At 60.1% G+C, this 56112-nt stretch carries 54 protein-coding genes (1 of these 54 only partly in view); 17 read left to right on the top strand and 37 right to left on the bottom strand.

What is annotated here, in order from left to right:
* On the top strand, positions 1-486 hold the 3' end of the coding sequence (gene rpoS / locus Q7C20_RS14215; RefSeq protein WP_375068134.1) for an RNA polymerase sigma factor RpoS. It extends 522 nt beyond the left edge of the window; 486 of the gene's 1008 nt are visible here — the last part of the coding sequence; the start codon falls outside the window, past its left edge; it ends in the stop codon at positions 484-486.
* Between the two features lie 235 nt (positions 487-721).
* Here the strand turns inward: rpoS and Q7C20_RS14210 are convergent, their stop codons facing one another.
* Positions 722-931: a cold-shock protein gene (locus Q7C20_RS14210; RefSeq protein ID WP_002554837.1), complete on the bottom strand. Its 210-nt coding sequence runs from the start codon at positions 929-931 to the stop codon at positions 722-724.
* A 386-nt stretch (positions 932-1317) separates the two neighbouring features.
* On the opposite strand from Q7C20_RS14210, the gene dcd reads away from it, so the two are divergent.
* Together dcd and Q7C20_RS14200 are read left to right on the top strand one after the other, a co-directional pair.
* Positions 1318-1884 (top strand): dCTP deaminase, encoded by a 567-nt coding sequence (gene dcd, locus Q7C20_RS14205; protein WP_348058522.1) that lies wholly within the window; start codon positions 1318-1320, stop codon positions 1882-1884.
* 107 nt (positions 1885-1991) lie between these two features.
* The gene (locus Q7C20_RS14200) at positions 1992-2192 is read left to right on the top strand and encodes a hypothetical protein (RefSeq protein ID WP_375068114.1); all 201 of its coding nucleotides are present in this window, start codon (positions 1992-1994) and stop codon (positions 2190-2192) included.
* 30 nt (positions 2193-2222) lie between these two features.
* On the opposite strand, the gene pdeM is transcribed toward Q7C20_RS14200, so the two are convergent.
* From pdeM to Q7C20_RS14125, 15 genes are all read right to left on the bottom strand, one after another.
* Positions 2223-2873 (bottom strand): ligase-associated DNA damage response endonuclease PdeM, encoded by a 651-nt coding sequence (gene pdeM, locus Q7C20_RS14195; RefSeq protein ID WP_375068113.1) that lies wholly within the window; start codon positions 2871-2873, stop codon positions 2223-2225.
* A complete protein-coding gene (locus tag Q7C20_RS14190) occupies positions 2873-5353 on the bottom strand; it encodes a ligase-associated DNA damage response DEXH box helicase (RefSeq protein WP_375068112.1) in 2481 nt (826 codons plus the stop codon). The genes pdeM and Q7C20_RS14190 overlap by 1 nt, the downstream gene beginning before the upstream one ends.
* Before the next feature lie 57 nt (positions 5354-5410).
* Positions 5411-6175, bottom strand: a complete 765-nt coding sequence (locus Q7C20_RS14185; RefSeq protein ID WP_375068110.1) for an ABC transporter ATP-binding protein — start codon at positions 6173-6175, stop codon at positions 5411-5413.
* Between the two features lie 13 nt (positions 6176-6188).
* Positions 6189-7307, bottom strand: a complete 1119-nt coding sequence (locus Q7C20_RS14180; RefSeq protein ID WP_375068108.1) for a succinylglutamate desuccinylase/aspartoacylase family protein — start codon at positions 7305-7307, stop codon at positions 6189-6191.
* A gap of 9 nt (positions 7308-7316) precedes the next feature.
* Complete coding sequence (locus tag Q7C20_RS14175) at positions 7317-8027, bottom strand: ABC transporter permease (protein ID WP_348058510.1); 711 nt, start codon at positions 8025-8027, stop codon at positions 7317-7319.
* Positions 8024-8752 (bottom strand): ABC transporter permease, encoded by a 729-nt coding sequence (locus tag Q7C20_RS14170; RefSeq protein WP_375068107.1) that lies wholly within the window; start codon positions 8750-8752, stop codon positions 8024-8026. The genes Q7C20_RS14175 and Q7C20_RS14170 overlap by 4 nt, the downstream gene beginning before the upstream one ends.
* Before the next feature lie 60 nt (positions 8753-8812).
* Positions 8813-9592 carry a transporter substrate-binding domain-containing protein gene (locus tag Q7C20_RS14165; RefSeq protein ID WP_375068106.1) on the bottom strand — a complete coding sequence of 260 codons (780 nt, stop codon included), beginning with the start codon at positions 9590-9592 and terminating at the stop codon, positions 8813-8815.
* 309 nt (positions 9593-9901) lie between these two features.
* Positions 9902-11536, bottom strand: a complete 1635-nt coding sequence (locus Q7C20_RS14160) for an ATP-dependent DNA ligase (RefSeq protein WP_375068105.1) — start codon at positions 11534-11536, stop codon at positions 9902-9904.
* A complete protein-coding gene (locus Q7C20_RS14155) occupies positions 11533-12537 on the bottom strand; it encodes a ligase-associated DNA damage response exonuclease (protein WP_348058502.1) in 1005 nt (334 codons plus the stop codon). The genes Q7C20_RS14160 and Q7C20_RS14155 overlap by 4 nt, the downstream gene beginning before the upstream one ends.
* Positions 12538-12738: 201 nt before the next feature.
* Positions 12739-15180: a penicillin acylase family protein gene (locus Q7C20_RS14150; protein WP_375068103.1), complete on the bottom strand. Its 2442-nt coding sequence runs from the start codon at positions 15178-15180 to the stop codon at positions 12739-12741.
* Between the two features lie 224 nt (positions 15181-15404).
* A complete protein-coding gene (locus tag Q7C20_RS14145) occupies positions 15405-16049 on the bottom strand; it encodes a glutathione S-transferase N-terminal domain-containing protein (protein ID WP_375068102.1) in 645 nt (214 codons plus the stop codon).
* A 105-nt stretch (positions 16050-16154) separates the two neighbouring features.
* Positions 16155-16940 (bottom strand): ABC transporter ATP-binding protein, encoded by a 786-nt coding sequence (locus Q7C20_RS14140; protein WP_375068100.1) that lies wholly within the window; start codon positions 16938-16940, stop codon positions 16155-16157.
* A complete protein-coding gene (locus Q7C20_RS14135; protein WP_375068099.1) occupies positions 16937-17995 on the bottom strand; it encodes a FecCD family ABC transporter permease in 1059 nt (352 codons plus the stop codon). Before Q7C20_RS14135 ends, Q7C20_RS14140 begins: the two co-directional genes overlap by 4 nt.
* Positions 17996-18126: 131 nt before the next feature.
* Positions 18127-19254, bottom strand: coding sequence for an ABC transporter substrate-binding protein (locus Q7C20_RS14130; RefSeq protein WP_375068097.1), 1128 nt, complete (start codon positions 19252-19254; stop codon positions 18127-18129).
* Positions 19255-19279: 25 nt separating this feature from the next.
* Positions 19280-19447 carry a hypothetical protein gene (locus tag Q7C20_RS14125; RefSeq protein ID WP_375068245.1) on the bottom strand — a complete coding sequence of 56 codons (168 nt, stop codon included), beginning with the start codon at positions 19445-19447 and terminating at the stop codon, positions 19280-19282.
* A 196-nt stretch (positions 19448-19643) separates the two neighbouring features.
* On the opposite strand from Q7C20_RS14125, the gene Q7C20_RS14120 reads away from it, so the two are divergent.
* On the top strand, positions 19644-20354 hold the full coding sequence (locus Q7C20_RS14120) for a response regulator (protein ID WP_375068095.1): 711 nt from the start codon (positions 19644-19646) through the stop codon (positions 20352-20354).
* Positions 20351-21736, top strand: a complete 1386-nt coding sequence (locus Q7C20_RS14115) for an ATP-binding protein (protein ID WP_375068093.1) — start codon at positions 20351-20353, stop codon at positions 21734-21736. The genes Q7C20_RS14120 and Q7C20_RS14115 overlap by 4 nt, the downstream gene beginning before the upstream one ends.
* Before the next feature lie 63 nt (positions 21737-21799).
* Here Q7C20_RS14115 and Q7C20_RS14110 read toward each other — a convergent pair whose 3' ends face one another.
* Genes Q7C20_RS14110 through Q7C20_RS14095 form a run of 4 tightly spaced genes read right to left on the bottom strand, consistent with a single transcriptional unit; the run spans position 21800 to position 23473 of the window.
* A complete protein-coding gene (locus Q7C20_RS14110) occupies positions 21800-22000 on the bottom strand; it encodes an SEC-C metal-binding domain-containing protein (protein WP_003189235.1) in 201 nt (66 codons plus the stop codon).
* Complete coding sequence (locus Q7C20_RS14105; protein WP_375068090.1) at positions 21997-22479, bottom strand: LEA type 2 family protein; 483 nt, start codon at positions 22477-22479, stop codon at positions 21997-21999. Before Q7C20_RS14105 ends, Q7C20_RS14110 begins: the two co-directional genes overlap by 4 nt.
* 21 nt (positions 22480-22500) lie before the next feature.
* The gene (locus Q7C20_RS14100; protein WP_375068089.1) at positions 22501-22971 is read right to left on the bottom strand and encodes a YchJ family protein; all 471 of its coding nucleotides are present in this window, start codon (positions 22969-22971) and stop codon (positions 22501-22503) included.
* A gap of 4 nt (positions 22972-22975) precedes the next feature.
* Complete coding sequence (locus Q7C20_RS14095; protein ID WP_348058481.1) at positions 22976-23473, bottom strand: DUF6231 family protein; 498 nt, start codon at positions 23471-23473, stop codon at positions 22976-22978.
* 379 nt (positions 23474-23852) lie between these two features.
* Between Q7C20_RS14095 and Q7C20_RS14090 the strand changes: the two genes are divergently transcribed.
* Entirely contained in the window at positions 23853-24146 is a 294-nt protein-coding gene (locus Q7C20_RS14090) for a DUF1145 domain-containing protein (RefSeq protein WP_375068086.1), read from the top strand.
* Positions 24139-24897: a collagen-like protein gene (locus tag Q7C20_RS14085; protein WP_348058477.1), complete on the top strand. Its 759-nt coding sequence runs from the start codon at positions 24139-24141 to the stop codon at positions 24895-24897. Before Q7C20_RS14090 ends, Q7C20_RS14085 begins: the two co-directional genes overlap by 8 nt.
* A gap of 251 nt (positions 24898-25148) precedes the next feature.
* Here Q7C20_RS14085 and Q7C20_RS14080 read toward each other — a convergent pair whose 3' ends face one another.
* Positions 25149-25613, bottom strand: a complete 465-nt coding sequence (locus Q7C20_RS14080; protein WP_375068084.1) for a CopD family protein — start codon at positions 25611-25613, stop codon at positions 25149-25151.
* A gap of 99 nt (positions 25614-25712) precedes the next feature.
* Here Q7C20_RS14080 and dinG point away from each other — a divergent pair, with 99 nt between their 5' ends.
* The 6 genes from dinG to Q7C20_RS14050 all read left to right on the top strand — a co-directional run bounded on the left by dinG (position 25713) and on the right by Q7C20_RS14050 (position 34177).
* Positions 25713-27857 (top strand): ATP-dependent DNA helicase DinG, encoded by a 2145-nt coding sequence (gene dinG, locus Q7C20_RS14075; protein WP_375068082.1) that lies wholly within the window; start codon positions 25713-25715, stop codon positions 27855-27857.
* 98 nt (positions 27858-27955) lie between these two features.
* On the top strand, positions 27956-30253 hold the full coding sequence (locus tag Q7C20_RS14070) for a beta-galactosidase (protein WP_375068080.1): 2298 nt from the start codon (positions 27956-27958) through the stop codon (positions 30251-30253).
* Positions 30254-30335: 82 nt separating this feature from the next.
* A complete protein-coding gene (locus tag Q7C20_RS14065; RefSeq protein WP_375068078.1) occupies positions 30336-31481 on the top strand; it encodes a serine hydrolase domain-containing protein in 1146 nt (381 codons plus the stop codon).
* 142 nt (positions 31482-31623) lie between these two features.
* Entirely contained in the window at positions 31624-32772 is a 1149-nt protein-coding gene (locus Q7C20_RS14060) for an OmpA family protein (protein ID WP_375068076.1), read from the top strand.
* A 27-nt stretch (positions 32773-32799) separates the two neighbouring features.
* Positions 32800-33447: a pyridoxamine 5'-phosphate oxidase gene (gene pdxH / locus Q7C20_RS14055; RefSeq protein ID WP_375068074.1), complete on the top strand. Its 648-nt coding sequence runs from the start codon at positions 32800-32802 to the stop codon at positions 33445-33447.
* A gap of 265 nt (positions 33448-33712) precedes the next feature.
* Positions 33713-34177 (top strand): glycine zipper 2TM domain-containing protein, encoded by a 465-nt coding sequence (locus Q7C20_RS14050; protein WP_348059439.1) that lies wholly within the window; start codon positions 33713-33715, stop codon positions 34175-34177.
* A gap of 256 nt (positions 34178-34433) precedes the next feature.
* Here Q7C20_RS14050 and Q7C20_RS14045 read toward each other — a convergent pair whose 3' ends face one another.
* Complete coding sequence (locus tag Q7C20_RS14045) at positions 34434-36056, bottom strand: methyl-accepting chemotaxis protein (protein ID WP_348059437.1); 1623 nt, start codon at positions 36054-36056, stop codon at positions 34434-34436.
* A 197-nt stretch (positions 36057-36253) separates the two neighbouring features.
* On the bottom strand, positions 36254-37429 hold the full coding sequence (gene nhaA, locus Q7C20_RS14040; RefSeq protein WP_375068072.1) for a Na+/H+ antiporter NhaA: 1176 nt from the start codon (positions 37427-37429) through the stop codon (positions 36254-36256).
* A gap of 216 nt (positions 37430-37645) precedes the next feature.
* Here nhaA and Q7C20_RS14035 point away from each other — a divergent pair, with 216 nt between their 5' ends.
* Positions 37646-38740, top strand: a complete 1095-nt coding sequence (locus tag Q7C20_RS14035; RefSeq protein ID WP_375068071.1) for a PLP-dependent cysteine synthase family protein — start codon at positions 37646-37648, stop codon at positions 38738-38740.
* Positions 38741-38876: 136 nt separating this feature from the next.
* Here the strand turns inward: Q7C20_RS14035 and Q7C20_RS14030 are convergent, their stop codons facing one another.
* The 3 genes from Q7C20_RS14030 to Q7C20_RS14020 all read right to left on the bottom strand — a co-directional run bounded on the left by Q7C20_RS14030 (position 38877) and on the right by Q7C20_RS14020 (position 41965).
* Positions 38877-40490 (bottom strand): NAD(P)/FAD-dependent oxidoreductase, encoded by a 1614-nt coding sequence (locus Q7C20_RS14030; protein WP_375068070.1) that lies wholly within the window; start codon positions 40488-40490, stop codon positions 38877-38879.
* 106 nt (positions 40491-40596) lie between these two features.
* Entirely contained in the window at positions 40597-41268 is a 672-nt protein-coding gene (locus Q7C20_RS14025; protein WP_348059429.1) for a hypothetical protein, read from the bottom strand.
* 97 nt (positions 41269-41365) lie between these two features.
* Positions 41366-41965, bottom strand: coding sequence for a short chain dehydrogenase (locus Q7C20_RS14020; protein ID WP_375068067.1), 600 nt, complete (start codon positions 41963-41965; stop codon positions 41366-41368).
* A 104-nt stretch (positions 41966-42069) separates the two neighbouring features.
* On the opposite strand from Q7C20_RS14020, the gene Q7C20_RS14015 reads away from it, so the two are divergent.
* A complete protein-coding gene (locus tag Q7C20_RS14015) occupies positions 42070-42978 on the top strand; it encodes a LysR family transcriptional regulator (RefSeq protein ID WP_375068066.1) in 909 nt (302 codons plus the stop codon).
* On the opposite strand, the gene Q7C20_RS14010 is transcribed toward Q7C20_RS14015, so the two are convergent.
* The 9 genes from Q7C20_RS14010 to Q7C20_RS13970 all read right to left on the bottom strand — a co-directional run bounded on the left by Q7C20_RS14010 (position 42975) and on the right by Q7C20_RS13970 (position 50632).
* Complete coding sequence (locus Q7C20_RS14010; RefSeq protein ID WP_375068064.1) at positions 42975-43460, bottom strand: DoxX family protein; 486 nt, start codon at positions 43458-43460, stop codon at positions 42975-42977. The two genes, Q7C20_RS14015 and Q7C20_RS14010, sit on opposite strands and share 4 nt — an antisense overlap.
* Positions 43457-44233: a putative DNA-binding domain-containing protein gene (locus Q7C20_RS14005; protein ID WP_375068062.1), complete on the bottom strand. Its 777-nt coding sequence runs from the start codon at positions 44231-44233 to the stop codon at positions 43457-43459. The genes Q7C20_RS14010 and Q7C20_RS14005 overlap by 4 nt, the downstream gene beginning before the upstream one ends.
* Positions 44230-45108: a DUF692 domain-containing protein gene (locus Q7C20_RS14000; protein WP_375068060.1), complete on the bottom strand. Its 879-nt coding sequence runs from the start codon at positions 45106-45108 to the stop codon at positions 44230-44232. Before Q7C20_RS14000 ends, Q7C20_RS14005 begins: the two co-directional genes overlap by 4 nt.
* A gap of 23 nt (positions 45109-45131) precedes the next feature.
* A complete protein-coding gene (locus tag Q7C20_RS13995; protein ID WP_348059417.1) occupies positions 45132-45437 on the bottom strand; it encodes a DUF2282 domain-containing protein in 306 nt (101 codons plus the stop codon).
* Between the two features lie 199 nt (positions 45438-45636).
* The gene (locus tag Q7C20_RS13990; protein WP_348059415.1) at positions 45637-46338 is read right to left on the bottom strand and encodes an ABC transporter ATP-binding protein; all 702 of its coding nucleotides are present in this window, start codon (positions 46336-46338) and stop codon (positions 45637-45639) included.
* A gap of 1 nt (position 46339) precedes the next feature.
* Positions 46340-47107 (bottom strand): high-affinity branched-chain amino acid ABC transporter ATP-binding protein LivG, encoded by a 768-nt coding sequence (gene livG / locus Q7C20_RS13985; RefSeq protein ID WP_058425231.1) that lies wholly within the window; start codon positions 47105-47107, stop codon positions 46340-46342.
* The gene (locus Q7C20_RS13980) at positions 47104-48357 is read right to left on the bottom strand and encodes a high-affinity branched-chain amino acid ABC transporter permease LivM (RefSeq protein WP_375068058.1); all 1254 of its coding nucleotides are present in this window, start codon (positions 48355-48357) and stop codon (positions 47104-47106) included. The genes livG and Q7C20_RS13980 overlap by 4 nt, the downstream gene beginning before the upstream one ends.
* A complete protein-coding gene (gene livH / locus Q7C20_RS13975; protein ID WP_375068056.1) occupies positions 48354-49277 on the bottom strand; it encodes a high-affinity branched-chain amino acid ABC transporter permease LivH in 924 nt (307 codons plus the stop codon). Before livH ends, Q7C20_RS13980 begins: the two co-directional genes overlap by 4 nt.
* A gap of 227 nt (positions 49278-49504) precedes the next feature.
* Positions 49505-50632, bottom strand: coding sequence for a branched-chain amino acid ABC transporter substrate-binding protein (locus Q7C20_RS13970; protein ID WP_348062019.1), 1128 nt, complete (start codon positions 50630-50632; stop codon positions 49505-49507).
* Positions 50633-50973: 341 nt separating this feature from the next.
* On the opposite strand from Q7C20_RS13970, the gene Q7C20_RS13965 reads away from it, so the two are divergent.
* Positions 50974-51282 (top strand): DUF2288 domain-containing protein, encoded by a 309-nt coding sequence (locus tag Q7C20_RS13965; RefSeq protein WP_348062018.1) that lies wholly within the window; start codon positions 50974-50976, stop codon positions 51280-51282.
* Positions 51283-51620: 338 nt separating this feature from the next.
* On the opposite strand, the gene Q7C20_RS13960 is transcribed toward Q7C20_RS13965, so the two are convergent.
* Positions 51621-53888 carry a bifunctional diguanylate cyclase/phosphodiesterase gene (locus Q7C20_RS13960; RefSeq protein WP_348062017.1) on the bottom strand — a complete coding sequence of 756 codons (2268 nt, stop codon included), beginning with the start codon at positions 53886-53888 and terminating at the stop codon, positions 51621-51623.
* Between the two features lie 139 nt (positions 53889-54027).
* Positions 54028-54393 carry a YkgJ family cysteine cluster protein gene (locus Q7C20_RS13955; protein ID WP_348062016.1) on the bottom strand — a complete coding sequence of 122 codons (366 nt, stop codon included), beginning with the start codon at positions 54391-54393 and terminating at the stop codon, positions 54028-54030.
* Positions 54394-54644: 251 nt separating this feature from the next.
* On the opposite strand from Q7C20_RS13955, the gene Q7C20_RS13950 reads away from it, so the two are divergent.
* Positions 54645-55985 (top strand): spinster family MFS transporter, encoded by a 1341-nt coding sequence (locus tag Q7C20_RS13950; protein WP_375068053.1) that lies wholly within the window; start codon positions 54645-54647, stop codon positions 55983-55985.
* The last annotated feature ends 127 nt before the right edge of the window (positions 55986-56112 follow it).

Here is a 56112-nt window from a genome sequence, read left to right as displayed (position 1 = left end):
ATCCATGTGGTCAAAGAGCTTAACGTCTACCTGCGGGCGGCGCGTGAGCTCACTCAAAAACTCGATCATGAGCCTTCGCCTGAAGAAATTGCCAACCTGCTGGAAAAGCCGGTAGGGGAGGTCAAGCGCATGCTCGGCTTGAACGAGCGCGTGTCTTCGGTCGACGTCTCGCTGGGCCCGGATTCGGATAAAACCCTGCTGGACACTCTTACGGATGATCGCCCGACGGATCCTTGCGAACTGTTGCAGGACGATGATCTTTCCCAAAGCATTGATCAGTGGCTGTCGGAACTCACGGATAAGCAGCGTGAGGTGGTGATTCGCCGCTTCGGCCTGCGCGGCCATGAGAGCAGCACTCTGGAGGACGTAGGCCTGGAAATCGGCCTGACCCGTGAGCGAGTGCGGCAGATCCAGGTAGAGGGCCTCAAGCGCTTGCGTGAGATCCTGGAGAAGAATGGTCTGTCGAGTGAGTCGTTGTTCCAGTAACGACGCATAAGAAAATGTGGAAGCCAAGCTTGTGTGGGAGCTGGCTTGCCTGCGATGGCATCACCTCGGTGTAACTTGAAACCCGAGTGAAGCTATCGCAGGCAAGCCAGCTCCCATATTAAGTAAGGTTTCCACATTTTTTTGTGCCCGGTATTACGTTGGCGCAAAGCCAAATTCCAGGCATAAAAAAACCCCGCTTTTAAGGGCGGGGTTTTTTCGACTAAGTCAGTACAAGTTAGATAACTTGAACTTCTTCAGCTTGCATGCCTTTCTGACCGCGGGTAGCGATGAAAGAGACCTGTTGGCCTTCTTTCAGGCTTTTGAAGCCGTCGGATTGGATAGCTTTGAAGTGAACGAACAGGTCGTCACCGGATTGTGGAGTGATGAAGCCGAAGCCTTTTTCATCGTTGAACCACTTAACGGTACCAGTTTGGCGATTAGACATGGTGTAACTCCTTGAACAAAGTTAACTGCGACTCAGGAAAAGCCCTGGCCGAGACTGAGTGCAAAGAGCAGGAAAAATTCTTGGAGATGGTTGGATCGAAATTCAACATATCGTGTAGAGATTCTCAGTGACACAAGCAACACAGTGACGTCACCTTAACCGTTTTTGCCGGATGTGCCAATGGTATTTCCGAAGGTTTCTCTAAATTCGTGATTGGCGGTGGTATTTACAGTCGCCTCCAAATGCAACCAGAGCCCCGTTCCTGCTGGCTCTGCACTATAGAGAACGGCGCATTCATCAAGAAATCCCCCGCGCCCTTTGAACCCCAACGCCGGCCCCGGTAAGATGCCAGACAGTTTTTTCCACCTCGCTATCAGGACACCGCCATGAGCATCAAATCGGACAAGTGGATTCGCCGCATGGCGCAAGAACACGGCATGATCGAACCCTTCGTAGAGCGCCAAATCCGCGGTGAAGGTGCTGAACGAGTGATTTCGTACGGTGTGTCCAGCTATGGCTACGACGTGCGCTGCGCCGATGAATTCAAGGTGTTCACCAATATCAACTCGGCGATCGTCGATCCAAAGAACTTCGACGAGAAAAGCTTCGTCGACGTAAAAAGCGACGTGTGCATCATCCCGCCGAACTCCTTCGCCCTGGCGCGCACTGTTGAGTTCTTCCGCATTCCCCGCGACGTGCTGACCATCTGCCTGGGTAAAAGCACCTACGCGCGCTGCGGCATCATCGTTAACGTGACGCCGCTTGAGCCTGAGTGGGAAGGGCACGTAACCCTGGAGTTCTCCAACACCACCACGCTGCCTGCCAAAATTTACGCCAACGAAGGCGTGGCACAGATGCTGTTCCTGCAGTCCGACGAGGCCTGTGAAGTGTCTTATAAAGACCGCGCGGGCAAGTATCAGGGCCAGCGCGGCGTCACTCTCCCACGCGCTTGATCGAAAGGTCTTACACGCAAAGGGAATTTGTCTGCGAGAAGTGACTCTATTGGGTGTACTGCCTCGGCGCGTGCAAAACGCGTCGAGCCACGCTTGAGGAGTACCTTATGAAGATCGACCCGCGAATCAGCGCTGAACTCGCCCGGCTTGAACCCAACCAAATCGGTGTTCTGGCCTGGTCCTTGATGGCCAACCCTGCCTATGCGGCGGGCGGCATTCCCGGCCAACCTGACCAAGACGTTCCGGAGCCCATCGAGCCCGGTGTGCCGACAATCCCAGATGAGCCGCCACCCGCACCTGTCGCTTGATTCACATGGGTTGGCTACACGGTCAGTCCTTCAGCGGACTGGCCATACTTCTTGATCGCCGATCACGTAGATCTGCCGATCCTCGTGCTGATCGACCTGATATCCCCCGGTAAACGCTCCAAATGCCGGTAGCAGGCTGACCCTTGCGCCGATCTGGAAGCACGCCAGGCGCAAGCTCTGTCGCCCCTTGCCGCGCAGGCGGTACACCGGGTGCACATGGCCTGCCAGCACGTGATGGCTGACGTGCGGATCGGGCTCGTGTTGCAGTGCGAAGGGGCCCACCAGTAGCGGTTCCGTGACCACTTCGATCCGCAAGTCATCCGGCGGGTCGCCTGCACGCTTGTCGTGATTGCCGCGAATCAGGGTCATCGCCAGATCGGGATGGCGTTCCCGCCAGCCTCTGAGCGCGCTCAGGGTACCGCTGGCGTGAGAGCCTGGCCCATGCAGAAAATCCCCGAGAAAGATGATCTGCTCGCATTCAAATGCGCCCAGTAGGCGATCCAGCTTCAGCAGGTTCTCGGTCGTAGTGCCTTGCGGGACGGGTTGCCCCAGGCTGCGATACGCGGACGCCTTGCCAAAATGCGCATCGGCAATCAGCAGGCATTTGCGTGAGGGCCAATACACCGCTTTGTCCGCCAGCAGCCACAACTCTTCACCCTCAAGTGTCATTGCACAGTGCATCAGCGCTTCCCGTTATCCGCGACTTTTTCCAAATCCTTGACCATCCGCGCAATGCGCTCCGACAGTTTTTCCGAACTCATGCTTTCGCGCATCCGCTCCACCAGCAAGGGGAACGCCAGCGGCGTCGGCCGTTCGATCACATGCAGGTCCAACACCAATGCCGCCAGATGGCCCAACGTCTCTTCGAGCCTGCGAATATCCAACTCGTCGCGCAGGACTTCTTCCCCGGCCTGGGTCAGTAACAGATTCTGCGGGTCATATTGCTTGAACACTTCAAAGAATAAACCGCTGGAAGCCTGCACCTGACGCGTACTTTTCGGCGCCCCGGGATAGCCGGCAAACACCAGCCCGGCAATGCGCGCGATTTCGCGAAAGCGGCGCAGGGCCAGCTCCCCGGCGTTCAGGCTGGCGGCAACGTCTTCCAGCAAATTATCCGGACTCAGCAGTGCTTCGTTCAGCAGCAGCGGCCAATCCACCGGCGTGGCGCTCAACAACTCCAGGCCGTAGTCATTCACCGCAATCGAAAAGGTCACCGGTTGCTGTTGGCTGACCCGCCACGCCAGCAAACTCGCCAACCCCAGATGCACCTGGCGCCCGGCGAAAGGGTATAGAAACAGGTGCCAGCCTTCCCGCGACTTCAGGGCTTCCGCCAGCAAGTTTTCGCGCGTGGGCAAGCCCGACCAGCGTAACTGGGTCTGCAGCAGCGGCTGCACAGCCCTCATCTCCGGGCCTTCAAAGCGCCCGTGCGCGGCGGCATCGAAGCGCTCGACCACCGCCTGCGCCAGCTCGTTGGAGAGCGGCATGCGTCCGCCATTCCAGCGTGGCACGGCGGCCTTTTTTGCGGTGCTGCGGCGCACATAGGCGGTCATGTTCTCCACGCGCACCAGCTCCAGCAAACGCCCGGCAAACAGGAAACCGTCGCCCGGCTTGAGCCGAGCGATAAAGCCTTCCTCCACGCTGCCCAGATTTTTGCCGCCGCCGCCCTTGCTCCAGTATTTCAAATGGATGCTGGCATCGCTGACGATGGTGCCCACGCTCATGCGATGACGGCGCGCCAAGCGGGCATCCGGGACACGCCAGATGCCATGCTCGTCCGGCTCCACGCGGCGGTAGTCCGGATACGCCGTCAGTGACAGCCCGCCATGGCGCACAAACCCCAGCGCCCAGGCCCAGTCTTCATCGGTGAGGTCTTTATAGGCCCAGGCGCCGCGCACTTCCGACAGCAACGCGTCAGGCGTAAACCCACCGCCCAAGGCCATGCTCACCAAATGCTGTACGAGCACATCCAACGGCTTGTGGGGCGATTCGCGGGCCTCGATGCGCCGTTGCGCAATGGCGTCCTGAGCGGCGGCGGCTTCCACCAACTCCAGGCTGTGGGTCGGCACCAGCGTCACCCGTGACGGGCGCCCGGGCGCGTGCCCGGAGCGCCCGGCGCGCTGCATCAGGCGCGCCACGCCTTTGGCCGAGCCGATCTGCAATACGCGCTCCACCGGCAAAAAGTCCACCCCGAGGTCCAGGCTGGACGTGCACACCACCGCCTTGAGCTGGCCGTCTTTCAGCGCCCGCTCCACCCAGTCCCGGGTTTCTCGCGACAGTGAGCCGTGATGCAAGGCAATCAACCCGGCCCAATCCGTGCGCGCTTCCAACAGCGCCTGATACCAGATCTCCGACTGTGCCCGCGTGTTGGTAAACACCAGGCAACTGCTGCTGGAATCCACCTCGGCGACCACCTGGGGCAACATCTTTAAGCCAATATGCCCGGCCCAGGGAAACCGCTCGGTGACCGCAGGCAGCAAGGTGTCGATCAGCAGCTGTTTGGCGGTTTGCCCCTGCACGTTGATCCCGTCACCTTGTGGGACCAAAACCTCCAATGCGTGGGCCTGATTACCCAGCGTCGCGGAAATCCCCCACACCATCAATTCCGGGTGCCAACGCCGCAGCCGCGCCAGCGCCAGTTGCAACTGCACCCCGCGTTTATTGCCAATCAGTTCATGCCACTCATCCACGACCACCATGCGCAGGTGCCCAAGACTCACCTCACTGTCGGCGCGCGCGAGCATCAGCGTCAGGCTTTCGGGGGTAGTGACTAGCGCGGTGGGCTGGCGACGGGTCTGGCGCGCACGTTCGCTGCTACTGGTATCGCCGGTGCGCAGGCCGACAGTCCAGGGAATCTGGAGCGTCTCCAACGGCGCTTCAAGGGCGCGTGCGGTGTCTGCGGCCAAGGCACGCATCGGTGTGATCCACAACACCGTCAGCGGTTCGGCAGGCGGTTTGCGTTTGCCGGTAGCGGGCGGGCGCGTGAGGGCGAAACGATTGAGGGCGGCGAACCACAGCGCATAGGTTTTACCCGCGCCGGTACTGGCATGCAGCAAGCCGGATTGACCGTCCTTGACCGCTGCCCACACCTCTTTCTGGAAGGCGAACGGCTTCCAGCCTTTGGCGGCAAACCATTTTTTTGCGAAGTCGACGGGTTTTGCCATTCGATAGCTGACGCTCTGGAGTCTCTATTTCAGAGACCCTCCAGGCGTCGCAAAGGTTTACTTCAAATTGCCACTGAGGAATTGCTGCAAACGCTCGCTCTTCGGATTGCCCAACACATCCTCAGGCGCGCCTTGCTCCTCAACCAGCCCTTTATGCAGAAACAGCACCTGGCTCGACACCTTGCGCGCAAAGCTCATCTCGTGGGTGACCATGATCATGGTGCGGCCTTCCTCGGCCAGCCCCTGAATCACCTTCAGCACTTCGCCGACCAGTTCCGGGTCGAGGGCCGAGGTCGGTTCATCGAACAGCATCACCTCCGGCTCCATGGCCAAGGCACGGGCGATAGCCACGCGTTGCTGCTGGCCACCGGACAGAAATGCCGGGTATTGGTCGGCCACGCGCGCCGGCAAGCCGACTTTGTCGAGGTAGCGACGGGCACGGTCTTCGGCGTCTTTCTTGCTGCAACCCAGCACCCGGCGCGGGGCCATGGTGATGTTTTCCAGCACGCTCATGTGGCTCCACAGGTTGAAATGCTGGAACACCATCGCCAGCCGTGTGCGCAGGCGTTGCAGCTCGGCGTCGTCGGCCACGCGCATGCCATTGCGGTCGCTGACCATGCGAATCGGCTGGCCGTCGAGGGTCATGGCACCGTCGTCGGGGGTTTCCAGAAAATTGATGCAGCGCAAAAAGGTACTTTTGCCCGAGCCGCTGGCGCCGATCAGGCTGATCACGTCACCGGTCCTGGCCTTGAGCGAGACACCTTTGAGCACCTCATTGTCGCCATAGCTTTTATGCAGGCCTTCAACGGTCAATTTGTACATGGGGCGTGCATCCTCAAGGCGAAAGTAGGTAGCCGCTGCGGTAGGCCTCTAAGCCGGCGACATGGCTGATGACCATCCCGGCAGTGGCCATGCGGCGCAGCGAACGGGCGTACAGCAGGCCGGCATGCTGGCAATGCACGGGCGTTACGCGGTCAGTAATGGGGTCGATGATTTCGGCGATCAGTTGCCCGGCGCTCAGGTATTCACCCGGCAGGGCGCTGAACACCAGCAGGCCGCCGACCGGCGTGGTCACAGGCTCAACCCCCGCCAGCGGCGTGGCCGGGTAGGGCAGCGCGGGCATGGGCGCGATGTCACCGGCAATGGCGCCGTAGTGGATCAGGTAATCGATGATCGCCTGGCAGTCGAGCGCCGCGAGGCCGTGGTTGACGTCGCCCTGGCCACGCAGTTCGACGGTCACCGAAAAGCTGCCCATGGGAATCGGGAAGCGCTCGGCAAAGCGTTGCTGCAATTGCCACCACACCAGCGTGAAACACTCATCAAAGGACTGTCCGCCGGAATCGGTGGCCAGCAAATTAGCCTCCGAGCCGATATACCGCGCCAGCGGTTCCACCTGCGGCCAGGCCTCGGGCGTGGTGTACAGGTGCGCCACGGCTTCGAAATCACAATGCAGGTCGAGCACCATGTCGGCATCACAGGCCAGGCGTTGCAGCACCAGGCGCTGGGATTGCAGCTGGGTGTCAGCGGTGTGCGCAGCCAGCGCGGTGACCAGCGCGGTACGGATCAATTCGACGTTGTGCTGCGGATCATCCCCGAGCAAGCCTTCCACCTGATTACCCACCTCATCACTGAGGTCGACAAACAGGCGGTTGAAGTTCTGCCCGCTTTCCAGCTCGTAGCGGCCCAGCGGAGTGTCCATCAGCACCTGTTCCAGCCCGACCGGGTTGGCGATTGGCACCAGCACGATCTCACTGCGCAGCCGACCGGCAGCCGCCAGTTGGGCCAGGCGCGCCTTCAAATGCCAGGCCACCAGCATGCCCGGCAGTTCATCGGCGTGCAGCGACGACTGGATGTAAATCTTGCCTTCGGCCAGTTCCGGGCCGAAGTGAAAACTGTGAATCTGCCGCGCCGTGCCGGGCACGGGCGCGATCAGTTCATGCACCTGATGACGCATACGAACTCCTTAATGGCTCGGCCCGAGAAAGGCCAGCCAGCGGCGCTCCGCCAGGCGGAACAGGCCGACCAGGGCAAAGGTCACGGTCAGGTAGATCAGCGCAGCGATACCGAATGATTGAAAGGTCATGTAGGTCGCCGAGTTGGCGTCCCGCGCGACTTTGAGAATGTCCGGCACCGTCGCGGTGAACGCCACGGTGGTCGAATGCAGCATCAGGATCACTTCGTTGCTGTAGTAGGGCAACGAGCGGCGCAGGGCCGAAGGCATGATCACGTAGGCATACAGCTTCCACCCGGTCAGGCCGTAGGCCTTGGCGGCTTCGACTTCACCGTGGGCCATGCTGCGGATCGCACCGGCGAAAATCTCGGTGGTGTAGGCGCAGGTGTTGAGGGCGAAGGCCAGGATGGTGCAGTTCATCGCATCGCGAAAAAACGCATCCAGCATTGGCTGGGCGCGCACCGCGGCGATGCTGTAGATGCCGGTGTAGCAGATCAGCAATTGAATATAGAGCGGCGTGCCACGGAACAGGTAGGTATAGAACTGCACCGGCCAGCGTATCGAGCGCTTGCGCGAAACGCGGGCAATGGACAGTGGAATCGACACCAGAAAGCCGAACACCAGCGAGGCGCTGAGCAGCCACAGGGTCATGGCCAGCCCGGTGATGTGTTGGCCATCGCTATAAAGGAAGGGCCGCCAGTATTGCTGCAGAAGTTCGATCATCGCACGGCCTCCCTGGACCCAGCGGAGTAGCGGCGTTCAAGCCAGCGCAGGACGAGGTTGGAGGCGCTGGTGATCAACAGGTAGATCAATGCGGCGATGACCAAAAAGTAGAACAACTGATAAGTGCTTTTGCCCGCATCCTGGGCGGCTTTCACCAGGTCGGCCAAGCCGATGATCGACACCAGCGCAGTGGCTTTGAGCATCACCATCCAGTTATTGCCGATGCCCGGCAGCGCAAAACGCATCATCTGTGGAAAGGTCACGTAGCGAAAGCGCTGCCCGCGTTTAAGGCCATAGGCGGTCGCCGCTTCCAGTTGGCCGCGCGGCACGGCGAGAATCGCGCCGCGAAACGTCTCGGTAAAATACGCACCGTAAATGAAGCCCAGGGTGATGACCCCGGCACTGAATGGGTCAATCTCGATGTAGTCCCATTCCATAAAGTCGGTAAAGCCGGTCAGCCAGATTTGCAGGCTGTAGAAAATCAGCAGCATCAGCACCAGGTCGGGCACGCCGCGAATCAAGGTGGTGTAAAGCTGCGCGGGGATGCGGATCAGTTTGACGCTGGACAGTTTGGCGCTGGCGCCGAGCAGGCCGAGCAGGACGCTGACAGCAAGGGAGGCGACCGACAGTTTCACGGTCATCCACGTACCTTGCAGCAACAGCGGGCCGAACCCCTTCAAGCTGAAGGCGCCCAGCCCCAGGGTTTGCAAAAGATCTTCAAACATGAATTCAGGACCTAATGGCGATAAAAAAGCGCCCACCGCAAACCGGTGGGCGCCAGGGTGTTATTTACCGCTGTACAGGTTCAGATCGCCAAAGTGTTTCTTCTGGATGGTGGCGTAGGTGCCATCATCGTGTAACGCTTTGATACCTTTATCGATCAAGGCCTTCAGCTCTTTGTTACCTTTTTTGATACCGACCGCAGTTTTGGACGGCAGCAGTGGGTCATCAATGGCCGCGCTGACTTCATAGCCGGCACCGGCTGGCGACTTCAAAAAGCCCAGTTCGGCTTGCAGCATGTCCTGTACCGAAGCGTCCAGACGGCCGGAAGTCAGGTCAGCGTAAACCTGGTCCTGGTTGGCGTAGGCCTTGGTGGTCACACCGGCTTTGTCCAGCACAGCCTTGGCGTAGGCTTCCTGAATGGTGCCTTGCTCATAGCCAACCGATTTGCCCTTCAGAGACTCAGGCGTGGAGAAGTTCGCGCCCTTTTTGAACACCAGGGAAGTCGGGCCGGAAAACAGCTCGTTGGAGAAATCGATCGCCTTTTCACGGGCTGCGGTCACGGTCATCGAGGAAATCACGCCATCAAACTTGTTGGCGTTGAGGCCTGGAATCATGCCGTCGAAGTCGCTTTCGACCCACTTGCACTTCACTTTCAGCTCAGCGCAGATCGCATTGCCCAGGTCGATATCGAAGCCTATCAGGCTGCCGTCGGCGGCCTTGGATTCGAACGGCGCGTAGGAAGGATCGACACCAAAACGCAATTCCTTGTATTCCTTGGCTGTAGCGACGCCAGCAGCCATGCACAGAGCCAGTGCAGAAAGGGTCAGCAATGCTTTTTTCATTATGTAATCCCTGGAAACCAAGATAAGCGCTTGTGGCGCGTTTAGGACTGTTACTGAACGGTGTCAGACGGATCACAAGTAGCAATTTCTGCACCATAGTTCCGAATGAGCGTTTTAAAAGGTGGGATAAGGCAGTTCTGAGTGTAGAAGATGCCCGAAAATGGGCATCGAAAAATCAGCGCACTATTTCAGTTCATAGGGAGATCAAAATGTGGGAGCGGGCTTGCTCGCGAATGCGGTGAGTCAGTCAATTTATCTGGAACTGACCCACCGCATTCGCGAGCAAGCCCGCTCCCACAAGGAATCTGATCAGGCCAGCAAATCCTGCAGAGTGGCCAGATTATCCGCATCCTCAACAGCCTTATCCTGGCGCCACCGCAACATCCGCGGAAACCGCACCGCAATCCCGCTCTTGTGCCGCTTGGACAAGGCAATCCCCTCAAACCCCAGCTCAAACACCATGCTTGGCGTGACACTGCTCACCGGGCCGAATTTCTCCACCGTGGTTTTGCGCACAATCGCATCAACCTTGCGCATCTCTTCGTCAGTCAGCCCGGAATACGCCTTGGCGAACGGCACCAATGTGCGTTCACTGCCGACTGGCCCATCCCACACCGCAAAGGTGTAGTCGCTGTACAAGCTGGCGCGCCGGCCATGGCCGCGCTGGGCGTAGATCAACACCGCATCGACGCTGAACGGGTCGACTTTCCACTTCCACCACACGCCCATGTCCTTGGTGCGGCCCACGCCATAGAGCCCGTCGCGGGCCTTGAGCATCATGCCTTCTACGCCGAGGCTGCGAGAGGCTTCGCGTTGTGCCGCCAAGTCTGCCCAGCTTTCACCCGTCAGCAAGGGGGATGGCAGCAGCACCGGGCTGTTGCACTGCGCAATCACTTGCTCAAGCCCGGCGCGGCGTTCGGCTTGTGTGTGGCTGCGCCAGTCGTCGCCCTCATGCTCCAGCAAGTCGTAGGCAAGGACGGCCACCGGCGCATCGTCGAGGACTTTTTTGCTCAGGGTTTTGCGGCCAATGCGCTGTTGCAGCAGGGCGAAGGGTTGCACCGCGTCCTTCCACACGACGATTTCGCCATCGATGACCGTGCCGTCGGGCAAGCCACTGACCAGGCTGTGGAGTTCGGGGAAACGTTCGGTCATCAATTCCTCGCCGCGCGACCAGATCCACAAGCGGCCCTCGCGTTTGACCAATTGCGCGCGAATGCCATCCCACTTCCATTCCACCTGCCAGTCGGCGGGCGAGCCGATCAGGGCGTCGAATTGCTCCACCGGTTGCGACAGCCCATGGGCGAGAAAAAACGGATAAGGCTGCCCGCCACGTTGCGCATGTTCGTCGGACGATTCGGGTGCAATCAGCTTGAGATAGCCTTCAGGTGTAGGACGGTTGGACAAATCGGTGTAGCCCACCAGCCGCTGGGCCACGCGTTTGCTGTCCAGATCGACCATGGCGGCAAGCGCGCGGGTGACCAGCAATTTCGATACACCGACGCGAAAACTGCCGGTGATCAACTTGATGCACACCATCAGGCTCGGTTGATCCAGTTGTGCCCACAACGCCGGCAAGCGGTCTGCCAATTCCAGCGGCGGGAGACCACGCAGGGGCAGGAGTTTTTCCTCCAGCCACACGGCCAAACCGTCTTGCGAGGTGTATGACGATTCTGGAAGTAGCAGGGAAATGGTCTCAGCCAGATCGCCGACGGACTGATAGCTCTCTTCGAACAGCCACGGCTCGATACCCGAGGCTTCGGTGGCCATGTCCCTGAGCAGGCGCGTCGGCACTAATTGCCGGGGCCGCCCGCCGGATAAAAAGTACACCGCCCATGCCGCGTCTTCCGGCGGCGCCTGTAGAAAGTAGGCTTGCAGCGCCGCGAGCTTGGCATTGCTGGACGTGGTGGCGTCAAGGTTGGCGTACAACTCGGCGAAGGCCTTCATGCGGTGGCCTCTTCTTCGTCATCGCCGTATTCGGTGGTGAAGCCTTGGGCGTCCAGGCCTTTTTCCCGCAGGTGGCGCACCAGCACGCCGACAGAGCCGTGGGTCACCATCACGCGTTCGGCACCGGTTTGTTCAATGGCCCACAACAGGCCGGGCCAGTCGGCGTGGTCCGAGAGTACAAAACCCCGGTCCACACCGCGCCGCCGGCGGGTGCCGCGCAGGCGCATCCAGCCGCTGGCGAACGCATCGCTGTAGTCGCCAAAGCGTTTTATCCAGGTGCTGCCACCGGTCGAAGGTGGGGCGATGATCAGGGCTTGGCGCAGCAACGGGTCGGTCTTTTTGAAGTCGCCGGCGTAAAGGGTTTCGGGAATGTAGATTCCGGCTTCGCGGTACACACGGTTTAAGGGTTCGACTGCGCCGTGACTAAGGATCGGGCCGATGCTGGCATCGATGCCATGCAGGATCCGTTGGGCCTTGCCGAAGGAATAACAGAACAACACGCTGGCTTTCCCCGCGGCGATATTTCCCTGCCACCAGTCGTTGATCCCGGCAAAAATCTGCGCTTGTGGCTGCCAGCGGTAGATCGGCAGGCCGAAGGTCGATTCAGTAATAAAGGTGTGGCAACGCACCGGTTCGAAAGGCGCACAGGTGCCATCGGGCTCTACCTTGTAGTCGCCGGACGCGACCCAGACTTCGCCCTTGTATTCCAGGCGCACCTGAGCCGAACCGAGCACGTGCCCGGCGGGATGAAAACTCAGGGTGACGCCGTGGTGCACCAGTTGTTCGCCATAGGCCAGGGTTTGCAGGTTGATGTCCTGGCCCAGGCGCGAGCGCAGGATGCCTTCGCCGGGGGCGGCGGCCAGGTAATGGGTGTTGCCGGTGCGGGCGTGGTCGCCGTGGGCGTGGGTGATGACGGAGCGTTCCACCGGGCGCCAGGGGTCGATGTAGAAATCTCCGGCGGGGCAGTAGAGGCCTTCGGGCCGGGCGATGACAAGGTCCATGGGCGTGCCGTGGGCAGTGGGCTTATCAGTTAGGAGGCGGTGGCGGGGCTGGAAGTTCTATCTGAATGCATGCAAGGCAAATGTGGGAGCGGGCTTGCTCGCGAATGCGGAGTGTCAGTCAAAGATGTTGTGACTGATCTACCGCATTCGCGAGCAAGCCCGCTCCCACATTTTTATCCGGTTCCTTCAGGAGGAACCGGGTTATTTGCCGGGGGTCAGGGTCAATCGCGTTTTGCCGTACGCCTTGTCGAAGTTCTGCGGCTGCATCGGGAAGCTCAGGTATTGCGCCTTGAGCGACGGGTCGATGCCATTGGCATAATTCGGGCTGGCCGGGTTGCCGGATTGGCCGATGCCGCCCTGGCCCATCATCGGTTCGGTCTGGCTGAAGTCGACGATCATGCGCAGCGCCGGCACTTGGGTTGTGTCGAAGCTCTGCCCCCAGCTATACGGCGCCGGGTTCAAGGTGTTGTGGTCGCCGCCACTGGCAAGCGGGCCACGAATCACCTGGCCGCTGGTGTTTTTCCAAGTGGTGGTGTGCAGCTTGCCCCACTGCCAGGCCTTGTGATCGGCGCCCAACTGGCTGTCGCCGGCCGTGATCGCGGCGGCGAGGCTGCGGGCCAGGATGGTTGGTTTGTCTTCTTTCTGCGCGGTGCGCACGTCATCCCAGAACGGGCTGTCTTCACGGCCCAGCAGGTGGTCGGCGTTGGCGGAGTAAGACAGGTTGGCGTTGCTGATAAACGCTTTCCAGCTCGCGCTGTTTTCCGGGCCGAGTTCGTCGAGGAATATTTGCTTGGTGCTTTCCTGCAGGAACAGCTCGTAGATCGCCGCATCGGCGGAAGTCGGTGCGAGGCGACCATCAAACGCCATCAGGCGGTTCAGCGCCTCGCGTGCCTTGCTCGCTTCTGGCGCCGGCAATGCATCAATCGCCTGTTTCAGCGGCTGGGCCATGCCCGGCGCCTGGAACATGGTTTTGAGTTTGGCGGCAAATGTTGTGGTCTGGTCGTACTGCATGGCGATCATGCTGCGGCTGTCGTGCTTGCCGGCATTTGCCAGTTGCGCCAGGCGCTCGCTGCGTTCCGGTGCGTCCCAGGAGTTGGACAATTGCATGCCGTAGCCGCGCGGCGCGGTGCGCTGGTTGGCGGTGCCGATCCAGCCTTGGGCCGGGTCCTGGTCATACGGGTGCAGCATCGCGTCGGCGTAACCGTCCCAGTCAAAACGCGCGTCCCAGCCGGGCGAGGGCAGCAGGCCTTCGCCTTCACGGCGGTTGGGGAAACGGCCGGTGACTTGCCAGCCGATATTGGTGGCGTCGGCGAAAATCATGTTCAGCGCGATGGCGCGAATTTCGCGGGTCGCATCCGAGGCCTTGCCGGCATTTTGTGCGCGGGACAGGTCGAAGAAGGCGTCCAGGCTCTTGTCGTCTTTAAAGTCAGCGGTTTGCAAGGCCAGGCCGAAACCGCTGGTCAGCGCCTGGCTGCTATTAAGCAGGGCGCCGTGACGGGTTTCGTACACCACTTCGCGAAGTGGTCGCTGACCTTTGACGATGAAGGTTTCGTTCCGCACCAGCGCCGGTAGCCATTTTCCGTTGTTCTCGTAGTACAGCGCGCTGCCCTGGCGTTTGACCTTTTCCAGGAACAGGTCCTGGGTGTCGCCCTTGACCGAACTCATGCTCCACGCGACTTTGCCGTTGAAGCCAGACAACAGCGTCGGCAAGCCGGCAATCGAGGCGCCGACGGCCTGGTATTTCGGGGCGCGAATCTGCACGTAGTTCCACGGCGACGGCGCTTGCGGCGCAGCTGCCAGGTCGCTGGCCAACAGGCTTTTGCCGCTGCGGGCGCGTTGCGGGCCGATGGCCCAGTTGCTCGACGTGGTGACGGCCAGTGCGTTGAGGCTGTTCAGTTGCTGGCCAACCGCTTCCAACCCGGCGAGGCCGGTGATCTGGCCGAAATTTACGCCCTTGAGCTTTTCAGTTTCAGCCAGCGGGATCGGCTCATCCGGCGCACTTGGGGTGAGCCAGGCGAGTTTGTCGACGCCGACTTTCTGCGCCAGCACCAGCGATGACAGTTCTTCCTGCAAATTGCTCGACTCACTGAAATTCAGCAGGCAGAACAACAGCGCCGAATCTTCCGGCTTCCAGTATTCGGGCTTGTAGCCGGTCTGGGCCAGGTCTGGCGGCAGTTTGTCGCGGTAGCGGAACAGGTAGGCGTTGACGCCCCGGGCATACACTTCAAAGAAGCGCTTGAGGCGCGGCGACGAGGCGTTATACAGCTCGCCGGCGCTTTTTTTCAGGTTGACCGCGCGCATGAAGCGGTCGACGTCGAGCACTTCAGGCCCGGACATTTCGGCCAGACGGCCCTGGGCCAGCAGGCGCAAGGTGACCATTTGGGTGATGCGGTCGCTGGCGTGCACATAGCCGAGGCTGAACAGCGCGTCATGGAAGGTGTTGCTTTCGATCAACGGCATGCCCTGGGCATTGCGGCGCACCGACACATTCTGTGCCAGGCCTTTGATCGGCTGTACACCGGCGACCGGTGTCAGGGTGTCCTGGGTGCTCTGGAGCTGGCAACCGGCCAGGCTTAACGCACTGGCCACTGCCGCGGCAACGCCGAACCGGGGAAGAAAATGTGAGAGGGCTGGCGAGGCCATGGCAAAGCTCCTGCGGGGGTAGCGTCATTAAAGGCGCTACGTTAGTGAGCGCGGCGAAACGACGCAAGCAGGAGTTTGGGTAATTTTGAGCCGGGCGCCGATCAATGTGTGCTGGCTTGTGTGGGAGCTGGCTTGCCTGCGATGCAGGCACCTCGGTCTGCAGTGAAACCGAGGTGATGCTATCGCAGGCAAGCCAGCTCCCACACAAGCCACCCCTACAAAGGTCAGGCCTTGGGCGGGTTTACTTTTTGTATCAGTTCGTAGGCCCGAACAGTCGCCGGCCGTTCCTTGATGCTGTTGAACCAGCGCTGCACGTGTGGGAAATCTTCCAGGCGCTGGCTCTGCCATTTGTGGGAAACAATCCACGGGTAAATGGCCATGTCGGCAATGCTGTAGTCCTCGCCTGCCACGAACGGGCGGCCCGCCAGGCGGCGGTCGAGCACGCCATACAACCGTGCGGTTTCTTCCACATAGCGCTTGATCGCGTAGGGGATTTTCTCCGGTGCGAACTGGCTGAAGTGGTGATTTTGCCCCGCCATCGGGCCCAGCCCGCCCATTTGCCAGAACAGCCATTGCAGGGCTTCCTGGCGACCGCGCAGGTCTTTGGGGATGAACTGGCCGGTTTTTTCCGCGAGGTACAGCAGGATGGCGCCAGACTCGAACAGCGAAATCGGCGCGCCGCCGTCGGTCGGGTTGTGATCGACGATCGCCGGAATGCGGTTGTTGGGAGCGATCTTCAGGAAGTCCGGCTTGAATTGGTCGCCTTGGCCGATGTTGATCGGGTGCACCTCGTAGGGCAGGCCGGCTTCTTCCAGGAACAGCGATACTTTGTGACCGTTGGGGGTGGTCCAGTAATACAAGTCGATCATGAAGCTCTCCAAAAGTGGTGATGCTTGAGCGAATGCCTGTAGGTATAGGTAATGTTCCATCGACGAAAATTCAATCAAACATTTGTGTATACCCTTAGATGCCATTCACACCGCACCGTCCACCAGCACCTGCAACGACTGCCGGGAGCAGCGCTCGATGCGCACCTGCACGCCATACACCTCGGCAAACAGCGCCGGGTCGAGCACGTCATCCGCCGTACCGCTGGCGTACAAGCGGCCTTCGCGCAGCACGGCGATATGGTCGGCAAAACGCGCGGCGAGGTTGATGTCGTGCAGCACCACCACGGCGATCAGGTTGTGCTCGCGCACCAGCCCGCGCACGCAGTCCATGACTTTCAACTGGTAGTTGAGGTCCAGGGCGCTGGTGGGCTCGTCGAGCAACATGACCTGTGGCCGGCGCGCGATGAGTTGGGCGAGGCTGACCAGTTGGCGTTGGCCGCCGGACAAGGTGCTTAACAGCTGGTCGGCCAAATGCGCGATGCCGATGCGCTGCAACGCCTCGAAGGCTTCGCGCAGGCAGGCGTCGCCGGACAGCGGGATGCCTTCTACATCTGCCACGCGCAAGGCGGCGATCACACTTTCCATCACACTCAGGCTCAACCCCGGCGGCAGGTTTTGCGGCATGTAAGTGACGCGCCGCGCACGCTCGCCGATGGACATGGCCGACAGGTCGAGGTGCCCCAATCGCACAACGCCTGTCATCTTTTCCAGCCCGGCCACGGCACGCAGCAGGGTGGATTTGCCGGCGCCGTTGGGGCCAATCAGAGCAGTCAGGCTGCCGTGGGGCAGGGTGGGCATGCTCAGGTCATGCACAATCTGCCGCCGCCCATAGCTGACGCTGGCGTTGTGAACCGATAAGCCCAAACTCATAACTGTCTCCCGCGCTTGAACACCAACGCCACGAAAATCGGCACGCCTACCAGGGCGGTGACGATGCCCACCGGCACGATCACGCCGGGCATGATCAGTTTGCTGGCGATTGACGACAGCGACAGCAGCAACGCGCCGGTCAAGGCGCTGGCCGGCAACAGGAAGCGTTGGTCTTCGCCCACCAGAATCCGCGCGATATGCGGACCCACCAGGCCGATAAAGCCGATGGTTCCCACAAACGCCACGGCGGTGGCCGATAACAAGCTGATGCGCAGCAACGAGAAAAACCGCAGGCGCTTCACATCTACGCCGAAGCTTTGCGCGCGGTCTTCACCCATGCGCAGCAAGGTCAGGCGCGGGGCAGCGGCGAAGGAAAATGGCATCACCACTGCAACCACGAAGGCGAGAATGCCGAGCTTGTCCCAGTTGGCTCGGGTCACGCTGCCCAGCGTCCAAAACACCAATTGTTGCAGCACGTCTTCAGTGGCGACCAGCTGCAACAAGGCCACTACGGCGTTGCAACTGAACACCAAGGCAATGCCGAACAACACCAGGCTTTCGACCCCGGCACCGCGCAGGCGCGACATGGCCTGCAGCAGAAATACCGAGGCGGCGGCGAAGATAAACGCCGAGAGAGAGATTGCCGTGTTGGCCGACACCCACAGCGTGGTTACCGGAAATACGATCACCAGTGACGCGCCCAATGCGGCCGCCGACGACACGCCGAGGGTAAACGGGCTGGCCAGCGGGTTGTTCAAAATCGCCTGCATCTCGGCCCCGGCCAGCGACAGTGCGCTACCCACCAGCACCGCCATCAGCGCGTAAGGCAGGCGCACGTTCCAGATAATCACCTGGTCGGTGGCGCTCAGGTGTGACGGGTGCAGAATGCCGTCGAGCAGAGCCAGCAGGCCCATGCCGGACGGGCCGCTGGCGAGGTCCACCAGAATGGCGCAAACCAGCGCGGCGCCGAGCAACGCCAGCAGCCAGGCACGCCGCGCGAGCAGACGGCGATAGCCGTGAGTGGCGCTGGCGAGGTCGAGGGTTTGAGTGGTCATTGGGCTCACACAATCTTTAAATCGATGAAGATCAAAATGTGGGAGGGGGCTTGCTCCCGATGGCGGAGTGTCAGTCAAATATTTATTGCCTGACACTCCGCTATCGGGAGCAAGCCCCCTCCCACAATTTTTTACCGCGTTTCTACAGGGGTTTTGGCGTCAATCCAGTAAGCACCCTGCAGCGGCATACCGAGGAACTGACTGTTAATCTGCTCCATCGTCGCCTGCGGATCGAGCTTGGCGAACAGCGCCGGATGCACCCATTTGGCCAGCGCTTCAATCGCCAGCAGGTTGTACGGCGAGTTGTAGAAGTCATGCCACAGGCCGTGGGAATTGCCTTCACGGATCGCGCGAAGGTTGGCAAATTCCGGACGCGCCAGCACCCGGTCGAACGCCTCACGCGCTTCATCGATGCTCACGCCTGCGCCCAGAATCAACCCCGGTTTGTGGTTGCCGGTGGCCACGTACACATCCGGATCAGCCTTGAGCGCGTACTCGACGCTGATATCCCCCAGCGCGCCCGGCACCACGTCGGCGGCGATATTGCGCCCGCCGACCAGCTTGATCACTTCACCCATGCCGCTTTTGCCAGTGGTGTGCCCCGGGGCCTGCCAGGCACCGGCCAGCAGTTCCAGGAACACGCTCGGTCGCGGGCCGGCTGGCAGCGTGGCGACGGCGTCGGTGATGGCCTTGACGTGCTGGTCATAGAAATCCAGAAATGCCTTGGCCTGGGTTTCACGGCCCAACGCTTGACCCAGCGCCTGCATGCTGGTGTGGGTGCCTTGCACCGGGTTGATGCGGAAGTCGACGAACAGCACCGGGATGCCGGCTTTGGCCAGCACATCGGCCACCGGGCTATGTTCGGTCGGGCCGTGGCCGGAAATGCTGAACACCGCGAGGTCAGGTTTGAGCGAGAGAATTTCTTCGGCGCTGACGCTTTGTTCCGACGCTTGCCCGATCAACGGGATGTCTTTGACCGTAGGAAATTTCGCCACATAGGCGTTGTAAGTGTGCGGGTCCAGCAGCTTCAAATCGTTCTGCCAGCCGACGATGCGCTGGAACGGCGCGTCTTTGTCGAGCAGGGCGAATGCAGAAATCAGGCGGCCTTCGCCCAGCACCACGCGTTTGACGTCGTCCTTAACCTCGACCTTGCGGCCCAGCACGTCGGTGACTTCATGGGCGGCGGCGGTTTCGGCGTGGCCCAGAAGCAGGGCGGCAAACAGCACACCGAGCTTGAGCAGGTGGCGGGGTTTGAGCATGGAAAGGACTCCGGGTAAGGGGAAATCAGCATTCATAATCGACACTGGCCGTGAGGGTGCGCCCGGCGCCTGGAATGCCGTAGAGCTGGAAGCCGTCGAGGCAAGAACCGATCTGGCTGTAATAGCGCGTGGTGGCCGTGTTCATCTTGTATTGCGCGGCCACGCCGTGGGGCACGTAAATGCGCGATGACATGAGCAGTGGTCCGAGTCTAAATTACAATTACTCTCATTCAGGCCCGTAGTCTAAAGAGCGATTTCCCCCGTCATACCCCGGTTTTGTATCGCTGATGCGCGATTATGGTTTCCCACAACATTCCATTACATTTGCACCCACTGCTGGCTGAATCTTCGGCTAGATCCTGCGTTTTGAGTTTTCGGATTGACCGCCCATGGCCAAACAAGACCACTTGCTGATCGTCGATGACGACCCGCAAATCCGCCAACTGCTCTGCGACTACCTCAGCGACGCCGGTTTTCAGGTGTCCACTGCCAGCGACGGCAAGGAGATGCGCCGTCGACTGGCGCTGAATGTCATCGATTTGATCGTGCTCGACCTGATGCTGCCCGGCGAAGACGGCCTGAGCCTGTGCCGCGAACTGCGCGTGAGTTCCAACACGCCGGTGGTGATGCTCACCGCCAAGGGCTCGCTGATCGACCGCATCGTCGGCCTGGAAATCGGCGCCGACGATTACCTGCCCAAACCGTTCGACCCGCGCGAGTTGCTGGTGCGGATCAAGGTGGTGTTGCGCCGCGTGCAGAGCTTCCCCGACCGTGCGCGGCTGGACGAGGCGCCGAGCATCCACTTCGCTGGCTGGCAACTCGACACACGGGCGCGGCAATTACTCACGCCGCATGGCGTGGTGGTCAGCCTCGGCAACTCGGATTACCGCGTGCTGCGCCTGTTGTTGCAGCACCCCAATCGCCCGTTGAGCCGAGACTTTCTGCTCAACCATGTGTTCGACAAAGACAGCACACCGTTCGACCGCTCCATCGACGTGTGCGTCAGCCGTCTACGCTCGCAACTGCCTGCGGGCTTGATCAAAACCGTGCGCAACGAGGGCTATATGCTCACCGCCGAAGACGTGGTGCTTGGGTCTTGAGACTGCTGCCGCGTTCGCTGTTCGGGCGGCTGGTGCTGATTCTGGTCAGCGGCATGCTTGCGGCCCAGGCGCTGACCAGCAGTATTTGGTATGACCGACGCCATGGTCAGGTACTGGAAATTCCCGCACGGCTGATCGCCACCCGGCTGGCGGACGTGGTCCGCCTGGTGCACAGCGATCCGCAGCAGGCCGATCACCTGATCAAACTGCTCAATACACCGCATTTTCAGCTGACCGTGAGCGACCAGGCGAGCAGCACGCCCAGCACGCTGACTGACAGTGACCGGCCCACCGAGCGGCTGATCACGCAGGTGCTTTCGGAGAAAACCGGTTATGCGCAGACCCTGAGGTTAGTGCGCCTGTCCCTGGTGGACGGCGAAGGGCAAACCGCTGGCCTCTCGACCTTGCTCGGTTCCAGGCCGGTGGTGGGTCAATTCTTGATCGATTTGCGCTTGCCCGATGGGCGCTGGTTGCAGGTGGACGCCAGTGAGGAGCAGGGCTGGACCAGCACCTCGCCGCTGGATCTGGTGTTTGATTACGTGATGCGTATCTATTTGCTGCGGGTGCTGGTGCTGGTGGTGATCGCCCTGGTGGCGGTACGCCTGGCGATTCGCCCGCTGAATGCATTGGCCAGAGCCGCCGAAGCCTTGGGCCGGGATATCCAGCACCCGCCGCTGTCGGTGGATGGCCCGACTGAAGTACGCCGCGCTGCCCAGGCATTTAACGCGATGCAGCAACGGCTGATTGCCAATATCGCCGAACGAACGCGGTTTCTCGCGGCTATTTCCCACGACCTGCGCTCACCGATCACACGCCTGCGCCTGCGTACCGAAATGCTCGAAGACAACCGCACCAAGGAGCGTTTTCGCAGCGACCTGGAGGAGATGGAACACATGGTCTCCAGCACCCTGGATTTCGTCAGCAGTGGTGAGATCAATGAGACGCGGCAGAACATCGACATCAATGCCTTGCTGCAAAGTTTGCAGGCGGATCTGGAGGATGTGGGTGAGCGCGTGAGCATCATCGGCCGCGCGCGGCAGCCGTTGCCGGGGTACGCACGCAGCCTTAAGCGGTGTGTGCAGAACCTGCTGGAAAATGCGGTGCGCTATGGCTGTGAGGTGGCCGTGCGGGTTGAGGACCAGGCGGACAGTTTGGTCATTGTGATCAGCGACCGTGGGCCCGGCATTCCACAGGAACAGCTGGAACAGGTAATGGAGCCTTTTTACCGGGTGGAAGGCTCACGCAACTCGGAAACCGGCGGGTATGGATTGGGGCTGAGCATTGCGCACACCATTGCGCGGGCGCACGAAGGGCGGCTGAGTTTGAAGAATCGGGAAGGCGGGGGATTGGAGGTGGAACTGCTGTTCCAGAGAAAATCCTGAGATGAAATACACAGCCAATGTGGGAGCAGGCAAGCCAGCTCCCACATTGGCTGTTTCAGGGCATCAAGCCCCGTGGCACTTCTTGAATTTCTTCTCGCTGCCGCATGGGCACGGGTCGTTGCGGCCAACGTCTTTCAGAGCGTTGCGCACCGGCTCCTGGTGAGCGTGGCCGCAGTTCGGGCCGTGGACATGGCCGTGGTCATGATCATGGTGATCATGATCGTGGTTACAGTCAGGACCATGAACATGGGGTTGCTGAGTCATCGATGTCGCTCCGGAATAAAATCGCCGGGGATTATCTCGCCATTGTGAGCCACCTGCACGTCATTACCGATGAATAATCCGGTTTTCAACTCGCCCTCCAGACGATACGGCACAGGCTTGTCGGGTTTTTTCAGCATCTGCACCACGTCGCGTATCTGCGGCCACAGGTTGGTGCGCACCGACACCCGGAAAAAAGCGTGGCCACGCGGCGGCACGGTCAGCCATTCGTTGGACTCGCCTTCGGTCAGCACAAAACTGCCCAGCCTGACCTTATAGATCAGGCCGCGCACGGTCAGGTCGGCGTTGTCGCGGTTGTCCACGCGAAAGTACAGTTTGAATTTTTGCTCGAGCAACTTGGCGCGCACCACTTCAACTTTCACCAGCGACACATGGGGCGGCGGGGAATCGTCTTCAAACCAGGAGGCGCAACCTGTCAGGCCCAGGGTCAACGCCAGCATCAAGAGGTACATCCGAAGCATGGCGTTTTTCCTTTCTTGTCATTAGAGGTAGCTGGAACAGCACTTCTTGAACTTCTGCCCGCTGCCGCACAAACATACATCATTGCGCCCGACCTTCACCTCAACTGTCGGGTCCATGAAGTACCAGCGCCCATCGTTCTGTACGAAAGAAGACTGCTCACGGTGGCTGTGTTCGCCGGTGCTGTCGTGCCAGCGCGCGGTAAAGGTGACGAAGGCATGTTCGGGCTGGCCGCCGAACACCTCGCTGCTTTCTACTTCAAGCCCCAGCCAGGTGCTCTGGGCACTCCAGGCGCCGATGGCGTCGCGGTCCAGGCCGGCCTGTTGCGCCGGCAGCGTGGTCGCCACCAGATAGTCCACCAGGCCCAGCACATAGGCGCTGTAGCGCGAGCGCATCAGTGCGCTGGCGCAGGGCGCCGGATGGCCGGAGTGATAATGGCCGCAGCAGGCATCCAGCAGGTTGCCACTGCCGCAGGGGCAAATGGATGTACTCATCGGGTTACCACCAATACTTTCCGAAGTTTTGCGGGTTGGCCCAAAAGCGGGCGTTAAGCCAATCCGGCACTTGTTTATAGTCAAGCAGATCATAGGTAAACAGCGTCAGCACCTGATCATCACGCTGGAAACGTTCGCTGGCTTGCAGGGCCAGGGAGAAGAAGTCGGTGTCCTTCCAGCCACAGACGTGCAGGTCGGCCAGCACTGCAATGCGGCTGGCATTCAGGTTGCGGATGCCACCGAGCAAGGTCAGGCCCTGCGGTTTTGACAGGTGCTCCAGGCAATCGACCACCAGCGCCAGGTCAAAACGCTGCGCTGCCAATGCTTCCGGCATTGGCCCGGGCGCGGCGATGGCGACAACGGTGTCCGGGTGTTCGGCTTGAAACGCCTCCAGCGCCGGAAACTGGCTGGCGCCCAACAGCAGCAGACGCTTTGGCTGGTGCAGGTCGAGCAAAGCCGCCAGGGCTTGCTGGGGTGTACGGGAAGAAATACCAGCGCTCATCGCAGATCCTCACATCATGACCGTAGAGACTAGCGCGGCTGAGCCTGCGGGCCTAGAGCGGGCGACAGCGAAAAGTCCTGCGGCTACGGCGATCCTCAATGGATCCGGGGTGCTGGCCCAGATGAAAAGAGCGGTCTTTACTCCAGCAGCCGCGTGCCTTGCAGCAACGTTGGCCAGGCAACAAAACGGCTGATGTGGGTTGAACCGCCGCGGGGAAATTCAGATCAACCACTGACGCTAAATGCGGGAGCATCGCTGGCGATCCTCGCCGAAACCGCAGGCAAGCCTCCCTTCATCAAGTTTTTTCATCCTTCACTGGCAAATCGCCTGCAGAAGTCGGTACTGTGCGCCCAAAGAATAATAGTCAGGGGCAAGCGGCATGAAGGTGTTTTGGGGGCTCGGGAAGTTTGTAACGTTGCTGTTTTGGGTCTTGGTGGTGGTGAATCTGTTTCAGCCACTGGTCAACCCGTTCCACCTGTTGGTCAGTCTGGCCGGCAGTCTGCTGTTCCTCACCCATATTTTAGAGTTGCTGTTGTTCAACAGCAGCCTGAAACACCGTGCCCACCCCTGGCGTGACCGCTTGCAGATCCTGCTGGTGGGTATGTTCCATGTGCGGAGCCTGTCGGCGCCTGCAGCGGTTAATGAAACGAACAAGGAGGCCAATCATGCGTAAGGTTTTTCTGTTGGCCCTGTTGGTCAGCCCCATCGCTCTGGCGCAAAGCGTCAGCGTTGAAACCAACTCATTGATGCGCCTGCCGAGCAGCACCAGCGTGTTGCAACTGGAACGCCTGGATGTGGCGGACTACGGCACGCTGTTGATTCCGGCGACCATCACTCAGGTCAGCGTGGACCAACTGCACCTTGGCCGCGAAGCGCGTATCGCCATCGCTCCCGGCAATACCGGGCTGCAATTGCAGGTGCGCCAGGCGCAACTGGAACATGGCAGCCAGATCACCTCACGCGGCGCTCCCGGCACCCACGAGCGTCCAGCCAAGGCTGGGCGTGACCTGACCTTGCGGATCAACGACCTGACCGCCGAAGAGCTGTCGGTGGATGCCCGTGGCGGCGCCGGAGCCCAGGGTTATTCAGGGCTGGATGGCGCCAACGGCGTTGACCCGGGTTGCACCTGGGGTTCGGCGGGGCGTGGCGCGAATGGTGATAACGGCGGCGACGGCCTGCCTGGCGCGGCGGGTGCGCAAGTGCGCGTGGAGCTGCCGCAGAGCTTCCCGGCTGAGCAGATCAAGGTGTGGGTCGATGGCGGCGCCGGTGGTTTGGCCGGTACGGCGGGCAAACCGGGTAAAGGCGGGAAGTCCAAGGGCTGTGTGGTGTATCGCGCCGATGGCGGCGAAAAGGGCCGGGCCGGATTGGAAGGGCAGCCTGGGCCTGCGGGGCCTGCGGGTACTGTGACCATCCAGCGCCTGTGAGGCGATTCCCTGTGGCGAGCCCGCTTATTGTGACATGCCGGCTTGCTGTGGCGAGCGGGCTTGTTGTGGCGAGCGGGCTTGCCCCGCTTTGGGCTGCGTAGCAGCCCCAAAACCAGCCACATCGGATTACCTGACGATGCGCGGTGATCTTGATGGGGCTGCTACGCAGCCCAACGCGGGGCAAGCCCGCTCGCCACAAGAAGGCAGCTCACCACAACAAGCCTGCTCTGAACCCATTAAGCCCAGCCGCTTCAGAACATCGGCCGAGCCGAAGCGATCGCAACCACCAACAACCCCACGATCAGATTAATCCCCACCAACTTGCGAATCTGCCCCAGCACCGCCGCACCTGCCGGCCAGTTCTCAGCCGCCACCGCCGCGCGTAATTCCGGGAGTTTCAGCGCCTGGATACGGATAAACAGCGCCGTCATCACCACATACAACCCCATCATCACCTGCACATAACGTGGCGCGGTCTCAAACCCGCTGAAACGCAACTGCAGAAGGCCGACGCCGCTGATCGGCAACACCAGCACCGCCACCCAGACCCACACGAAAAAACGTTGAAACACATTCGCCCACAGTTTAAGCCGGGCAGGGCCCTCAAGTGCCGCCACTGCGGCGGGGCGCAGGATCATCCAGGCGAAAAACATGCCGCCGACCCAGATCAGGGCGGCCAATACATGCAGGGTGTAAACGAGGCTAAACACGGTCATTGCGGTACTCCGTTCTGCGCGGGATTCATTAGCGGGGTATGATAGCCGCCGAACCGAACCACTGAAAATTTATCCAGCGTTTTTAGCGCCCGACTATCCATGATCAGCACTGAACTCAAAACCACGATCCAGGGCGCCTATTCGCGTTTTCTCGAGGCCAAAAGCCTGAAACCGCGCTACGGCCAACGCCTGATGATCGCCGAAGTGGCCAAGGTCCTCGGGGATATCGACACCGACGAAGAAGGCCGGCGCAGTGGCGACCCCGCGATCGTGGCGGTTGAAGCCGGCACCGGTACGGGTAAAACCGTGGCCTACAGCATCGCCGCCATTCCTACGGCCAAGGCCGCCGGCAAACGCCTGGTGATTGCCACCGCCACCGTGGCCCTGCAAGAGCAGATCGTCTACAAAGACTTGCCCGACCTGATGCGCAACAGCGGCTTGAACTTCACGTTCGCCCTGGCCAAGGGCCGTGGCCGCTACATGTGCCTGTCCAAACTCGACGTGTTGTTGCAGGAAGGCCACGCGCAAACCGCCACTGCATCGCTGTTCGAAGAAGAAGGCTTCAAGATCGAAGTCGATGAGGTCAGTCAGAAGCTGTTTACCAGCATGATTGAAAAGCTCGCCGGCAATAAATGGGACGGCGACCGCGACAGCTGGCCCACCGCCCTGGAAGATGCCGACTGGGCGCGCCTGACCACCGACCACAGCCAGTGCACCAACCGCCATTGCCCCAACTTTGGTCAGTGCGCCTTCTACAAGGCCCGCGAAGGCATGGGCAAGGTTGACGTCATTGTCACCAACCACGACATGGTCCTGGCCGACCTGGCGCTGGGCGGCGGCGCTGTGCTGCCCGACCCACGCGACACCCTGTATGTGTTCGACGAAGGCCACCACCTGCCCGATAAAGCCATCGGCCACTTTGCCCATTACACCCGCTTGCGCTCCACGGCCGACTGGCTGGAAACCACTGCGAAGAACCTCACCAAGTTGCTGGCCCAACACCCGCTACCCGGCGACCTCGGCAAGCTGATCGAGCAAGTGCCGGAGCTGGCGCGGGAGATCAAGACCCAGCAGCAATTCATGTTCAGTGCCTGTGAGCAGGTTGCCGACTTCAAACCCGGCGAAGACGTGGAAGGCCGCGAGCGGCCGCGCCATCGTTTCGTCGGCGGGTTGATCCCCGAGCACATGCGCGAAATGGGCATTGAGCTAAAGAAAGCCTTTTCGCGCCTGACGGACCTGTTCACCCGTCTCACCGACCTGCTTAAAGAAGGCATGGACGGCGAGGTCAACATCGGTATCGCCAGCAACCAGGCCGAAGAATGGTACCCGCTGTTCGGCAGCCTGTTGTCGCGCTCCCAGGGCAACTGGGAATTGTGGACGGCGTTTACGGTTGAAGACCCGGAAGACAACCCGCCGATGGCACGTTGGCTGACGCTGTCGGAAAGCGGTGCGCTGTTTGATATCGAGGTCAACGCCAGCCCGATCCTTGCGGCAGAAATGCTTCGTCGTAACCTGTGGAACGTGGCCTACGGCTGCCTGGTGACGTCGGCCACGCTGACCGCCCTCGGCACTTTCGACCGTTTCCGCATGCGCGCCGGCCTGCCAAAAAAAGCCGTGACTGCCGTGGTCCCGAGCCCGTTCCACCACGCCGACGCCGGTGTGCTGCGGGTGCCGGACCTCAAGGCCGACCCACGGGACGCGCCAGCGCACACGGCAGCGATCATCCGCGACCTGCCGTCCTTGGTGGAGGGCTCGCGCGGCACACTGGTGCTGTTCTCCTCGCGCAAACAAATGCAGGACGTGTTCGACGGCCTCGACCGCGACTGGCGCAAGCAAGTGTTTATTCAGGGCAACCTCTCCAAGCAGGAAACCCTCAACAAGCACAAGGCGCGGGTCGATGGCGGTGATTCCAGCGTGCTGTTCGGGCTGGCGAGCTTTGCCGAAGGTGTGGATTTGCCCGGCGCCTACTGCGAACACGTGGTGATCGCCAAGATCCCGTTCTCGGTGCCGGATGATCCGGTCGAGGCGGCCCTGGCCGAGTGGATCGAAGCGCGGGGCGGTAACCCGTTTATGGAAATCTCGGTGCCGGATGCGTCCTTGAAGCTGGTCCAGGCCTGCGGGCGCTTGCTGCGTACCGAAGAAGACCGGGGCACCATCACCTTGCTTGACCGCCGTTTGGTCACTCAGCGCTACGGCAAAGCTATCCTCAATGCCTTGCCGCCCTTCAGGCGCGAAATTTCTTAAGCCACTGTGGGCGAATTCGCCCACTTCGTGGTCTATCTCACTGCCAACGCTTCACGTCATCAGGCCATTCATCGGCCGTTTGGGAGAACCTTGCTCGTATGATTCGCACGCTGCCCGTCCTTTTTGCCCTGTTGTTTGCCGCGCCCTTGATGGCTGCGACGACCGGGCAACAAACACTGTTCAACTTCGTCCGGCCTGCCGATGTGGTCAAGGTGGCGACTCAGGACGCCAGCCTGCCGCAATACAACGCCGAACAAACCGCCGAAGGTGAGGTGCTGCGCCGCATCACGTTCAACCCGGCGGCGGAACCGAGCCTGGTGCTCAGCCCGCAAACCGGCACCTGGGATTGGTCTCAGTCGGGCGCCATGAGCCTGCGGATTCAAAGTGCGATGGACTGGGCGCTGACCTTGTACGTCAAGGTGCAAAGCACGGACGGCAAGACGCTGGTCAGCCGTATCGACCTGCCGGCCGGGCCTGTCCAGACCCTTTTGATCCCGCTCCAGGCCACCTCGCCGCTGAGCCAGGGCATGAAGGCTGGCCCGCCGATGCCGATCACCGTGGGCGGCCAGCGTGTGTTACTGGGCAGCAGCGCCGGCGAAATCGACCGCAGCCAAGTGGCGTCGGTGACGCTGTCGATGGTCAAGCCTAACGCCGCGCAAAGCATCCTGTTGGAACGCTTTGGTGTGCAGGATATTGAGCCGGTCGTGAAGGCTGCCTACAGCGAACTGGTGGATGCCTATGGCCAGTCCACGCGCGCGCGCTGGCCGGAAAAAGTCAGCAGCGACGAGCAACTCAAGGCTGCCGCCGCCAAAGAGCAACAGCAGCTCAGCGGTTGGCTGGCTGAACGTGATAAGTCTTCTCTGGATCAATACGGCGGCTGGAACAAAGGCCCTGCGTTTGAGGCCAGCGGCTTTTTCCGCACCGAGAAACGTGACGGTCGCTGGTATCTGGTGACGCCGGACGGGCATCCGTTCTATTCCCTGGGCGTGAACACCGTGGCCCCTGACAATAACCAGACCTATGTGGCGGGGCGTGAGTGGATGTTTGCCGCGTTGCCAAAGGCGGGCGAGCCGTTCGACAAGTACTACGGCCGTGGCGACAACCGTGGCGGGAATGGCGCCGATCAGGGCCGAGGCTTCAGCGTGGGGCGTTGGTACGACTTTTACGGCGCCAACCTGCAGCGCACCTACGGCGGCGAAGGTTTCGACCAGAAGCGCTGGGTGACCCACACCCTTGACCGCCTCCAAGCCTGGGGCTTCAACACCGTGGGCAACTGGAGCGACGAGGGGTTGGCCACCGCCGACCGCGTGCCGTACACCTTGCCGCTGTCTATCGTCGGCGATTACGCCAGCATCAGTACCGGCACCGACTGGTGGGGTGGCATGCCCGACCCGTTCGACCCGCGTTTCGCCATGGCCACTGAACGCGCCGTGGCCATTGCGGCCCGCGATCACCGGGATGACCCGTGGCTGATCGGCTTCTTTGCCGACAACGAATTGGCCTGGGCGGGGCCGGGTGATGATCCAAAATCCCGTTACGCCCTGGCCTACGGCACGCTGCGCATGACCACCGACGTACCGGCCAAGCGTGCGTTCCTCAAGCAATTGCGCGACAAATACCGTAACGAAGACGGCCTGTCGAAAGCCTGGGGCATTCACTTGGCTGGCTGGGAACTGATGGAAGACCCGGGTTTCGAGCCGCCGATGCCGAGCCCTGAGCACCCGGAAATCGAAGCTGACTTCAAATACTTCCAGAAGACCTTTGCCGATGCCTACTTCAAGACCATCTCCGACTCGCTGAAATGGCACGCGCCCAACCAGTTGCTGCTGGGTGGCCGCTATGCCGTCAGCACTCCCGAAGCCGTGGCGTCCTGCGCGCAGTATTGCGATGTGCTGAGTTTCAACATGTACACCCTAAAACCTCAGGACGGCTATGACTTCGCCGCCCTGCGTGCGCTGAACAAACCGGTGCTGATTACCGAGTTCAACTTCGGCTCGGCGGACCGTGGGCCGTTCTGGGGCGGCGTGACGCAGTTGGCCCGAGAAGAAGATCGCGGCGCGGCGTACAGCAACTTTCTCAAGCAGGCCATGGCCGAGCCGTCGATTGTTGGCGTTCATTGGTTCCAGTACCTCGACCAACCGGTGACTGGCCGTCTGCTGGACGGCGAAAACGGCCACTTTGGCCTGGTTGGCATCACCGACGTACCTTTCCAGGGTTTTGTTGACAGTGTGCGTAAAAGCAACCTGGCGGCAGTCGATCAACTGGGAGATGAGGCGCAAAAGGCCAAGACGGCCGGTGCAGTACGAGAAAGTGAAGGCGCCAAGGCCGGGCATGATGGCAAAGGCGCTGGCCAGGGCGCCGGACATGCCGGTGGGCACTCCGGAAATGGCCATTGATTCATATTTGACGGGTTCACAAAACCCGCAATGGCTGGAACAATGGCGACTACTTTTTATGCGGTTTTTTGAGGGGACTTAGGTGCAGATTCAGGGTCATTATGAGCTGCAGTTCGAAGCGGTACGCGAAGCGTTCGCCGCCTTGTTCGATGATCCTCAGGAGCGTGGTGCCGGGCTGTGCATTCAGATCGGCGGTGAAACCGTCGTCGATCTGTGGGCCGGCACGGCCGACAAGGATGGGGCTGAAGCCTGGCACAGCGACACCATCGTCAACCTGTTTTCTTGCACCAAGACCTTTACCGCCGTCACGGCCCTGCAATTGGTCGCCGAAGGCAAGTTGAAACTCGACGCGCCGGTGGCTGACTATTGGCCTGAGTTCGCGGCAGCGGGCAAAGAAACCATCACTCTGCGCCAGTTGCTTTGCCATCAAGCCGGCTTGCCGGCGATCCGCGAAATGCTGCCCACCGAAGCGTTGTATGACTGGCAGTTGATGGTCGATACCCTGGCGGCCGAAGCTCCATGGTGGACGCCGGGCGAAGGCCATGGATACGAAGCCATCACCTACGGCTGGCTGGTCGGTGAATTACTGCGCCGCGCCGACGGGCGTGGGCCGGGTGAGTCCATTGTGGCGCGGGTCGCGCGGCCGTTGGGCCTGGACTTTCATGTAGGCCTGGCGGACGAAGAGTTTTATCGCGTTGCCCATGTAGCCCGCAGTAAAGGCACTACGGACGACGCGGCCGCACAACGTTTATTGCAAGTAATGATGCGTGAACCTGCGGCAATGACTACCCGAGCATTTGCCAACCCGCCGGCTATTTTGACCAGCACTAATAAGCCTGAATGGCGGCGCATGCAGCAGCCAGCGGCAAATGGTCACGGTAATGCGCGCAGCCTGGCGGGTTTTTATAGCGGGTTGTTGGACGGTAGTTTGCTGGAAAGCGACATGCTCGAACAATTGACACGTGAACACAGTATCGGGCCGGATAAAACATTATTGACCCAGACCCGTTTCGGCCTGGGCTGCATGTTGGATCAGCCGCAATTGCCGAATGCCACGTTCGGCCTTGGCCCACGTGCGTTTGGGCATCCCGGCGCCGGTGGTTCGGTAGGATTTGCCGACCCGGAACATGATGTAGCATTTGGTTTTGTGACTAATACACTGGGGCCTTATGTACTTATGGACCCGCGTGCGCAGAAGTTGGTCGGAATATTGGCCGGTTGTCTGTAAAGAGCTTGCTGTTTCACGTTTTTTTGTTACAAAGGCAACTATAAGAAGACGCTGAACGAAATTTGTAACTTTAATGTTCTGTAAGCGTCTGTTTAACGGGTCGTACAGGCCCCCTGATTTTTTCTCATTTTGTGGATACCTCATGTTATCGAACAAGTCCTTGGCACTGGCGCTGTGCCTCACTATCACCGGCTGCGCACAAACTCCGCAAAATGACGCCGAAGGCGGTCATTGGTGGGCATTTGGATCTGACAAGGCTGCTACCAAGGACGCAGTGACCCCAACCGACGCCAAGCCAGCCGCTCCGGTTGCTGCAGCGGCCGCTGCCCCAGCGCCTGCACCCGCCGCCGCATCTGCTCCGGTCGCCAAGGCGGACACCGGTTCCAGCTGGTGGCCGTTCTCCTTCAAGAGCGCCGACGAAAAGGCGGCTGATGCCAAAGCTGACCTGAAAGCCGACCTCCAGGCCGCGACCCCGGCAGCCACGCCGGAAGCCGCGCCTGTCGTGGCCAAGACCGACACTGAAGCCAAATGGTGGTGGCCGTTCGAAAGCAAGCCTAAACCACTGGCCAAGGTCGACGTGACCAACGTGGCGATGCCTGACCCGAAAATCACTCAAGCCTGGCTGGACGATTACGAGCCACGCCTGCGCGCCGCCATCAAGGACAGCAACCTGCAACTTGAACGTCGCGAAAACGTGCTGGTTGTGATTGCCCCGGTAGACGGTTCCTACAACCCGAAGCGCCCGGCGATGCTGCTGCCGGTGACACTGGGTCCATTTACTCGCGTCGCCAAAGCCGTTGAAGGCGACCCGAAAACTGCCGTGCTGGTACTCGGTCACGTCGACACCACTGGTGCCGAGCCGGTGAGCCAGGCCCTGACCCGAGAGCGCGCACAATCGATCGCTTCGATTTTCAGCCTCAGCGGCTTGAAGCAGGATCGTCTGATGCTGCGCGGCATGGGCGACCTGATGCCGCGTGCCGCCAACGACAGCAATCAGGGCCGCGCCCTGAACCGTCGTATGGAAATCATGTTCACCCAGCGCACCACCATGCTGGCGTTGCTGAACAAGTACAACTCGGGCAAACCGCCGGTTGCTGAAATGGTTGCCGTGCAGACTGCGCCAGCACCGGTACCGGCTCCGGCTGCAAAGAAAGCCGCTCCGGCGAAAAAGGCCCCGGCCAAGAAAGCCGCCGCCAAGCCCGTTGCCAAAAAAGCCGCTGCCAAGCCTGCTGCGAAAAAGCCTGCACCCAAGGCTGACGCACCGGCTGCAAACGACCAGGCAAAAAGCTGATCTGTTGAAACAGAAGGATAGAGCCGCATGACCCAGGCACTGGCCGATATGCGCCGTGACTACACTCGGGACGGTTTGAGCGAGGCCCAGGCCCCGGGCGAGCCGTTTGCGTTGTTCCATCAGTGGTTTGGCGACGCGGTGAAAACCGAGCAGCCACCGGTGGAAGCCAATGCCATGACGCTGGCCACTGTCGACAGCGACGGTCGCCCGCACTGTCGTATCCTGCTGCTCAAAGGCCTGGATGCGCAGGGCTTTACCTTCTTCACCAACTATCAGAGCGCCAAGGGCGAACAGCTCGCCGCACAGCCGTTCGCGGCCATGACCTTCTTCTGGCCGACCCTTGAGCGCCAGGTGCGCATCGAAGGTCGGGTGGTCAAGGTCACACCCGAAGAGTCGGATGCTTATTATCAGGTCCGGCCACTGGGCAGCCGCCTCGGGGCTTGGGCGTCTCCGCAGAGCAAAGTCATCCGTGACCGCGAAGAACTGCACGATTTGCTCAAGGCAACCGAAGAACGCTTCAGCGATACCCAACCCGATTGCCCCGAGCATTGGGGCGGTTATCGCCTGATGCCTGAGCGCCTCGAGTTCTGGCAAGGCCGCGCCAGCCGCCTGCATGATCGCCTCAACTATCGCCTGCTAGCGGGCGAGTGGACGCGCGAACGCCTCGCACCCTGAGCTTCACCTTTCGTCATCTCACCTGAATGTTGCCCGCCACTCCGAAGTCCCTGTTCAAGAGACTTCGGGCGTGTGCTGCTGCGCGACTATAATGATCAGCGCGTCCATGACATTTTATGGAACAAGCTGGGCGCTACCGTTCGTCGAGTTCTCTGGTAATGGCAGTCTGTACTAGGGCTGAATGAAAGTAATTTTCTGCCTGGCTTGCCGTGACAGGCGCCAAGCCGCAGCGTCTAATGATTACCTGTCCTTTGGAGTTGATGCTATGCGTAAGTCCGTATTACTAGTTGCCTGCTTTACCACCCTGTCGTTGCTGTTGGGTGGCTGCGCCTCGAGTCTGACCGGCGATTCGTACTCCCGTGACGAGGCGCGTCGTGTACAAACTGTTCGCATGGGCACCATCGAATCCCTGCGTCCGGTGAAAATCGAAGGCACCAAAACCCCAATCGGCGGCGCTGCTGGCGCAGTCATCGGCGGCGTTGGCGGCAGCGCCATCGGCGGCGGTCGTGGCAGCATCGTCACCGCAGTGATTGGCGCCGTAGCCGGCGGCCTGCTGGGCTCGGCTACCGAAGAAGGCCTGACCCGTACCCAAGGCGTGGAAATCACCGTTCGCGAAGACGACGGCAGCATGCGCGCTTACGTCCAGGCGGTTGAAGAGAACGAAATCTTCCGCGTAGGCGACCGTGTACGCATCATGACCGTTAACGGTACCAGCCGCGTTACGCGTTAAGCGTTAGTTGTTGAAACACAAAACCCCAACCAGGTGACTGGTTGGGGTTTTTTGGTTTTGGGAGACATACGTGAAACCGCGCAGTGAATACATGTGGCGAGGGAGCTTGCTCCCGCTGGGCTGCGTAGCATTCCCGTTTTTGGGGCCGCTTCGCAGCCCAACGGGAGCAAGCTCCCTCGCCACACTTACTGTGCTCGTCCTTAATTAACTGGCATTACCTTGGTAGGGCGGCTTTTTGGGTTTTTACACGGCCACGTCAAACCTGAAAGTGCTTCACCATCGTATTCAATTCATGCGCCAGGCCAGCCAGTGATTGCGAAGCCATCGTTGTTTGGGTCGAGCCTTCGGCAGACTGAATCGACAACTGCTGAATGTTCAGCAAATTGCGATCCACCGCCCGGGCAACGTCGGCTTGTTCAGCCGCCGCCGTGGTAATCACCAGGTTGCGGTCATTGATTTCATCGTTGGCCGCCAGAATATCCGCCAGTGCTTGCTGAGCCAGTTCGGCCAACCCCAGGGTTTGCCGAGTCATGGTGCTGCTGTCGAGCATGGTGTTGACGGTGCTGGCGGTGTTGGCCTGAATGCTGCCGATCATCTGCTCGATTTCTTGAGTCGATTGTGCGGTGCGATGGGCCAGGGCACGAACTTCGTCGGCAACCACCGCAAAACCCCGGCCTGCCTCACCCGCGCGAGCGGCTTCAATGGCGGCATTGAGCGCCAACAGGTTGGTTTGCTCGGCAATCGTACGGATTACATCCAGCACTTTGCCGATTCCTTTTGCCTGCTCGGCAAGGCCGCCGACCTGCCCGGAGCTGACTTCAACCCCTCGGGTCAACGCCTGGATCGAATTCAACGCTTCGACCATCCGTTGCTGGCCTTTCAATGCGATGCTGCGCGACTCCTGGGACAGGTCGGAAGTCGAGGCGGCATTGCGCGCAACCTCTTCAATCGCGGTGGTCATCTCGGTGACCGCGGTGGCCGCCTGCTCGATTTCTCCATGCTGCTGTTGCAAATCCCGACTACCTTCAGCGGTAACGGCATTCAATTCTTCGGCCGCAGCGGCCAATTGGCTGGACGATCCGGTGATTTGCCGCAAGGTCTGCACCAAGTTGTTACGCATGGTTTCCTGCGCCCTGAGCAGACGCGTGGCTTCGTCGTTGCCCGTCGGGTTAATCGGCTGGGTCAAGTCGCCCTTGGCAATCGTTTCGGCCACGTGCACCGCTTCAATGATCGGCCCGGTAATACTGCGGGTCAGCAGCCACGCCACCAGAACGGTGCCGGCACTCACCAGCAGGATGACGATCGCGATACCGTTTACCGCGTGTTGGTAGGCGTCTTCGGACGTCCGGCCAGCCTGCTCAGCGCCTTTGTTGGCGAGGTCGATCAACTGGTCGAAGTTCTTGGTCATCTGCTCATAACTTTCCCGGATGCTGTTGAGAAAGTCGCGGGCGCCGGCCTTATCACCCGAGCGCGAGCGTTTAAGCATCTCGGAGTGGTTCTTCGCGTAACCTTCCAGGCTCTGGTTGAACACCTCAAGGCGTGATTTTTCCTCCGGGGTACGCAGGAGCGCTGCGTACTGACCCATCTGCTCCTTAACCGCCTTCAAGCGCCCGGCAGATTTGTCCTCGTAGGTCTGCATATCTGCATCGCTTGAGGACAGGATGTGCGCCATTTCGCCCAGGCGAAAACGATCAAGTGAAGCATTCGCCAGCGCCAACAGGCGCACGCGCTGCATCCAGTTGTTCTGAATGTCAGTGGCCTGTGACTGGACTTCACCAATCTGCTTGAGCGCGAACAGGCCGAGAAACACACTCAGCGACGCAATGGCAGCGAAGCCGATGAAGGCTCTGGCTGCGATTCTTATATTTCTCAGGAACATGGGCTGTCGCTCGGGATGAAAACGCGTTGGGAAGCAAGCTCGGGCGGGTGTCTCAGGCAGGGAGAGTGAGGCCACCACAACAGATAGTCGGCGGGAGGGGGGAAGTCTTTAGGTGGGCAATCATGAAACTTGAGCGGCGGAAAAAGAAAAACCCCAACCGGTTGCCCGGAAGGGGTTTTAGAGGTGCTTAAGAGGACTCAAGCTTTCTTGCGACTCGCCATTGCTGTCACCGCATACCCGATACACGCCGCCAGGATCGACCCGGTCAGAATGCCCATGCGGTCTTCACCGGCAAACTCGCTGGCGCCCGGTACAAAGGCCAGTGAGCCCACAAAAAGGCTCATGGTGAAGCCGATGCCGCACAGGATTGCCACACCGAACACCTGGCCCCAATTGGCGCCGCTCGGCAGTGCGGACAGGCCGGTTTTGACGGCGAGCCAAGTGAGGCCGAACACGCCGATGGTCTTGCCGATCAGCAGGCCGGCGGCGATGCCCATGGGCACGTGGTGGGTGAAGCTGTCGAGGCTGACGCCGGTCAGGGACACGCCGGCGTTGGCAAAGGCAAACAATGGCAGGATGCCGTAGGCCACCCACGGGTGCAGGGCGTGTTCGAGGGTGAGCAACGGCGATGGCTCGGCATTCTTGGTGCGCAGCGGGATGCAGAACGCCAGGGTCACGCCGGCCAGGGTGGCGTGTACACCGCTTTTAAGCACGCACACCCACAGGATGAGGCCGATGATCAGGTACGGCCCAAGCTTGATGACGCCCAGTCGGTTCATTGCGATCAAGGCAATGAAACACGCACCCGCACCGGCCAGGGCGGCGCCTGACAGGTCGCTGGAATAGAACACGGCAATCACGATGATCGCGCCGAGGTCGTCAATGATCGCCAGGGTCATCAGGAACAGTTTCAGCGACACCGGCACGCGCTTGCCGAGCAGGGCCAGCACGCCCAGCGCGAATGCGATGTCGGTGGCCATGGGAATGGCCCAGCCTGACAGTGCGGCAGGGTAGTCCTTGTTGATCGCCCAATAGATCAGGGCCGGCACCACCATGCCGCCAATCGCTGCCGCGCCAGGCAATACCACTTGCGAGGGCTTGGACAGATGGCCATCGAGCAGCTCGCGCTTGACCTCAAGGCCGATCAGCAGGAAGAACAAAGCCATCAGGCCGTCGTTGATCCATAGCAGGGCGGGTTTGGCGATTTTGACTGCGCCAATTTGAGCCACCACCGGTACGTCAAGAAAGGCGCTGTAAAGGTGAGATAACGGCGAGTTGTTGATGATCAGCGCCAAGGCGGCAGCGGCGATCAACAACAGACCGCTGGCGGCTTCCAGCTGGAAGAAACGGGTGAAAGTGCTACGCAGAGGCAAGGGACGCTCTCCAATCCAGGTTCAATAGGTGGGTACCCTAACCCGTACCGTTAGTTGTTAAAACAAAAGTTATATTCTTATTTGTTATAAGCGATGGGCAGAGAGGGCGTTGCGCCAAAGCCTAGCAATTGTGTGCCTATTTGCGACCTCACTGTATCTGTGTGCAGCGTAGGAAACCCCCTAAAATCGGGGCTGAAATCTTCAGAGACGCACTTTATGAACGACCACCGTACCTGGGCCCGCGAAGCCATTCGCATTATTGAAGCGGACTTCCAGCGTAGCGCCGACACGCACCTGATCCCTTTGCCATTGCCGGGGTTGCCGGGTATCGAGTTGTATTTCAAGGATGAGTCCAGCCACCCTACCGGCAGCCTGAAACATCGGCTGGCGCGGTCGTTGTTTCTGTATGCCTTGTGTAATGGCTGGCTCAAGCCGGGGGCGCCGGTGATCGAGGCGTCCAGCGGTTCAACAGCGGTTTCGGAGGCTTACTTTGCACGTTTGCTGGGCCTGCCGTTTATCGCGGTCATGCCGGCCACGACGTCTCAGGCGAAGATTGACCAGATCGCCTTTTACGGTGGCAAGAGCCACTTGGTGAAAGATCCGACGCAGATCTACGCCGAGTCCGAACGCCTGGCGACGGAAAGTGGCGGGCACTTCATGGACCAGTTCACCTACGCCGAACGCGCTACCGACTGGCGGGCAAACAACAACATCGCCGAGTCGATTTTCCAGCAGATGCGCTTCGAGCATTACCCCGAGCCGAGCTGGCTGATTTCCAGCCCCGGCACCGGCGGCACCACCGCGACCTTGGGGCGCTATGTGCGCTATCGCCAGCATTGCACCCGTGTGCTGTGTGCCGACGCCGAGCAGTCGGTGTTCTTCGACTTCTACCAAACCGGCGACGCCAGCCTGCGCCTGGACTGCGGCTCGCGCATTGAAGGTATCGGCCGGCCACGGGTGGAAGCGTCGTTTTTGCCGAACGTGATTGATGCCATGGTCAAAGTGCCGGATGCCTTGTCGCTGGCGGCCATGCATTACTTGGCCGAGCGCCTGGGGCGGCGGGTCGGGGGTTCCAGCGGGACTAACCTGATTGGCGCTCTGATGGCGGCCCAGCAGATGAAAGCGGCGGGGGAGTCGGGGTCGATCGTGGCGATCCTGTGTGATGGCGGCGAGCGGTATGCGACGACTTACTATGATCAGGCCTGGCTGACGGGGCAGGGGTATGCGCTGGAAGGGTTGATTGCGACCGTGGCGGCCAGTGTTGAACGCGGCGAGCCGTTGCCGGAATCGATCCTGCGCGCAAACATCTGACACAACGCAAAACCAAATGTGGGAGCGGGCTTGCTCGCGAAAGCGGTGGGTCAGTCAAAAGATTCATCGACTGACACTCCGCTTTCGCGAGCAAGCCCGCTCCCACATTTAAATTGCGGTGTTTTCAGATTCGCTGTCAGGCCTCCAGGCCCAACATATCCCGCGCCAACGCTTCGGCAATCCGAATCCCGTCTACACCCGCCGACAAAATCCCACCGGCATACCCTGCGCCTTCACCCGCCGGGAACAGGCCTTTCACGTTCAAACTCTGCATCGAGTCGTCACGGGTAATTCGCAGCGGCGACGATGTGCGGGTCTCGATACCGGTCAACACGGCATCGTGCAGCGAGTAGCCCTTGATCTGCTTCTCGAACGCCGGCAGTGCTTCACGAATGGCTTCGATGGCAAACTCCGGCAACGCCAGGGCCAAATCGCCCAGTGCCACGCCCGGCTTGTAGGACGGCTCCACACTGCCGATGGCGGTGGACGGTTTACCCGCGATGAAATCACCCACCAATTGCGCCGGGGCCTCATAGTTGCTGCCGCCGAGGATATAGGCGTGGGACTCCAGGCGTTCCTGCAACTCGATACCGGCCAGCGGGCCGCCTGGATAATCCACCTCGGGCGTGATGCCGACCACGATGCCGGAGTTGGCGTTACGCTCGTTACGCGAATACTGGCTCATGCCATTGGTGACAACACGGCCAGGCTCGGAGGTCGCGGCAACCACGGTGCCGCCAGGGCACATGCAGAAGCTGTAGACCGAACGGCCGTTCTTGGCGTGGTGCACCAGTTTGTAGTCGGCGGCGCCGAGTTTCGGGTGCCCGGCGTATTTGCCCAGCCGCGCGGCGTCGATCAGCGACTGTGGATGTTCGATGCGAAAACCCACGGAAAACGGCTTGGCTTCCATGTACACGCCACGGCCATGGAGCATGCGGAACGTGTCGCGGGCGCTGTGGCCGAGGGCGAGGATCACGTGCCTGGAGAGGATCTGCTCGCCGCCATCCACGACCACACCGTTCAACTGGCCGTCCTCGATCAGCACGTCGGTCACGCGCTGTTCGAAGCGCACTTCACCGCCGAGGGCGATGATTTGCTGGCGCATGTGTTCCACCACACCGGTCAGGCGGAAGGTGCCGATATGCGGCTTGCTGACATACAGGATTTCTTCCGGGGCGCCGGCTTTGACGAACTCGTGCAGCACTTTGCGACCGTGGAATTTCGGGTCCTTGATCTGGCTGTAGAGCTTGCCGTCGGAAAAAGTCCCGGCGCCGCCTTCACCGAATTGCACGTTGGACTCTGGGTTGAGCACGTTTTTGCGCCACAAGGCCCAGGTGTCCTTGGTGCGCTGGCGCACTTCGCGACCGCGCTCAAGGATGATCGGCTTGAAACCCATTTGCGCGAGCAGCAGCCCGGCGAAAATCCCGCACGGGCCAAAACCCACCACGATCGGCCGTTCAACCAAGCCTTCTGGCGCATGGCCGACGACTTTGTAGCTGACGTCCGGCGCCGGGTTGATGTTGCGGTCGTCGGCAAACTTGAGCAGCAGGGCAGCTTCGCCCTTCACGTTCAGGTCGACGGTGTAGATGAAGCACAGCTCTGACGATTTTTTGCGGGCGTCGTAGCTGCGCTTGAACAGGGTGAAATCGAGCAGGTCATCACTGGCGACGCCCAGGCGCTGCACGATGGCAGGCCGCAGGTCTTCTTCGGGATGGTCGATGGGCAGCTTGAGTTCGGTGATTCGTAACATGACAGGATCCGGTAGGCGGCGGACAAAGAGGCCGGCTGTTTTGCAAACCGGCGATTATAAGCCCCAAAGGCGGTTTTCCGTCATGTTAAAACAGCGCAGGGCGTAATCAGTCGTCGCGCGAACCGCCAAATGCGGCGCAACCACGCTGGACCTGGCCGTTGACGCGCAACTCGGCGGTCATGTGTTGCAGGCTGCCGCTGACCGGGTCGACGCAACGCTGCGGAGCAACCCACAGTTCGACGTGCTGGTTGTTGGCTTCGGTCATCAGGTTGAAGCGGCCGTCACCGATTTGCTCTTCGACGTAGGGCACTGCCAGAGGTGGCTGGCCCTCGCGTTCCAGCACCATGCCTTTGGCGGTAACGTTCATCGCCCAGGCCGGTTTATGGCCGTTGGCGCGCAGGATCATGCGTTTGAAGTCCGGGTCATTGCAGGCGGAGGTGGAGCGCTCGACGCGGTAGAGCTGTTGCAGGTCCACTGAGCCCTGAGTGCCACTGGCAACCCCGGAGAACTTGCCGCGCAAGTCGGCAAACAATGCGCCTTGCTGGCCGGCCAGAGAGGCGGCCTCTTGCAGGACGCTGGTGCCGCCGGTGTCGTTGACCACGTAGTTGCGTTTGTCATTGCAAGGCTGGAACACCAGCTTGCCGCCGACAGCCGTCAATTCGCCCTGCATACGGGTCATCCCGACGGTAGACGGTTTGGCCGGTTCGCTTTCGAACACCTGGCAAGCGCTGAAAAGGGGCAGCAAGGCACATAGAACTAAGGTACGGGCGGCACGCATTTATCGGGTCTCCAAACAAGTGCCGCCACGTTACGCAGGCTGGCGCCGCATCACAAGTGCGCCTGCGAGCTTCAGGCAATTCTTACAGACGTGAAAGTCAGCCGACGATAAACGTCTGGCCTGTCTGCAGGCCCTCGACGCTTTTCGCGTAGGCCAGCGCCACGTCTGCACCCGGCGCCGGTTTGTAGCCACGGAAATACGGCGCATAACTGTCCATGGCTTCGAGCAGGACGGTCGGGCTTACCGAGTTGACCCGCAGGCCGCGTGGCAATTCGATAGCCGCCGCTTTAACAAAGGCGTCCAGTGCACCATTGACCAGGGCCGCCGAGGCGCCGGTGCGGATCGGGTCACGGTTGAGAATGCCGCTGGTGAAGGTGAACGACGCGCCGTCGTTGGCGTATTCGCGGCCAATCAACAGCAGGTTGACCTGGCCCATCAGCTTGTCGCGCAGGCCCAGTTCGAAGTCGGCCTCGCTCATGTCACCCAATGCGACAAAGTTGACGCTGCCTGCCGCGCAGACCAGTGCATCGAACCTGCCGGTCTGTTCGAACAGTGCGCGGATCGAGGCGCTGTCGCTGATGTTCACCTGGAAATCGCCACTGCTGCGGCCGATGCTGATCACTTCGTGACGCTGCGCCAGTTCGGCCTTGACCGCTGAACCGACCGTGCCGCTGGCTCCAATCAATAGGATTTTCATCGTACTGTTCCTCCAAGGGGTAAGTAAGGATTCAGTCTAGGGTGGCTTTTCACCTGGATAAACGTGCTAATGGGCAACCTTTGGTTTTCAAATGGAAACAATCCATGAGCGAGATGGATGACCTGGCGGCCTTTGCCGTACTGATCGAAGCCGGCAGTTTCACCGTGGCCGCCGAGCAATTGGGTTGCAGCAAAGGCCAGCTGTCCAAACGCATCAGCCAATTGGAGGCGCAGTATTGCGTGGTGTTGCTGCACCGCACCACGCGCAAGCTCAGCCTCACCGCCGCCGGTGCGGCGTTGTTGCCTCAGGCCCAGGCGCTCGTAGTACAAGTCGACCGCGCTCGTCAGGCACTGGCGCGGCTCAAGGACGACCTGGCCGGGCCTGTGCGTATGACGGTCCCGGTGTCGTTGGGCGAAACCTTTTTTGATGGCCTGCTGTTGGAGTTTCACAAAAGGTACCCGCAGGTGCAGATCGAACTGGAGCTGAACAACCGGTGCCACGATCTGGCACGGGACGGCTTTGATTTGGGGGTGCGCTCGGGGGCTGTCGACAATGAGCGCCTGGTGGCCAAGCCGCTGCTGGCCTGGCACGAAATGACCTGCGCCAGCCCGGCCTATCTTGAGGAATACGGTGAGCCACTGACCCCGGCCGATCTCGCCACCCACACCTGCCTGCTCAACAGTCATTACAGCGGGCGAGAGGAATGGCTTTACCACCAGCAACATGAACTGCTGCGGGTGCGGGTCAGCGGCACCTTTGCCTCCAACCATTACAACCTGTTGAAAAAAGCCGCGCTGGTGGGCGCCGGCATCGCGCGTCTGCCGTCCTATGCATTACCTGCAGAATTGGCTGACGGCAGATTGCGCTGGCTCCTGCGCGATTATCAGACGCGGAGCATGCCGATGTACTTGGTGCACCCCTATCAGGGCGGCTTGCCGCGACGCACCCAAGTGCTCGCTGACTATTTGGTTGACTGGTTCAAACGCAGCGGCGAAGCCCTGGACCGTCTTTAACGGTAGCGACGTGCAATCAGGTGGTCGATGGACAGGCGGCCCGGACCTTTCGCCACCAACAGCAGCAAGATCGCGATCCAGGTGCCGTGGGTTGGGTAGGCGTCCGGATAGACGAAGAGCTGGATGGTCAGGGTCATCCCGATCAGCGCCAGGGCCGAGAAGCGTGTGGCAAAACCCACCAGGATCAGCGCGGGAAAGATGTGTTCGGCAAACGCCGACATGTGCGCAGCCACCTCGGGCGAGAGCAACGGCACTCGGTATTCGCTCTGAAACAGCGGCACGGTAGAGGCAGCCAGGCGTGGCACGCCGAGCTGAAAGGTGCCATTGATCAGGTCGATGGCAAAGCCTTCCACCTTGGTTTGCCCGGACTTCCAGAACACCGCCGCAATGGAGAACCGTGCGAGAAAGGCGATCAGGCTGTAGGGGATTTTCTCGAACAGCTCGATGACTCGATTGATAGGGTTTGAAGGCGAGGTGCTCATGGCGATTCCTTTTGTTCTGGGTGCAGATGAGTGAGTGTGTCGTGGCTGATCAACAGCGTCAGGCATTGATTCAGGTCGAATTCGCTGAAGGCTTCGAGGGCGAGAGCCACCGCCATCTCCAGTTCGGCGCCGTTGTTCAGGCTATTGATAAAGGCGACCGAGCCGCTGTCGATGGCGAACACCTTGACGGTCAAGCCTTGGCGCAAGACCAGCGCGCCCTGGGCATGCCAGGGATTCAAGCTGTCCATGGCGCCCTCGGCCTGGTGCGCTGCCCACACGGCAACAACGGCATAGGCGGAACTGAAGGCTGAAACAGACGGATGCAACTGCACGCGCAGTTTCCCCAGGTCCGTCTGGCCTTGCAGTGCTTGAAGAACCGTTTGCCGGTCCAGTAGCTGTGTATCCGCCGCGTGATAGGCGCCTACGCGCAGTCGTTCCAGGCGTGCAACATCAGCGAGGTAGGGCACGCTGGCAGCGGGCTCAAAGTCTTGAATGAAGGCAGCAAACGCACTGCCGTACTTGCTCATCAACGGGCTGGTGGGCGGGGACGCCTGTACAAACAGGCCCGCCATTGCGCGGAAGAATGCCTCGCCGACCAATTGCAACGTCACCGGGTAAGCCGCCGCGAGTGCGTTGATCAATGAGCTGTGGACGTTATTGCGGTACACCGCAAAACGGCTGGCAGGGTCGGCGCCGTTGCTGCTGAACACGCCCTCGGGGCAGGCCTGGTCGGGCGCGAGCAGGGCATTGGCAAACGCGGCTTGAACGCTCATGGGGTGACCTGCAGCAAATGCCAGTCGGCGTGTTTGGCTTCGGCTTGCAGCACGCTGAACGCAGGCACCTGATTATCCCGTTCGATCAGCGTAGCCACCGGGCCGGTGCGCGTCAGTACCTGTTCATACAGCTGCCATACCGCGTTGTCGACGGGTGCGCCGTGGTCATCAATCAGCAGGCGGTCGCCCAGGTTGTCGGTGTCTTCGGCAAAGCCCGCCAGATGAATCTCACCCACCGCGCGCAACGGCAGCGCATCGATGTAGGAAAGCGGGTTGCGCTGGTGATTGATGCACGACACATAAACGTTGTTGACGTCCAGCAGCAGGCCGCAACCGGTGCGGCGGATGATCTCGCTGACAAAGTCTGTTTCATCCAGTGTGGAGTGCTGGAACTGCAGGTAAGTCGACGGATTCTCCAGCAGCATTGGCCGCTTGAGCGTGCTTTGCACCTGATCGATGTGTTCGCACACCCGGTTCAGGGTGGCGGCATCGTAGGCCAGAGGCAGCAAGTCATTAAGAAACACCGGGCCGTGGCTGGACCAGGCCAGGTGTTCGGAAAAAGACTGGGGTTGATAGCGTTCGATCAGCGTGGCCAACCGTGCCAGGTGCTCACGGTTCAACGGGCCTTCGCCGCCGATAGACAGACCCACGCCGTGCAACGACAGTGGGTACCGCTCGCGGATCAAACCCAGGTAGTGATGAAACGGGCCGCCGGCGACCATGTAGTTTTCGGCGTGCACTTCAAAAAAACCAATGTCGGGCGAGGTATCGAGCACTTCGAGGAAGTGCTCGTTCTTCAGCCCCAGCCCGGCCCTGTAGGGGAGGCCGGGTACCTGAGCTGGCGAGACCGTGTGTTGGGGTGAAAGCGTCATCATCAGTACTCAGGTTGCGCAGGGTTTCAGGACTTGGCGGTGAAGGCAGCTTCCTGACCGAAACCGGTCGGCGAGGTGGTGCTGGGGGTTTTGCCGCAGGTGCCGGCAGGGACCAGTTTCCAGGCGTTGGCCTGGTCTTTAGTTTTCGAGGTGCCGGCGCAGGAGGTGCCGGCGCCTGCGGCGCAATCGTTCTTGGCGGCTTCAGCGATGCCGAAGCATTTGTCCATTTTTGCGTCGGCAGCATGGGCCGTGGTGATGGCGGACAAGCTCAAAGCGGAACCGAGGGCCAGGATCAGGGTAGCGGCAGACAGGGAACGGGTAGCGTTTTTCATGGTGTTTCTCCAGTAGTAGGAATGTTGAATCAGGAAAGCAATTGCGCCTTCTTGACCTACTAGAGCGTGCCGGGATTCGTACGTTACAAACAGATTGAAAATTCTTATGTTTTTGTAGGAAACGGACTGCGGAGTGAGCGAGGCCTGAAAGTCAGCCAAAAAAAACGGCCTGTAAAGGCCGTTTTCAGATGGGGCAGTGTTACCCGCCGAGATACGCCTCACGCACCTTCGGATCGGTGAGTAATTGCTCACCGGTGCCCTGCATCACCACCCGGCCGTTTTCCAGCACGTAGGCGCGGTCGGCGATTTTCAGCGCCTGGTTGGCGTTCTGCTCCACCAGGAACACCGTCACACCGTCCTTGCGCAGCTGTTCGATGATGTCGAAGATCTGCTGGATGATGATCGGCGCCAGGCCCAGGGAAGGTTCGTCCAGCAGCAACAGCTTGGGCTTGCTCATCAGCGCCCGGCCGATGGCGAGCATTTGCTGCTCGCCGCCGGACATGGTGCCGCCGCGCTGGCTGAAGCGTTCCTTGAGCCGAGGGAACAGGTGCAACACCTTGTCCATCTGCTCCTGGTAGTCGCCCTTGTCGGTGAAGAACCCGCCCATGGCGAGGTTCTCTTCCACGGTCAGGCGGGAAAAAACCCGACGGCCTTCCGGGACCACGGCAATGCTCTTGCGCATGATTTCCGACGACTGCTGGCCCACCAGTTCTTCACCCATATAGCGGATGCTGCCGCTATGGGCTTGCGGCGAGCCGCACAAAGTCATCAACAAGGTCGACTTGCCTGCACCGTTAGCGCCGATCAGCGTGACAATTTCACCCTGGCGCACTTCCACGTTGACGCTGTGCAAGGCCTGGATCTTGCCGTAGAAAGTGGAAACGTTTTCGAATTGCAGCATTTTACGCTTCCCCCAAATAGGCTTTGATCACTTCAGGATTATCGCGGATCTGCTCCGGCGTCCCATCTGCCAGCGGCGTGCCCTGGTTGATCACCACGATGTGGTCGGAAATACTCATGACCAGTTTCATGTCGTGTTCGATCAACAGCACCGTGGCGTTGTTTTCCTCACGCAATACGCTGATCAACGCCTTGAGGTCTTCGGTTTCCTTGGGGTTCAGGCCGGCGGCCGGTTCGTCGAGCATGAGGATCCGCGGACGGGTCATCATGCAGCGGGCGATTTCCAGACGACGTTGCTGACCATAGGCCAGAGTGCCGGCGGGGCGGTTGGCGAATTCGGTCAGGTTGACCTTGTCCAGCCAATATTCCGCGTATTCCATGGCCTCGCGCTCGCTTTTGCGGAACGACGGGGTTTTGAACAGGCCGGCGAAGAAGTTGGTGTTCAGGTGACGGTGCTGGGCAATCAGCAGGTTTTCAACCGCCGTCATGTCCTTGAACAACCGCACGTTCTGGAAGGTCCGCACCACGCCCTTGCGGGCGATTTCGTGGCCGGCCAGGCCCTGGATCGGCTGGCCGTCCAGCAGGATGCTGCCACCGCTGGGCTTGTAGAAACCGGTGAGGCAGTTGAACACCGTGGTCTTGCCGGCGCCGTTGGGGCCTATCAGCGCCACGACCTGTTTCTCTTTCACGGTCAGGGCCACGCCGTTGACCGCGAGCAAACCGCCGAAGCGCATGCTCAGATTTTCGACTTTCAGGATCTCGCGGCTCATTTGCGCAGCTCCATGTGTGGACGTTGCATGGGCAGCAGGCCTTGAGGGCGCCAGATCATCATCAGCACCATCATGGCGCCGAACATCAACATGCGGTATTCGCTGAACTCACGCATCATTTCCGGCAGCAGGATCATCACGATTGCGGCCAGAATCACACCCAGCTGCGAGCCCATGCCACCCAGTACCACGATGGCGAGGATGATCGCCGACTCGATAAAGGTGAACGACTCCGGGGTCACCAAACCTTGGCGAGCGGCAAAGAAACTGCCAGCGAAACCGGCGAAGGTTGCCCCGAGGGTGAAGGCTGAAAGTTTGATGATGGTAGGGTTCATACCCAATGCACGGCAGGCGATTTCATCTTCGCGCAGCGCTTCCCACGCACGGCCGATCGGCATGCGCAGCAAACGGTTGATCACGAACAAGGCCGCCAGCGCCAGCAACAACGCCACCAGGTACAGGAACACCACTTTGCTCACGGGGTTGTAGTCGATCCCGAAGTATTCGTGGAAGGTCTGCATGCCTTCAGCCGCGGTGCGGTCGAACGAGAGCCCGAAGAACGTTGGCTTGGGAATGCTGCTGATGCCGTTGGGGCCGCCGGTAATGTCGGTGAGGTTACGCAGGAACAGCCGGATGATTTCACCGAAGCCCAGGGTCACGATCGCCAAATAGTCACCGCGCAAGCGCAGCACCGGAAAGCCCAGCAGGAAGCCAAATGTGGCCGCCGCCATGCCGGCCAGTGGCAGGCAGATCCAGAAGCCCCAGCCCAGGTAATGCGAGAGCAGCGCGTAGGTGTAGGCACCCACGGCGTAGAAGCCCACGTAACCCAGGTCGAGCAAGCCGGCCAGGCCCACCACGATGTTCAGGCCCAGGCCCAGCAACACGTAGATCAGGATCAGGGTGGCGATGTCGACCGCGCCGCGCGAGCCGAAGAACGGCCAGATCAGCGCCGCCACGACCAGGCCGATGATGATGTAGCGCTGGGTGCGCGGCAGGGTCAGGAATTGGCTGACCTTGGGTGACACCAGCGGGCCACGGTTGCCTTTGAACAGGGCACCGACCTGCTGGGTGAACAGCACGCGCAGGAACATCAACACCGAACACAGGGCGATGATGGTCAGGGTCACGGGACCAGTGCCATGCACTTCCAGGTTAATGCCGACAATGCTCAGCTTGAGGCCGAGAACCGGAAAGGCCACGGCCCATACCAGCAAGGCGCTGAAAAACGCCGATTTAAGATATCTGCTCATACTTTCTCAACCTCCGGACGGCCCAGAATGCCGGTCGGACGGAACAACAACACCAGAACCAACAAGCCGAACGCCACGACGTCCTTGTATTGGTCGCCGAACACATCGGCGCCAAAGGCTTCAGCCACACCCAGCACCAGCCCGCCGAGCATCGCGCCCGGAATACTGCCGATGCCGCCCAAGACTGCTGCGGTAAAGGCCTTCAGGCCTACCAGGAAACCGGCGTTGGGGTTGATCACGCCGTATTGCATGCTCAGCAGCACCGCCGCGACGGCGGCCAGTGCGGCACCGATCACGAAGGTCAGGGCGATGATGTTGTTGGTGTTGATGCCCAGCAGGTTGGCCATTTTGATGTCTTCGGCGCAAGCCCGGCAGGCGCGCCCCAGACGGGAGCGGGAGATGAACAGTGTCAGGCCCACCATGGCCGCCAGGGTGACGACGAAAACCAGGACCTGCATGTACGAAATCAGCACTTCTTGTGCGCCACCTGGGCCGAAGGAGAAGCTCCCCGGGATCAGGTTGGGAATGGACTTATCCTTGGAGTCCTGGGACAGCAATACGGTGTTCTGCAGGAAAATCGACATGCCGATAGCCGAAATCAGCGGGATCAAACGGTTGCTGCCACGCAACGGGCGGTAGGCAACCCGCTCGATACTGTAGCCGTAGGCACTGGTTACGACGATCGACGCCAGGAACGCAGCGGTCATCAACAGCGGCAGGGAATGGATACCCAGCATGGCCAGCCCGGCAAGGGCGATGAAGGCCACGTAGGAGCCAATCATGTACACCTCGCCATGGGCGAAGTTAATCATTCCAATGATGCCGTAAACCATCGTGTAGCCAATGGCTATCAAGGCATAGGTGCTGCCAACGGTCATGCCGTTAACCAGCGTTTGGAGAAAATGATAGATCTCAGGCATTACAGCGCTCCTAAAAACCCGATACGCATTTCACTGGTGGAGTCATTTCCGGCTCGGTGCCCTGCTCTGTGATCAGGTTGCACGAAGCGTTTGCCAGCGAACCGCTGGTGACGGTTTTAAGATTTTCAGGTGAGCCAGCGCCCGGATCGCGGGGGACAGGCCCATAAACCTCGTAAAACAAAGCCCACTGCTCTCACAGTGGGCTTGTTGGACCAGTAATGCCTGGCTTACTGAGGGGAAGCTTCGGTTTTTGGTTTGCCGAAGTGCCATTCGTAGACCACGAACTTGAAGTCCTTCAGGTCGCCCTTGGCGTCAAAGCTCAGGTCGCCGGTAGGGGTCTTGAACGTACCTGCGTGAATAGCAGCAGCCACTTTGGCGGTGTCTTCGGACTTCGCGGCAGCGATACCGCCAGCGATGACTTCAACAGCCGAGTAGGCCGGGAACACGAACGGACCGGTTGGGTCCTGCTTGTTCTTGGCGAACTCTTCAACGATTGCCTTGTTGGCAGGGTCGGTGTCGAAAGACTTCGGCAGGGTGACCAGCAGGCCTTCGGAAGCGCCCTGGGCAATTTGCGAGATGGAGTCGTTACCGACGCCTTCCGGGCCCATGAACTTGGCGTCTACGCCTTTTTCCTTGGCTTGGCGCAGGATCAGGCCCAACTCAGGGTGGTAGCCGCCGTAGTAAACGAAGTCGACGTTGGCTTGCTTGAGCTTCTGAATCAGCGAGGCGAAGTCTTTGTCGCCAGCGTTGATGCCTTCGAACAGCGCAACCTTCACGCCTTTCTTCTCAAGGGTCTGTTTAACGGCGGTGGCGATGCCTTCACCGTATTGCTGTTTGTCGTGGATAACCGCAACCACTTTCGGTTTGACGAAGTCGGCGATGTAGTTGCCGGCCGCTGGGCCCTGGGCGCTGTCCAGACCAATGGTGCGGAAGATCAGCTTGTAGCCACGCGCGGTGATTTCCGGGCTGGTTGCCGCCGGGGTGATCATGATCACGCCTTCGTCTTCATAAATATCCGACGCTGGCTGAGTGGAGCTGGAGCAGAGGTGACCGACTACAAACTTGACGCCGTCGTTAACCACTTTGTTGGCTACGGCAACCGCTTGTTTTGGATCGCAAGCGTCGTCGTATTCCTTGGCTTCGAGCATTTTACCGTCGACGCCGCCCTTGGCGTTGATGTCGGCGATTGCCTGCTTGGCACCCATGAATTGCATATCGCCGTATTGCGTCACCGGGCCTGTTTTAGGGCCGGCGATACCGATCTTGATGGTGTCGGCTGCGAACGAATGGCCGGCAACCCCAGCCAGGACCATAGCGGCAAACAGTTTGGAAATCTGCTTAGTAGCCTTATTCATAGTGCTCCACTCTTGCTGTTGTATTTTTTATAGTTCTAGCGGCCTTGTGAGCTACAGAACCGGATCAGATAATTCGGCTATCCCCCCGGCAGTGCTCTGGCAACTGTACCGGTACAGTGTAGAGCGCCGGTTGATCGCTTGAAAAGCTGGCTGCTGGGGGCAAAACCCGAGGGTGTCGCTTAAATGAAAGAAAAAGACAGAATTGCGGCGGGGTGATGCCAGAGTTTCGGGCAATCCTTGGCTTTCCTGACACTTTCGTTCGGTGACTCATTTGCAACTGGGTTTTTCCGCGAGGGCCACGACGTTATGATTGCGCCGATTTTTTCCCAAGGTGAATTCCCATGACGCAAGAACCTAGCACCCTCTATGCCAAGCTGCTCGGTGAAACCGCCGAAATTTCGTGGAAGGAGCTTGAACCGTTCTTTGCCAAGGGTGCCCTATTGTGGGTCGATGCCGGGCTGGATTTGATCGAAGCGGCCGAGGGAATGGCTGCGGATAACCGCGAGAAAGTCGCTGGGTGGCTGGCTTCGGGGAGCCTTGGCGAGGTGTCTGCGACGCGGGCATTGGACTTGGTTGAGCGGGATCCGAGCTTGTGGGCGGTGGTTGTTTCGCCTTGGATTTTGATCCAGGAAAGGGCGGCGCGAGATTAGAGCGCACTGAAAAGGTGCGGGTTTTTTGCAGGTTTATGTGGGTAGTGGAGTAACTGGTTGGGCGGTGATGGCATCTTGCCGTGGAGAAAGGTCACAGGTGAGGGTGACGTAAGCGTCACGGGAACAGTTTTCCTCGGGGTGGAATGCTTGGGGAAGTGTTTCTTGGTGTGTATATAGATGTTCCAACTGTGGGACCGGGCTTGCTCGCGAATGCGGTGTATCAGCCACCAAATTCATCACTGACCCACCGCCTTCGCGAGCAAGCCCGCTCCCACAGTTTTTACCGAGTAGGGCTTCACCACCTTCATACACAGGTGAGCTTTTCTGTGGGACCTGGGTCAGCGAATTGGCCTGACCGTGGAAGGCGGCCCCATCCGGGCGGGCGCAGGCTCTTTCGGCGAGGTCGCAGCATCTTTGTTGTCTTCCCCGCTGGAAGAATAGAGCGGGTTGCGAATCTGAATGCCCTGGATCACACCGATGATCTCGTTGACAGGCACCGCCGGGCTTAACAGGTAGCCCTGGATGAAGTCGCAGCCGTGTTTAAGCAGCAGGTCGAACTGCGCCTGGGTTTCTACGCCTTCGGTGACCACGTGCAGGTGCAGGGTGTGGGCCATGCCGATTATCGCCTGGACGATCTCGATATCGGCCGACGACTTGGGGATGTCCTGAATAAACGATCGATCAATCTTCAGCGTGTTAAGCGGCAGGCGCTTGAGATAGGCGAGCGACGAATACCCGGTGCCGAAATCATCAATCGCCAGCGACACCCCCAGCGAACGGATTTGCCGCAACAGCGCCAGGGTGCTGCCGATATTGCCCATCAGCGCATTTTCAGTGACTTCCAGTTCAAGGCGGTTGGCCGCAATGGCGGCGGAACGCAGGGCAGCTTCGATCTCATCCGCCAGCTCATCACGCGCCAAGTTGAGGGCCGAACAGTTCACGGCCATGGTCAATTCCGTGTAGCCCCGGTCAGACAACAGGCTCAAGTCGTGACAGGCCTGACGTAAAACCCAGTGGTCCAGGTCGGCAATCAACCCGTTACTTTCGGCGATGCCGATAAACCGGTCCGGTGGCAGTAAGCCGTGCCGCGGGTGCTGCCAGCGCACCAAGGCTTCCAGGCGTGTGACTTTGCCGAGTTTCATGTCGAAGATCGGTTGATAAAACAGCACCAACTCGTTGCGGCCACGCAGTGCGGCCCGCAGTTCCTCTTCCAGTTGCAGCTCAAGAGAGGCACGGGTTTTCAGGTTGGAACTGAAGAAATTCAGGGTGTTACGCCCGGTGTCTTTGGACTGGTACAGCGCCAGATCTGCCGTTTTAAGCAGTTCTTCGCAGGTCACGCCGTCTTCAGGAAACAAGCTGATGCCGATACTGGTGGTCATTACCATGCGACGACCCGCCAGCTCGATGGGTTCTTTCATCTTCTGCATGATGCGCTGGGCCATGTGCCGCGCTTCATCACGATGGTGGATGTTGATCAGAATGCAGAACTCATCGCCGCCAAAGCGTGCGACCACGTCATCATGGCTGCGAACCGAGCCCTTGATATGCCCGGCCAGCACCGTGAGTAACTGGTCGCCGGCATCATGCCCAAGGCTGTCATTGATGCGCTTGAAGTGGTCGATATCCAGGAAGATCACCGCCATCATGCCCTTGCAGGCTGTTTTTTCGGCGACTTTTTCTGCGAAGAGCTGGTTAAAGCCACGGCGGTTAAGCAGGCTGGTGAGCGCGTCGTAGTGGGCCACCTGTTGCAGCGAGGCGCGGGCCTGATCCAGTTCGCTGAGCAGGGCGTTGACCCGGCGCAAGTCGCGTTCCTTGTGCTGCAGCTTTTTGTCCGCCAGGGCGGCGCTGATGCTGCTGCCGATCACCAGCAAGGTAATCACCGCGACAGAAAGGCCGAGTTGAATGGGATTGTTGTTCTGCGACAGGGAAAGGTCGGCGCCCTTGGGCACCAGCATTTGCATGGCGGCCATGCCGGTGAAATGCATGCTCAGGATGCCGGCGCCGAGCACCAGGCTGGCGGCATATTTGAGCAGTTGATGAAACACGCCAACGTCGTTGCGCAGGTAGCACGACAGCAGCAACGCCGTGAGGCTGGCGCCGATGGCAATGCCCACCGACGCCATGAACAGGCCCGTCTCGAAATACACCTGCGCCTGGGAACGCATGGCCGACATGCCGACGTAGTGCATCAGCGCAATGCCTAAACCCATCCAGATTGAGGCGAGCAGGTATTGATGAAAGCGCAGGTGGGCATGACTGAGGGTCTGCATGGCAAACAACGACGCAATCAGTGCAATCAGCAGCGAGGCGAACGTCATGACCAATTCGTAATGAATGACGATAGGCGCCTGGAAGGCCAGCATGCTGATGAAGTGGGTCGACCAGATGCCCCCGGCCAGGCACCCGGCGCCGAGCCAGCGCCAATGGCGGCGGGCGGTAGGATCTTCTACGTGGCCGACGCGTTCGGCCATATCCAGCGTGCCGAAACCCGCCGCGCAGGCGACCAGATACGCCAGCAGCACCAGAAAGGGGTTATGGCTGCAATTGAGTAATAAATACCCGGTGTCCGGAAGGGCGGTAAAAAAATGCAGACCAAGCCATTCCATAGCGTGTCCCGTCTAAGTCATTGATCCATTGCCTGCAGCAACGGCTTATGACATCGAGTATAGAAGCCTCGCAGGATTTGCAACGGATCATGGCACTTTGCTCTGAATGATTTTGGCATGCCTGCAATAGCGTTTGATGCTAAGCGCTGATCGGCAGGTCGAATTCGAAGGGCGCATCGAGCGGCGCCAAGCCAAAAGCGGCGCGCGCCGTATCGCATTCGACGTTCTGCATGCCCTGGCTCCAGGACGCATCAAACTCGCGGCACGGGCTGGCTCGCAGCTCATAGATCGAGCAACGCGTGCCTTTGCCCACTTCTCCTTCAAGGCTGCAGCAACGCGTAGGTTTCTGGTCAGTTCCTATCATCGCCACGCGCGTAGGGTTGATTTGCACCACCAAGTCATCGGGCACCGTGCCCCCCGACGAGGCGCACTCGCCCCAAAAGAAAGACACGCGAAAGTGTGAACAGCAGGCACCGCAACTCAGACACGGACTGGCTTCGGACATGGGCGTCATCGATAAGAAAAGTAAGAGGGTGTGCTACGGGAGGGCTCGCCATTCTATCCGCGCCATGGCCATTGGGAAGAGGGGCGCGCAGTTATATTTTTGTGGGGAAAGTCCCGTTGCGACGGGTGAAATTACGCCCTATCAGCTTTACGAATCATTACAGACAAGCGCTGCCCGCCTGACTATGTTGCAGACACCGGGCAGGATGCATCGGGCATCGCAGCTCTCATAACAATAAAAGAGACGGACCCATGCAGAACTCGACCCAAGCGGCGAATGCCTGGCGCATTCTGTTCCTGCTGTTCCTCGCCAACCTGTTCAATTTCTTCGACCGCACCATTCCCGCGATCATCATCGAACCCATCCGCATGGAATGGCACCTGAGCGACTTCCAGCTCGGCATCATCGGCACCGCCTTCACCCTCGTCTACGCCATCGCCGGGCTGCCGCTCGGGCGCCTGGCCGATACCGGTTCGCGCAGCAAATTGATGGGCTGGGGCCTGTTCGCCTGGAGCGGGTTGACGGCGGTCAACGGCATGGTCGGCAGTTTCTGGACGTTTTTGCTGGTGCGCATGGGCATCGGCATCGGAGAAGCCAGCTACGCGCCGGCGGCCAATTCGCTGATCGGTGATCTGTTTCCGGCGCACCGCCGTGCCCGCGCCATGGGCATTTTCATGCTGGGGCTGCCGTTGGGCCTGCTGCTGGCGTTCTTTACCATCGGTTGGATGGTCAAAGCGTTCGACAGCTGGCGCGCGCCGTTCTTTATCGCCGCCGTGCCGGGAATGATCCTGGCGGTGTTCATGTTCTACATCAAGGAACCCAAGCGCGGCGCGGCGGAAACCGTGCAAGTCTCCCAGGAACGCGTCGACCGCCCGATTCGCCGCGTGCTCGCGGTACCGACTTTTCTGTGGCTGGTGCTGGCGGGGCTGTGTTTCAACTTTGCGACCTATGCGTGCAATTCGTTTCTGGTGCCGATGTTGCAGCGTTATTTCCTGTTGCCATTGCAGGAGGCGGCGGTGGCCACGGGGGTAATCGTTGGCGTGACCGGTTTGGTGGGCTTGACCCTGGGTGGCTGGGTTGCCGACAAGATTCATCAACGGGTTGCGAATGGGCGGCTGCTGTTTGCGGCGTTCAGCTTGATCATCTCTACCGTGACTACCGCGTGGGCGTTGCATGCCGGGCGTATTGAGATTGGGGTGTTTGTGGCGCTGTTCAGTGTGGGCTGGTTGTTTGCCTATAACTTTTACACCTGCGTGTACACGGCGATTCAGGACGTGGTTGAACCGCGCCTGCGGGCCACGGCGATGGCGCTGTTTTTTGCCGGGTTGTATTTGTTGGGCGGGGGGATGGGGCCGGTGGTGGTGGGAGGGTTGTCTGATCATTTTGCGCATTCGGCGATGTATGCCGATGGGGCGTTGCAGATGACTGAGGCTTATAAGGCGGTGGGGTTGCATGACGCCATGTATTTGATTCCCGTGGCGTTGTTTTTGACGATGTTGTTTTTGTTTCAGGCGTCGCGGTGTTTTGTGCGGGATGCTAAGAATATGAAGGATGGGTTGGGGGTGGTGCCGGCTTTGGCTGCTACGGTTTGAGGTTTTTGTTGGATTGGTTGAGTGCATATCCATTGCTGGGGTAACGGCTGAAATTGGTTCCGCTCTTACAGCGGGTCACTTTTGGCAAACGCCCCAAAAGTAACCAAAAGGTCTTCGCCCCACCACT

Source organism: Pseudomonas sp. AMR01 (assembly GCF_041946035.1).
Lineage (GTDB): Bacteria > Pseudomonadota > Gammaproteobacteria > Pseudomonadales > Pseudomonadaceae > Aquipseudomonas > Aquipseudomonas antarctica_B.
Note: the sequence above shows the minus strand (reverse complement) of the source record. Positions and strands in the feature narration are given on the sequence as shown.

Coding starts and splice junctions, on each gene's coding strand:
- Q7C20_RS14210 (WP_002554837.1), bottom strand. CDS start 931: ATGTCTAATCGCCAAACTGGTACCGTTAAGTGGTTCAACGATGAAAAA.
- dcd (WP_348058522.1), top strand. CDS start 1,318: ATGAGCATCAAATCGGACAAGTGGATTCGCCGCATGGCGCAAGAACAC.
- Q7C20_RS14200 (WP_375068114.1), top strand. CDS start 1,992: ATGAAGATCGACCCGCGAATCAGCGCTGAACTCGCCCGGCTTGAACCC.
- pdeM (WP_375068113.1), bottom strand. CDS start 2,873: ATGCACTGTGCAATGACACTTGAGGGTGAAGAGTTGTGGCTGCTGGCG.
- Q7C20_RS14190 (WP_375068112.1), bottom strand. CDS start 5,353: ATGGCAAAACCCGTCGACTTCGCAAAAAAATGGTTTGCCGCCAAAGGC.
- Q7C20_RS14185 (WP_375068110.1), bottom strand. CDS start 6,175: ATGTACAAATTGACCGTTGAAGGCCTGCATAAAAGCTATGGCGACAAT.
- Q7C20_RS14180 (WP_375068108.1), bottom strand. CDS start 7,307: ATGCGTCATCAGGTGCATGAACTGATCGCGCCCGTGCCCGGCACGGCG.
- Q7C20_RS14175 (WP_348058510.1), bottom strand. CDS start 8,027: ATGATCGAACTTCTGCAGCAATACTGGCGGCCCTTCCTTTATAGCGAT.
- Q7C20_RS14170 (WP_375068107.1), bottom strand. CDS start 8,752: ATGTTTGAAGATCTTTTGCAAACCCTGGGGCTGGGCGCCTTCAGCTTG.
- Q7C20_RS14165 (WP_375068106.1), bottom strand. CDS start 9,592: ATGAAAAAAGCATTGCTGACCCTTTCTGCACTGGCTCTGTGCATGGCT.
- Q7C20_RS14160 (WP_375068105.1), bottom strand. CDS start 11,536: ATGAAGGCCTTCGCCGAGTTGTACGCCAACCTTGACGCCACCACGTCC.
- Q7C20_RS14155 (WP_348058502.1), bottom strand. CDS start 12,537: ATGGACCTTGTCATCGCCCGGCCCGAAGGCCTCTACTGCCCCGCCGGA.
- Q7C20_RS14150 (WP_375068103.1), bottom strand. CDS start 15,180: ATGGCCTCGCCAGCCCTCTCACATTTTCTTCCCCGGTTCGGCGTTGCC.
- Q7C20_RS14145 (WP_375068102.1), bottom strand. CDS start 16,049: ATGATCGACTTGTATTACTGGACCACCCCCAACGGTCACAAAGTATCG.
- Q7C20_RS14140 (WP_375068100.1), bottom strand. CDS start 16,940: ATGAGTTTGGGCTTATCGGTTCACAACGCCAGCGTCAGCTATGGGCGG.
- Q7C20_RS14135 (WP_375068099.1), bottom strand. CDS start 17,995: ATGACCACTCAAACCCTCGACCTCGCCAGCGCCACTCACGGCTATCGC.
- Q7C20_RS14130 (WP_375068097.1), bottom strand. CDS start 19,254: ATGCTCAAACCCCGCCACCTGCTCAAGCTCGGTGTGCTGTTTGCCGCC.
- Q7C20_RS14125 (WP_375068245.1), bottom strand. CDS start 19,447: ATGTCATCGCGCATTTACGTGCCCCACGGCGTGGCCGCGCAATACAAG.
- Q7C20_RS14120 (WP_375068095.1), top strand. CDS start 19,644: ATGGCCAAACAAGACCACTTGCTGATCGTCGATGACGACCCGCAAATC.
- Q7C20_RS14110 (WP_003189235.1), bottom strand. CDS start 22,000: ATGACTCAGCAACCCCATGTTCATGGTCCTGACTGTAACCACGATCAT.
- Q7C20_RS14105 (WP_375068090.1), bottom strand. CDS start 22,479: ATGCTTCGGATGTACCTCTTGATGCTGGCGTTGACCCTGGGCCTGACA.
- Q7C20_RS14100 (WP_375068089.1), bottom strand. CDS start 22,971: ATGAGTACATCCATTTGCCCCTGCGGCAGTGGCAACCTGCTGGATGCC.
- Q7C20_RS14095 (WP_348058481.1), bottom strand. CDS start 23,473: ATGAGCGCTGGTATTTCTTCCCGTACACCCCAGCAAGCCCTGGCGGCT.
- Q7C20_RS14090 (WP_375068086.1), top strand. CDS start 23,853: ATGAAGGTGTTTTGGGGGCTCGGGAAGTTTGTAACGTTGCTGTTTTGG.
- Q7C20_RS14085 (WP_348058477.1), top strand. CDS start 24,139: ATGCGTAAGGTTTTTCTGTTGGCCCTGTTGGTCAGCCCCATCGCTCTG.
- Q7C20_RS14080 (WP_375068084.1), bottom strand. CDS start 25,613: ATGACCGTGTTTAGCCTCGTTTACACCCTGCATGTATTGGCCGCCCTG.
- dinG (WP_375068082.1), top strand. CDS start 25,713: ATGATCAGCACTGAACTCAAAACCACGATCCAGGGCGCCTATTCGCGT.
- Q7C20_RS14070 (WP_375068080.1), top strand. CDS start 27,956: ATGATTCGCACGCTGCCCGTCCTTTTTGCCCTGTTGTTTGCCGCGCCC.
- Q7C20_RS14060 (WP_375068076.1), top strand. CDS start 31,624: ATGTTATCGAACAAGTCCTTGGCACTGGCGCTGTGCCTCACTATCACC.
- pdxH (WP_375068074.1), top strand. CDS start 32,800: ATGACCCAGGCACTGGCCGATATGCGCCGTGACTACACTCGGGACGGT.
- Q7C20_RS14050 (WP_348059439.1), top strand. CDS start 33,713: ATGCGTAAGTCCGTATTACTAGTTGCCTGCTTTACCACCCTGTCGTTG.
- Q7C20_RS14045 (WP_348059437.1), bottom strand. CDS start 36,056: ATGTTCCTGAGAAATATAAGAATCGCAGCCAGAGCCTTCATCGGCTTC.
- Q7C20_RS14035 (WP_375068071.1), top strand. CDS start 37,646: ATGAACGACCACCGTACCTGGGCCCGCGAAGCCATTCGCATTATTGAA.
- Q7C20_RS14030 (WP_375068070.1), bottom strand. CDS start 40,490: ATGTTACGAATCACCGAACTCAAGCTGCCCATCGACCATCCCGAAGAA.
- Q7C20_RS14025 (WP_348059429.1), bottom strand. CDS start 41,268: ATGCGTGCCGCCCGTACCTTAGTTCTATGTGCCTTGCTGCCCCTTTTC.
- Q7C20_RS14020 (WP_375068067.1), bottom strand. CDS start 41,965: ATGAAAATCCTATTGATTGGAGCCAGCGGCACGGTCGGTTCAGCGGTC.
- Q7C20_RS14015 (WP_375068066.1), top strand. CDS start 42,070: ATGAGCGAGATGGATGACCTGGCGGCCTTTGCCGTACTGATCGAAGCC.
- Q7C20_RS14010 (WP_375068064.1), bottom strand. CDS start 43,460: ATGAGCACCTCGCCTTCAAACCCTATCAATCGAGTCATCGAGCTGTTC.
- Q7C20_RS14005 (WP_375068062.1), bottom strand. CDS start 44,233: ATGAGCGTTCAAGCCGCGTTTGCCAATGCCCTGCTCGCGCCCGACCAG.
- Q7C20_RS14000 (WP_375068060.1), bottom strand. CDS start 45,108: ATGATGACGCTTTCACCCCAACACACGGTCTCGCCAGCTCAGGTACCC.
- Q7C20_RS13995 (WP_348059417.1), bottom strand. CDS start 45,437: ATGAAAAACGCTACCCGTTCCCTGTCTGCCGCTACCCTGATCCTGGCC.
- Q7C20_RS13990 (WP_348059415.1), bottom strand. CDS start 46,338: ATGCTGCAATTCGAAAACGTTTCCACTTTCTACGGCAAGATCCAGGCC.
- livG (WP_058425231.1), bottom strand. CDS start 47,107: ATGAGCCGCGAGATCCTGAAAGTCGAAAATCTGAGCATGCGCTTCGGC.
- Q7C20_RS13980 (WP_375068058.1), bottom strand. CDS start 48,357: ATGAGCAGATATCTTAAATCGGCGTTTTTCAGCGCCTTGCTGGTATGG.
- livH (WP_375068056.1), bottom strand. CDS start 49,277: ATGCCTGAGATCTATCATTTTCTCCAAACGCTGGTTAACGGCATGACC.
- Q7C20_RS13970 (WP_348062019.1), bottom strand. CDS start 50,632: ATGAATAAGGCTACTAAGCAGATTTCCAAACTGTTTGCCGCTATGGTC.
- Q7C20_RS13965 (WP_348062018.1), top strand. CDS start 50,974: ATGACGCAAGAACCTAGCACCCTCTATGCCAAGCTGCTCGGTGAAACC.
- Q7C20_RS13960 (WP_348062017.1), bottom strand. CDS start 53,888: ATGGAATGGCTTGGTCTGCATTTTTTTACCGCCCTTCCGGACACCGGG.
- Q7C20_RS13955 (WP_348062016.1), bottom strand. CDS start 54,393: ATGTCCGAAGCCAGTCCGTGTCTGAGTTGCGGTGCCTGCTGTTCACAC.
- Q7C20_RS13950 (WP_375068053.1), top strand. CDS start 54,645: ATGCAGAACTCGACCCAAGCGGCGAATGCCTGGCGCATTCTGTTCCTG.